Genomic DNA, 54,878 nt, shown 5'->3' with positions numbered 1-54,878 from the left:
GGTGCCGGGCGCGGCGGTGCACGCCCGGCGCGTGCTGCAGTTCATCGTGCCGCACAGAGGGCTGCATACCGGCGCCGCGCTGGAACACGCGGGACAACGCCTGCTGGCCGGTCTGGAGGTTCCGGAAGAAGCCTTCGACGGCATCGAACCGGCCGCCTTCCGCTGGAGCGAGGCGCAGCTGCCCGCGCAGTTGCCGCCGCGCCGGATCGATACCCACAAGGGCGAATCCGGGCACGTGCTGTGCGTGGGCGGCAACCACGGCAGCGGCGGCGCGCTGATGCTGTGCGCAGAGGCGGCGCTGCGCAGCGGCGCGGGGCTGGCCAGCGTGGCCACGCGCGCGGCGCACGTGGCGCCGCTGCTGGCACGTTGCCCCGAGGCGATGGCGCATGCGGTCGAGGACGCCTTCGATCTGGCGCCGCTGCTGGCGCGCGCCGGTGTCGTCGCGCTGGGGCCCGGGCTGGGCCAGGACGACTGGGCGCAACGGGTGTGGACGGCGGCGCTGGACGGCGGCAGGCCGCTGGTGGTCGATGCCGATGCGCTGAACCTGCTGGCGCGGCAGCCGCGGCCGCTTGCCGGCGCCGTGCTTACCCCGCATCCGGGCGAAGCGGCGCGCCTGCTCGATGTCGATACCGCCACGATCCAGCGCGACCGTTTCGCCGCCGCGCAAGCGATGGCGGCGCGTTTTTCCGCGGTGGTGGTGCTCAAGGGCGCGGGCACGGTGGTGGCCGCGCCGGGACAGCCGCCACGGGTGGTCGCGGCGGGCAACCCGGGCATGGCGGTGGGCGGCATGGGCGACCTGCTGACCGGCGTGATCGCCGCGCTGCTGGCGCAGGGGCTGTCGCCGTTCGACGCGGCCGCCACCGGCGCGCTGCTGCACGGCCTGGCCGGCGACGCCGCGGCCGCGGACGGACAGCGCGGCCTGCTGCCGCGCGACCTGCTGCCGCACCTGCGCGCGCTGGCCAATCCATAATGACGGCCATGATCGAACTGTTCCTTCCCGATGCCGCGGCCACCGACCAGTTGGGCGCGGCGCTGGCCGCGACGCGGCCGAAAGCGGCGGTGGTGCACCTGCAGGGCGACCTCGGCGCCGGCAAATCCACCCTGGCGCGGGCGCTGCTGCGCGCGCTGGGCGTGCACGGCGCGATCCGCAGCCCCACCTACACCCTGATCGAGCGCTATCCGCTGCCGGCGGGCGAAGCCTGGCATCTGGACCTGTACCGGATCGGCGACGCCGGGGAGCTGGATTTCCTGGGCCTGGACGAGGCGGAAGCCGACCTGTGGCTGGTCGAATGGCCCGAACGCGGCAGCGGCGCATTGCCGCCGGTGGACCTGGAGGTAGCGCTGGACATGCACGGGCAGGGCCGCCGCGCCCGCCTGCAGGCGGGTTCCCCGGCCGGGCAGGCGTGGCTGGCGCATCTGGCGCAATCGGGGCACTTGCAGGGGCTTTCTGCTGCCTGATGGAAGGAAAGTGGGGCAGGTTGCGGATTATTAAGGGAAAAGGTGTTGCAATTACGCAATTCCGGTGATTGAATCCGCCCCATGCCCAAGGGAAGCCGCCTGATCGCCCTGTCTGCCTGCGTTGCCGGACTCTGTCTGGCCGGCGCTTCGGCGTGGGCGGGCGAAATCCGCAGCGTCGCCGTGCAGGCCGGGGCCACCGGCACCCGCGCCGAGATCCAGCTGGCTGGCGGCGGCAGCTACAAGACCCTGTCGCTGGCCGGCCCCAACCGGCTGGTCGTCGATTTCCCGGATTCGACCGCCGTGCGCGGGCTCCGGCTGCCCGCCGCCGCCGGCGTCGTCACCGCGGTGCGCACCGGCATGCCGACCCCCGGCACGTTCCGCGTGGTGTTCGATCTGGCCGAGTCGGTGGTGGCGTTCAAGCCGCAGCTGCAAGGGCAGGGCGCCGAGTCGCGCCTGCTGATCGAGTGGCCGGGCGAAGCCCCGGTGGCCAAGGCGCAGCCGGCGCCCGTGCCGGCCAACCCGGCACCGGCCACCAGCGCCGAAGCCCGGCAGGAAGCCGCACGCGCCACCGCGGCGTTGACCGCGGCCGTGGTGCAGCAGGCGACCGCCGCACCTTCTTCCGCTGCCACGACCGTCGCGACGACGGCACCGGTTGCCGCGCCCGGCAATGCGCCTTCGCCGGCCGCGATCCTCAACGGGCAGTCGTCCACGCCGGCCGCCGTTACCGGTGCACCGGCAACGACGCCTGCCGCGGTGGTGGCTTCCACGCCTGCGCCGGTGCCGCAGGCGCCCGCCGCCGAACAGCCGGCGCCGCGTCCGGTCATGCCCAGCGACGCCTCGCGCATCCGCATGCAGCCGGGCATGCGCACCCTGGTGGTGGCGATCGACCCCGGCCATGGCGGCCAGGACCCCGGCGCCATCGGCCCGACCGGCAAGCGCGAGAAGGACGTCACCCTGGCGGTGGCGCGCGAACTGGCGCGTCAGGTCAACGCCACGCCCGGCCTGCGCGCCTACCTGACCCGCGACACCGACGTCTTCATCCCGCTGCCGATGCGCGCCCAGCGCGCGCGCGCGGCCAAGGCCGACATCTTCATTTCGATCCATGCCGATGCGGCCGAGAACCGCGCGGCCACCGGCTCGTCGGTGTACGTGCTCTCCACCAAGGGCGCGTCCTCGCAGCGCGCGCGCTGGCTGGCGGACAAGGAAAACGCGGCCGACCTGATCGGCGGCGTCAGCCTGAACCGCACCGAGGGCACCCTGGCCAACGTGCTGCTGGACCTGGCCCAGAGCGGCAACATGAAGGCATCCGAGGACGCGGCCAGCCACGTGCTGGGCGGCCTGAAGCGGATCGGCAACAACCACAAGCCGAACCTGGAGCGGGCCAACTTCGCGGTGCTGCGCACCTCGGACATGCCGGCGATGCTGGTGGAAACGGCCTTCATCTCCAATCCGGACGAAGAGCGCAGGCTGACCGACCCCGCCTACCAGCGCCGCATCGCCGGCGCCGTGCTCGACGGCGTGCACACCTATTTCAGCCGGCAGCCGCCGCCGGGCACGCTGTTCGCCGCCCGCGCGCAGGCCGAGATGGAAGCCGCCGCGGGTACCGTGGCCGGCGGCAGCAAGTAAGGGGACGCTTCCGCTGCCGGCTCTCGGCCGGCTGCCTCCGCCTTGCCCCGCTTTCCCGTCGATGCCGGCCAGTGGCCGGCATCGCCGTATGCGCATGGAGGAAGTCGCCTGGATGAGGGCGGCGCGCCGGTGGCGCCGGCCTGGCGAACGGGAGGCGAGGTGGGCGGTTTGCCGCGCAGACCGCAGGGCGACAACGCGTAGCGCGGGCGCATCCAGCGGCTATCATCTGCCGATGCCAGATTTCCACCTGATTTCCCGGTCTTCCCCGGCCTGTTCCCCGCCTCCTGCCACCGGCGGTGCGGCATGAGCACCATCCGTCCGCTGCCCGAGATCCTGATCAACCAGATCGCCGCCGGCGAGGTGGTCGAACGCCCCGCGTCGGTGGTCAAGGAACTGGTCGAGAACGCGCTCGATGCCGGCGCCACCCGCGTCGACATCGAGCTGGAGGAAGGCGGCGTGCGCCTGATCCGCATCCGCGACAATGGCGGCGGCATCGCCGCCGAACAGCTGCCGCTGGCGGTATCGCGCCATGCCACCAGCAAGATCGCTTCGCTCGACGACCTGGAGTCGGTCGCCACGCTCGGCTTCCGCGGCGAGGCGCTGCCGTCGATCGCCTCGGTGAGCCGTTTCACCCTGGCCTCGCGCCAGCCGCAGGACGAACACGGCGCGGCGCTGCAGATCGAGGGCGGCAGGATCGGCGAGGTGATGCCGCGCGCGCATGCGCCGGGCACCACCGTGGAAGTGCGCGAGCTGTTCTACAACGTACCGGCGCGGCGCAAGTTCCTGCGGGCCGAGCGCACCGAGCTGGGCCACATCGAGGAGTGGCTGCGCTCGCTGGCGCTGGCACGCCCGGACGTGGAGCTGCGCGTCTCGCACAACGGCAAGCCGTCGCGCCGCTACAGGCCGGGCGACCTGTACTCGGATGCGCGCCTGGGCGAGACCCTGGGCGAGGATTTCGCGCGGCAGTCGCTGCGCGTGGACCACAGCGCGGCCGGCCTGCGCCTGCATGGCTGGATCGCGCAGCCGCAGTATTCGCGCGCCAGCGCCGACCAGCAGTACCTGTACGTCAACGGCCGTTCGGTGCGCGACCGCAGCGTCGCCCATGCGGTGAAGATGGCCTATGGCGACGTGCTCTTCCATGGCCGCCAGCCGGCCTACGTGCTGTTCCTGGAACTGGACCCGGCGCGGGTGGACGTCAACGTGCACCCGGCCAAGCACGAAGTGCGCTTCCGCGACGCGCGGCTGATCCACGATTTCGTCTACCGCACGCTCAAGGACGCGCTGGCCGAGACCCGCGCGGGCATGGAGCCCAACGCCGGCGTGCCGGCGCCGGCCGTCGCTGCGATGCCGCCGCCGTTGCCCGGTGGCGGGCAGGGCGGTGGTTACCTGTTGTCGCGGCCATCGGGCAGTGCCGGTGGCGGCTGGCAGCCGCGGCAGTCGCCGCTGGGCCTGCAGGTGGCCGAAGCGCCGTCGGCCTACGCCGCCCTGTACGCGGCGCCTGCCGATGCCGGAATGTCCGCATCGCATGCCGACAGCGGCACCGGCCTGCCGCCCACCGCCGCCGACAGCGGCGTGCCGCCGCTGGGCTATGCCATCGCGCAGCTGCACGGCATCTACATCCTGGCCGAGAACGCCGAAGGCCTGATCGTGGTGGACATGCACGCCGCGCACGAACGCATCGGCTACGAGCGGCTGAAGACCGCGCACGACGGCATCGGCCTGCACGCGCAGCCGCTGCTGGTGCCCATCACCCTGGCGGTGGGCGAGCGCGATGCCGACACCGCCGAGCGCGAGGCGGCGACGCTGGCCGAACTCGGCTTCGAAGTCACCCGCTCCGGCCCCGGCTCGCTGCACGTGCGCAGCATTCCCGCGCTGCTGGCCAGCGCCGAGCCGGAAGGCCTGCTGCGCGACGTGCTCACCGACCTGCGCGAGCACGGCCAGAGCCGGCGCGTGGCCAGCGCCCGCGACGAACTGCTCTCGACCATGGCCTGCCACGGCGCGGTGCGCGCCAACCGGCGCCTGACGATTCCGGAAATGAACGCCCTGCTGCGCGACATGGAAGCCACCGAGCGCTCCGGGCAATGCAACCACGGCCGCCCGACCTGGGCGCGCTTTTCGCTGGCGGAGATCGACCGCTGGTTTCTGCGGGGGCGTTGATGATGAAACGATGGGCAGGCGCGGCGGCGCTGCTGGCAGCGCTGGCGATGGCCGGTTGCGGCGGCGGGGAGCAACCGGCGGCGGACGCGGACGCGCCGCGTTTCGACCCCGCGTTCCTGATGAACAACGACATCTGGCGCGAGCAGCGCCAGGCCGAACTGCTGGCGCCCGATGGCTGGACCAGCCTGGTCGGCCTGCACTGGCTGGAACTCAAGGCGCACTACATCGGCAGCGGCAGCACCAGCGGCATCCGCCTGGCGATGGGTCCGCCGCGGCTGGGCATGGTGGTGCGCGAGGGGGGGCGCTACTGGTTCACGCCCGAGCCGGGCGTGGCGGTGCAGGTGGACGGGCAGGCGGTGAAAGGCCGCATCCCGTTCCACGCCGACGACGAGGCCAACCCCACCGTGATCGCCTTCGACGACGGCAAGGGCGCATTGAGCCTGATCCACCGCGGGCCGCGCCACGCCCTGCGGGTGAAACACGCCGACGCGCCGGCGCGTACCCATTTCGGCCGCCTGGAGTACTGGCCGGCCGATGCGTCCTGGCGCATCACCGCGCGCTTCGTGCCGCATGATGCCGGCAGGACCATGCCGGTGGTGGACATCACCGGGCTGACCACCGAGCAGGCCAACGCCGGCGCCCTCGAGTTCGAGCGCGGCGGCCGCACCTGGCGGCTGGAGGCGCTGGGCGAACCCGGCCGGCCGCTGTTCGTGATCTTCGCCGACCGCACCAGCGGCCGTGGCAGCTATGCCGCCGGCCGCTACATCGACCTGGACGCCCCGGACGCCAAGGGCCAGGTGGTGATCGACTTCAACCGTGCCTACAACCCGCCGTGCGCGTTCACGCCGTTCGCGACCTGCCCGTTGCCGCCGCCGGAGAACCGCCTGGACCTGCCGGTCGAAGCGGGCGAAAAAACCTACGTGAAACCCGAGCAGGGAGATGCAGCATGAAATGGATGGCGCGGGCAGCGGCCCTGCTGCTGGGATCGGCGCTGCTGCTGGGCGCACCGGCGCCGCTGCTGGCGCGGCAGGCCGAGCCGGCCGCCAGGCCGGCCCAGGCGCCGGCGCCGCCGGTACCGCTGTTGTGGAAGGCGACCGGGCCCAGGGGCGCCGAGCTCTACCTGCTCGGCTCGTTCCACCTGCTGCGGGCCGACGACTATCCGCTGTCGGCCGATGTGGACAAGGCCTTCGACGCCGCCGGCCAACTGCTGTTCGAACTGGCGCCGGAGGAAATGAACTCGCCCGCGCTGGCCAAGCAGATGGCGCAGGCCGCGCTGCGCCGCGATGGCCGCCTGCTCAAGGACGAGCTGGACGCCGACACCTGGCGCCGGCTGCAGGCATACGCGGCGGCCAACGGCCTGCCGATCGACCGCCTGGCCGGGCTCAAGCCCTGGTTCGTGGGGCTGACCATCAGCCTGGGGCAGATGGCGCGGCAGGGGCTGGACGCGCAGGCCGGCCTGGACCGGCACCTGATGGCGCGCGCCGCCGCCGCCGGCAAGCCGGCGCAGGGCCTGGAGAGCGCGGCCGCGCAGATCGCCATGCTCGACGGCATGAACGCCGACGAGCAGCGCCAGCTGCTGCGCGAGGCGCTGGACCAGGTGGACAAGGGCGACGAGCAGGGCCGGCGCCTGCACGATGCCTGGCGCCGCGGCGACGACGTGACCCTGTGGCGCGACATGGCCGCGCAGATGAAGCGCGACTACCCGGCGCTGTACCGGCGCATCAACACCGAGCGCAACGATGCCTGGCTGGAGCCGCTGCAGCAGCGCCTGCAGGCCGGGCCGGGCGCGACGCTGGTGGTGGTGGGCGCGCTGCACCTGCTCGGCGGCGACGGCGTGGTCGAGAAGCTGCGCGCGAAGGGCTACAGGGTCGAGCGCATCTGTTCGGCCTGCGCGCCGGCGGCGAAGGGCCGCGGCGGAAAGCCATAGGCCGGCTCATGCAACCGGTTGCGAACTTCCCCGCCGGGAACGAGGACGGTGACCGGATCATCAAGGTCGATCACGCCGGAGAACATGGTGCCGTCAACCTCTACAGCGGCCAGATATTCATGGCGCGCTTCACCGCGCCCGGCCTGGTGGATGAACTGAAGCAATTCCGCGCGCACGAGCAGCGGCACCGGGCGATCTTCGCTGCGGAGCTGGCCCGTCGCGGGCGGGCGCGTTGCCGGAGCTATCGGCTGTGCGGCATCGGTGGCCGCGTTCTCGGGCTCATCACCGGGTTGTTGGGCGCGGGCGCCATCTCGGCCACCACGGTCGCGGTCGAACGTGTCGTTCTACGCCATCTGGAAAAGCAGCTCTCGGCGCTGCACGACAAGGACCCCTTCGCCGTCGCCGCCATCTCCGCCATCGTTGCGGAGGAGCGGCAGCACCACGACTGCTCGGCAAGCCATATCCACGGCGGTACGTTCTGGTCCCGGCTCCTGTCGCCGGTGGTGTCCGGCTCCACGGAGGCGGTCATCTGGCTGGGCATGCGGCTGTAGGCTTCCGGCTTTCCTGCCGGAAGTACACCGGCTCGGAATGAAGAAGGCCGACGCTTGCGTCGGCCTTCGTGTCTTCAGCGGTTGCCGCGGGTCTTGCCGCCCGTCGGCGGCGGTTCCGGTGGCTTGGTGCCCGGCTGCGGGCGGCCGAAGCCGGCGCCCATGCTGCGCTGGAATTCCTGCCACAGCTCCAGGTTGCGCTCGGTGAGCTGGTTCATCATCGCCCACGGCGTCTGCCCGAGCAGGTTGCCCATCTGCTGGCGGAACTGCTGCTGCTGGTCGAGGAACACCTGCATGCTGCGCTCCAGGTAGTTGCCCATGAAGCCCTGCAGCGAGTCGCCGTAGAAACGGATCAACTGGCTCAACAGCTGGGTGGACAGCATCGGCTCGCCGTCCTGTTCCTTGTCGGCGATGATCTGCAGCAGCACCGAGCGGGTCAGGTCCTCGCCGCTCTTGGCGTCGCGGACCTCGAAGTCCTCGCCGTCCAGGATCAGCTGGCGGACATCCTCGATGGTGATGTAGCTGGAGATCTCGGTGTCGTAGAGCCGCCGGTTGGGATACTTCTTGATGATGCGGGTCGCAGCCATTAAGCAGTCACTCTTCCTTCACGGTAGACGCGCAGCATGGCGCAGTGCAGCAGGCCTTGCAACCGCCATAAGTACAGGGTGCGGGCCGCCGCGGGCGGCCCCGGTGGTGGCGTGCAGCATGAATGCATGGTGCGCAGCATGATCCGGCCGCGGCCGGGGCCGGGCGCTTACCAGCCCATGTGGTGGCCGCCGTTGATGTCCAGGTTGGAGCCGGTGATCCACGACGCCTCCTCGGCGACCAGGAAGGCCACCGCGTAGGCGATTTCCTCCGGCTTGCCGAGGCGGCCGGTGGGGATGTCGGCGATGATCTTGGCGCGCACTTCCTCCGGCACCGCCATCACCATGTCGGTGGCCACGTAGCCGGGCGAGATGGTGTTGACGGTGATGCCGAAGCCGGCGTTCTCGCGCGCCAGGGAGATGGTGAAGCCGTGCATGCCGGCCTTGGCCGCGGCGTAGTTGGCCTGGCCGTACTGGCCCTTGAGGCCGTTGATCGAGCTTATCTGGATCACCCGTCCCCAGCCGCGCCGGCGCATGCCCTCGATGACCGGGCGGGTGACGTTGAACACCGAATTGAGGTTGGTGTTGATCACCTCGTGCCACTGCTCCGGGCTCATGCGGTGGAAGGTGGTGTCGCGGGTGATGCCGGCGTTGTTGACCAGGATCTCGACCGGGCCCATCGCCGCTTCCACCGCCTGCACCAGCTCGCGGCCGCCATCGGGCGTGGACACGTCGCCGGGGAACAGGGCGATGTCGTAGCCCCTGGCGCGCATCTGCTGCTGCCAGAGGCCGGCCTTGTCGGCGTTGCGGAAATTGGTGGCGACACGATGGCCCTGGTCGGCCAGACGCTGGCAGATCGCGGTACCGATACCGCCGGTGCCGCCGGTGACCAGTGCAATACGGGATGTCGTCATGGGATGCGCTCCAGGCGCAGGCGCTGGGGAACGTCCGATTCTATGTGAAGCGGGCGCGGTCACGGCAACGGCGGCGCGGCGGCGATCGAACCGCGACGCAGGCGGCCGGGCTGGAAGGCGCTTGCCGCGCGTTCCAGCAGCGCCGGCAGCGCGTCGATGCCCTCCAGTTCCGCTGCATCCTGGCCGAGCGCCGCCCACAGCCAGCGCAGCGTCGGCACGGGGGCGGCCGGGTCCACCGGCCGCGCGGCCAGCGACTTGGACAGCTTGGCGCCGTGCGCGTCGAGCAGCAGCGGCAGGTGCAGGTAACGCGGCTGCGGCAGGCCCAGCGCACGCTGCAGCAGGATCTGGCGCGGCGTGGAATCGAGCAGGTCGGCGCCGCGCACCACGTCGGTGATGCCCTGCGCGGCATCATCCACCACCACTGCCAGCTGGTAGGCCCAGCAGCCGTCGGCGCGCAGCAGCACGACATCGCCGACGTCGCGGTCCACCCACTGTTCGAAACGACCCTGCAGGCCATCGTCGAAGCCGACGTGGCTGTCGTCGGCCACGCGCAGGCGGATCGCCGGATGCGGCCGTTCGCGGCCGGCGACGCAATGGCGGTGGACGCCGTGCTGGTCCGCCAGGTCGGTGCGGCTGCAATGGCAGGGGAAGGCCCTGCCTTCGGCCAGCAGGCGCGCGATGGCCGCCTGGTAGAGCGCGTGGCGCCGGCTCTGGTACTGCACGGGTTCGTCCGGCTGCAGGCCGAAGGCGGCCAGCGTCGCCAGCTGCGACGCGGCGGCGCCGGTCACCTCGCGCGGCGGGTCCACGTCCTCGATGCGCACCAGCCATTGGCCGCCGGCATGGCGCGCCAGCAGCCAGCTGCCGAAGGCGGCCAGCATCGACCCCAGGTGCAGGGGACCGGTGGGCGAGGGGGCGAAGCGGCCGCGGTAAGGGGAGGAGGGCATCGACGTGGAAGGCAGCGAAGCTGAATCGTCGGTCAGAATCGCGCTTGAATTCAACCTGTCCGCACCGCAGATTTAGCGCGTTCACCCAATCCCCAACGGACCCTTCCGCATGTTTACCCGTATCGGCCTGTTCCTGTTGACCAACTTTGCCGTGCTGATCCTGGCCGGCATCGTGATGTCCCTGCTGGGCGTCAACCCGGCGCAGATGAGCGGCCTGCTGGTCATGGCCGCGATCTTCGGCTTCGGCGGTTCCATCATCTCGCTGCTGCTGTCCAAGTTCATGGCCAAGCGCGGCACCGGCGCGGTGGTGATCACCGAGCCGCGCAACCAGACCGAGCGCTGGCTGCTGGACACCGTGGCGCGCCAGGCCAAGGCCGCCGGCATCGGCATGCCGGAAGTGGCGGTGTACGACGGCCCGGAGATCAACGCCTTCGCCACCGGCGCCAACCGCAACAACGCGCTGGTGGCCGTATCCACCGGCCTGCTGCACAACATGAGCGAGGACGAGGCCGAGGCGGTGCTGGGCCATGAGATCTCGCACGTGGCCAACGGCGACATGATCACCATGGCGCTGCTGCAGGGCGTGCTGAACACCTTCGTGATCGTGCTGGCGCGCGTGGTCGGCGGCATCATCGACAGCGCGCTGTCGGGCAACCGCGACAGCGGCCGCGGCTTTGCCTACTACATCATCGTGTTCGTGCTGGAGATGGTGTTCGGCCTGTTCGCGACGATGATCGCGATGTGGTTCTCGCGTCGCCGCGAGTTCCGCGCCGACGCCGGTGGCGCGAACCTGGCCGGCCGGCAGAAGATGATCGCCGCGCTGGAGCGGTTGAAGCTCAACCACGGCCAGAGCACGCTGCCGACCCAGATCGCGGCGTTCGGCATCGCCGGGGCGACGGCCAAGAAGCTGTTCCTGAGCCATCCGCCGCTGGAGGAGCGCATCGCTGCGCTGCGCTCTTCGACGGTGGCGTGATCGGTTCGACAGCCCGCAGTAGCCCAAGGACGCCCGGCAGATGCCGGGCGTTTTTCATTGGAGCAGCGTTTCCACTCTCGCTCTCGCTTGTGCCTTGGCTCCTGCGCTTCTGACTTCGTATCCCCTTCCGCAGCGACGGAGCCGACGGACAACACCCCGAAGGGGCGACGTGCAGGGGTTCGGCGGAAATAGGCGAAGCACTGCTTCGCCCCGCCGGACGGGCAGCCGCCGTGCGGCGGCTGCCCCGGACTCGACCGCAAAGCGGGCGAGCACGTCGTTTTTCGACACGACAGGGATGTCGTGTCGAAAAATCCCGGCGGCGGAGTGGACCCGGAGTGCCGCAGGCACGGAGGGCGCGGAGGCAGAGGCGTGTTTCTTTGGGCCACGTTTCTTTGCACGAGCAAAGAAGAGCTCTTCAACAGCCGAATGGCTGGTCAAGGTGGCTCGCGCCCCGAAGGGGAGCGAAAGCCTTTGATCCTGCTTCCGCCCTTGCTCTGGCTTTCCCTGGACATCTGTACCAACGCGATAGTCAAAGGGCCAAGCCAGAGACCAAGCCAGAGACCAAGGCAGAGACCAAGGCAGAGACCAAGGCAGAGACCAAGGCAGAGACCAAGGCAGAGACCAAGGCAGAGACCAAGGCAGAGACCAAGGCAGAGACCAAGGCAGAGACCAAGGCAGAGGCCAAGACAGAGGCCAAGGCAGAGGCCAAGGCAGAGGCCAAGACAGAGGCCAAGGCAGAGGCCAAGGCAGAGGCCTTGGCAGAGGCCAAGGCAGAGGCCAAGCATGAAAGCAGAGCTTTCGCCCCTGCTTCGCAGGAGCGAGTTACTTCTCTTTGCTCGTGCAAAGAGAAGTAACCAAGAGAAACACGCCCCTGCCTCCGTGCCCAGCCCGCTGCGCGGGCTGGGTCCACTCCGCCAGCGGGATTTTTCGACGAGACATCCCTGTCTCGTCGAAAAACGACGCGCGTCCATGCGCGTCGCCCTTCGGGTTTTTCCCGCTGGCTCCGTCGCTGCGGAAGGGGGCACGGAAAGTCAAAAGCAAAGGCAACAGCTACAGCCGAAGCCAAGCCAAAGCCAAAGCCAAAGCCAAAGCCGAAGCCGAAGCCGAAGCCGAAGCCCCCAGTCGGGGAGATTGCATGGCTGCGGCAGCGGGAACCGCCGGCTCGCGGCGGCTACGGCGGGCGCCATGCCGGAAACGGAAACGGCGCCCTCGCAGGCGCCGTCCAGGATCGCGGGGAAGGCCGGATCAGAACTTCGGATCGAACTCCGCGGCATGGCCGGTGTTGACGATCACCTTCTGCAGCGCCTCGCATACCTTCAGGTTGCCGGCCACCACCTGCTGTGTTTCCGGGCCCTTGTCGTCCATGCGCGCCAGCGTGGCGCCGCGGTAGTTGCAGACCTTGCCGCCGGCCTCGCGCACCAGCAGCACGCCGGCGGCGATGTCCCAGGCCTTCACGCCCGCCTCGAAATAGGCGTCGGCGCGGCCGCAGGCCACGTAGGCCAGGTCCAGCGCCGCCGAGCCGGTGCGGCGGATGTCCTCGGCCTGCACCAGCAAGGTGTCCACCGTCTTGAGCTGGCTGCCGGCGCGGGCGCGTTCGCGCGGGGCGAAGCCGGTGTGGATCATGGTGCCGTCCAGGTCCTTGCGCTCGGCCACGCGGATGCGGCGGTCGTTGAGCACGGCACCGGCGCCCTTGGAGGTGGTGAACAGTTCGTTGCGCAGCGGGTCGAAGATCACCGCGTCGGTGGGTTCGCCGTTCTCGACCAGGGCGATGGACACGCAGTAGTGCGGGAAGCCGCGCAGGTAGTTGCTGGTGCCGTCCAGCGGGTCGATCACCCACATCTGCCGGCCGTTGCCCTGCAGGCCGCCTTCCTCGCCGTAGATGCCGTAGTCCGGGTAGGCGCGCTTGAGTTCCTTGACGATCACCTTCTCGGCATCGCCGTCGACTTCGCTGGCGTAGTCCATCCGGCCCTTCTGCACCACGTTCAGCGCTTCGAGCTTGTTGATGTTGCGCAACAGGACGTTGCCGGCGAGGCGTGCGGCCTTGACCATGACGGTGACGGCGGGTTTCTGCATGGCGAAGGGCTCCCGTGAAGGCGAATGGGTCGGACTGGCGGAGGAAAAGAGCGGTCCCGGCGCACGGGCCGGCCGCGCAGTTTACCATCTGCGGCTGTCCCGCTCCTGACTTTTTTCGCCATGTCCGCTTCCGCCCGCATCCGCTTCGTCCTCGTCGGCACCCAGCACCCCGGCAACATCGGCGCGGCGGCGCGGGCGATGAAGACCATGGGGCTGTCCAAGCTGGTGCTGGTGGCGCCGGAGCAGCCGCTGGACGAGGTCGCCTACCGGCGCTCGGCCGGGGCCGAGGATGTGCTGGGCGACGCCCCGGTGTTCGCCACGCTGGCCGAGGCGGTGGCCGATTGCCGGCTGGTGCTGGGCTGCACGGCGCGCGCGCGCCGCGTGCAGCTGGAGGAGCTGCTGCCGGAAGTCGCCGGCCAGCGCGCCGTGGCTAGGGCCAACGAGCCGGCGGAGGTGGCCTTCGTGTTCGGCCGCGAGCGCACCGGCCTGACCAATGACGAACTGCAGCTGTGCCACGCCGCCGTGCATATTCCTTCCGATCCGGAATTCAGCTCCTTGAACCTGGCTGCGGCGGTGCAGGTGCTGGCCTACGAGGTGCGCATGGCGCAGCTGGAAGGGCAGGCCGGGGCGCCGGCGGAGCCCGGGTATGGCGAGGCGCCGGCCAGCCATGCGCAGCTGGAAGGCCTGTTCGGCCAGCTTGGCGACACCCTGGAGCAGATCGATTTCCACAAGGGCCGCGCCCCGGAATCGGCCATGCGCAAGCTGCGCCGCCTGTTCATGAAGGCCGAGCTGTCCGAGCAGGAAGTCCGCCTGCTGCGCGGCATCCTGTCCGACGCCCAGCGCATGGCGCGGCTGGCCAACGAACGGCAAAACTGAGACATCCGTCATCCGGGGATTTTTCGGATAGTCTGTGCGCTTACTCTGTGGGGAGCGCCGGTTTGCGTGTTTCAAAATGGCTTTGGGGAGCCGTGCTGGTGTTGTCCGTGGCGCTGCCCGCCGTGGGGGCGGCAGCCGAGCGTTCGGTGCTGGTACTGGGGCGGCTGAGCGACGATCCGAAGTCGCACTACGAACAGCTCAAGCCCCTGCTGGACTACGTGGTTCCAAGGATGCGCGACGTGGGGATCGTCGAGGGCCGCATCCTGATGGCCAAGGACATGCAGCAGATGGCCAGCTACCTGCGGCGGGGGCGCGTGGACTGGGTGACGGAGACGTCGGGCACGGCCATGGCATTGCGCCAGCGCAGCGGCGCCGAGCCGCTGCTGCTGACCGAACGCGGCGGGGTGGCGGCCTACCATAGTGTGTTCTTCGTCCGCCGCGACAGCCCGATCAACACGCTGGACGAGCTGAAGGGGCGCACCCTGGCGATGCAGAGCGCCTGGTCCACCAGTTCCTACCTGGTGCCGGTGATGGAACTGCTCGCCCACGGCGTGCGCCCGGAAATCCTGCTTACCCCGCAGGACACGCCCACCGCCGACACGGTCGGCTATGTGTTCGCGCGCTCGGAGCTGAACATCTCCACCTTCGTGCACAAGCGGGTCGTCGACGCCGGGGTGGTCAGCAATGTCGACTGGCTCGACGAGCGGCGCGTGCCGGCGGTGTTCCGCCGCGACATGCGCGTGCTGTACGAAAGCGACGACGTGCCGCGTGCGGTGGAAATGGTGCGGCCGGGCATGGACCCGGCGGTACGGGCACGCCTGCAGGAGGTGCTGCTGGAAGCCAGCAACGACCCGGCGGCCGGCCCGGCCTTGCGCAAGTTCTTCGGCACCTCAGCCTTCCACCGGCTGGATCCGGCCAGCCAGCGCGCGCTCGACCGGCTGCGCGCCGGCCTGGTCCGGGTCCGCATGGAGGTGGAATGAAACGGCCGCGCTTCGGGTTGCAGGCCCGCTTCCTGTGCGTGGCCGGCGCCGCGGTGCTGGTGGTCATCGCGATCGTCGCGGTGCTGCTGGCGCGGCAGGCGGCGGCCCAGCGCGAACTGCTGCAGGCCAGCAGCAGCGTGGTCAGCCAGGTGTTCGACGACAGCGTGCGCGAGCAGGGCACCTCGCTGGCGACCTCGCTGGCCGACGCGCTGGTCAACCCGCTGTATTTCTCCGACCTGGACGCGATCGGCGCGCTGTTGCGCAGTGCCGCCAGCCAGAAATCGGTCAGCTACGTGCTGGTGCACGATGCCGAGGGGCGGCTGGTCCACGACGGCTCGGTCGAGGTCGCCGGCTACGGCCGGCAGATGCAGGACCCGCTGGCGCAGGGGGCGATCAGCGCCGAACAGCTGCGCATGCAGGAGTCGGCGATGGTGCTGGAGGTGGACCTTCCGCTGCGTGTCGGCGGGCAGCGCATCGGCGGCCTGCGGCTGGGCATGGACCTGGCGCCGGTGCGGGCGCAGGAGGCCGAGGCCAGGGCGGCGCTGGAGCAGCGCATGGGGCTGGCCAACCGGCGCCAGCTGGCCTGGGTGATGCTGATGATGGTGGCCCTGGTCGGCCTGGCCTGCCTGGTGGCGCTGTACGTGCAGCGCACCCTGGTGCAGCCGGTGCGCTGGCTCGGCAGCGCCGCGCGCCGCATCGAGGCCGGCGACTACCAGGTGGAACAGCAGGACACGCGCCGCGGCGACGAGATCGGCGAGCTGCTGCGTACCTTCGGCCGGATGGGGCAGAGCATCGCGCGCCACGACCGCGAAGTACGGCAGATGGCCTATACCGATTCGCTGACCGGCCTGACCAACCGCCTGGCCTTCCGCGAGGCGCTGGACCACCGCCTGCTCGGCGCGCGGGCATCGGGGCAGGGGCTGGCGCTGCTGTTCATCGACATCGACGAGTTCAAGCGGGTCAACGACACCCTCGGCCATGAGGCGGGCGATGACGCGCTGCTGCAGTTCGCCCAGCGCATCGCCGCGGCGGTGGAGCAGGACGGCGGCGACGATGCCCTGCTGGCCCGCTTCGGCGGCGACGAATTCGTGATCCTGATCGGCAACGAGACGGGCAGGGTGGAAAACATGGCCACCGCCTTGGCCAAGCGGCTGGTGGCCGACCTCGGGCATCCGCTGCAGGTGCAGGGGCGCGAGATCTTCCTCGGCAGTTCGATCGGCATCACCCTGTTCCCCGAGGACGCCAGCGATGCCACCGGCCTGCTCAAGAACGGCGACATCGCCATGTACCAGGCCAAACTGGCCGGCAAGAGCTGCTTCCGCTATTACAGCCGCGCACTGGACCATGCGGTCGAGCGGCGCCTGCACCTGGAGCAGGAGCTGCGCGGCGCCTGGGAGCGCGGCGAACTGCGCCTGGTCTACCAGCCGATCTTCCGTACCCTGGACCGCATGCTGATCGGCGTGGAAGCGCTGCTGCGCTGGCAGCACCCGGCGCTGGGCGCGATTCCGCCGTCGATGTTCATCGACATCGCCGAGCAGAGCGGGCTGATCCAGACGCTGGGGCCGAAGGTGCTGCGCGCCGCCTGCCAGCAGGCGCGACAGTGGCCGTGCAACGCCGCCGGCGAGGAGCTGTTCGTCTCGGTCAACGTATCGCCGCGGCAGCTGCGTAGCGGCGACCTCGTCGCAGCGGTGGAGCAGTGCCTGCACGCTTCCGGGCTGGCCGCCTCGCGCCTGCACCTGGAACTGACCGAGACGGCGGTGATCGGCGATGAAATGCTGGCCGCCTCGCTGCTGGAAAAGCTGCACCGCACCGGGGTGAAAGTGTGGCTGGACGACTTCGGCACCGGTTTCTCCGGGCTGAGCCACCTGCGCCAGGTGCCGGTGGACGGGGTCAAGATCGACAAGAGCTTCGTCGCCGACCTGCAGCGCGACCCGGACGACCTGGCCCTGACCACCGCGATCATCGCCATGGCCCATGCGCTGGGCATCACCGTCGTGGCCGAGGGCATCGAGCACCAGGCCCAGTTCGACCTGCTCAACGCGCGTGGCTGCGACCTGGTACAGGGCTACTGGCTGGCGCGTCCGCTGGATTCGGACGACCTGGTGCGCCTGCTGGACGCGACGCCGGACCCGGCGGCCTGATACATCGCCGGCGATCCCAACGCAGGCATGTGCGGGGCTTGCCCCCGCAAGGGGGGCGTACCGGCAAAGCCCGGGCGGGGCGTGCCCCGCCGTTACGCGGCGTGCAGCGGCCGCTTGCCGGTGTCGCCGGCGATCTCGCGCACCAGCCTGGGCACCAGGTAGCCGGACAGGTGCGCAGCCAGCGCCGCGTGCAGTTCCAGCGCGCGCGCGTCGTCGACCTCGAAATGGGCCACGCCCTGCACCCGGTCCAGCTGGTGCAGGTAGTAGGGCAGCACGCCGGCGGCGAAGCTGCGCTCGCTCAGCGCGGCCAGGGCGTCGACGTCGTCGTTGACGCCGCGCAGCAGCACCGCCTGGTTGAGCAGCTGCGCGCCGGCGCCGCGCAGGCGGGCGAGGGCGGCATCGACGCCGGCGTCGAATTCGTTGGCGTGGTTGGCATGGATCACGAAGGCCAGCGGCCACGGCAGGCCGGCCAGCCAGCGCACAAGTTCGTCGTCCACGCGCTCGGGCAGTACCACCGGCAGGCGGCTGTGGATGCGCAGGCGCCGGATGTGCGGCACCGCGGCCAGTGCCCCGGTCAGTTCGGCCAGTTTGGGCGTGGCCAGCGACAGCGGGTCGCCGCCGGACAGGATCACCTCGTCGATCGACGGGTCGGCGGCGATGGCCGCCACCGCTTCCTGCCAGCCGCCGCGGGCGGCGTTCTCGCCGGCGTAGTCGAAATGGCGGCGGAAACAGTAGCGGCAGTTGATCGCGCAGCTGCCGGTGGCCACCAGCAGGGCGCGGCCGCGGTACTTCTGGATCACGCCGGTGGCCTTCTTCGCCGGGCCGTCGCCGACCGCGTCGAAACTGAACCCCGGCACCACCCGCATCTCGGCGTCGACCGGCAGGACCTGGCGCAGCAGCGGGTCGGCCGGGTCGCCCGGGCGCATGCGCGCGGCGAACCCGCGCGGCACCCGCAGCGGGAACTGCGCCAGCGCCTGCGCCGACACGCCCAGGTCGGCGGCCGCCAGCCCCAGCCCGGCCAGCAGCTCGGCCGGGTCGCGGATCGCCTGCCGCCAATGCGCCTGCCAGCGGCCGGCGGGCAGGGGGGCGGGGGATGGCTGTGGAGCGGGGGCGAGGGCTGCGGTTATCATGGGCGACCAGAAAAACAGATGCCCGCCTTCGAGGCGGGCGTTCCATTCTAATCCGGCCGCCGCGTGCGCGCCGGTTTTGCCACTTATCAGGAGTTCCAGCATGGCCAGCTACGGCATGAACGACGTGAAGAACGGGATGAAGATCCTGGTCAACAACCAACCGGCGGTCATCATCGACACCGAGTACGTCAAGCCGGGCAAGGGCCAGGCGTTCACCCGCGTGAAGTACCGCCTGATCAAGGACGGCCGCACCCAGGAAATCACCATGAAGTCGACCGACTCGCTGGATGCGGCCGACGTCGTCGATACCGACATGAACTACATGTACAGCGACGGCGAGTACTGGCACTTCATGGACCCGGAAACCTTCGAGCAGGTGCAGGCGACCAAGGCCGGCATGGGCGGCGCCGAGAAGTGGCTCAAGGGCGAGGAATCCTGCGTGGTCACCCTGTGGAACGGCGAGCCGATCGCCGTGCAGCCGCCGAACTTCGTCGAACTGAAGATCACCGAGACCGACCCGGGCGTGCGCGGCGATACCTCCGGCGGCGGCGGCAAGCCGGCCACCCTGGAAACCGGCGCGGTGGTGCGCGTGCCGCTGTTCGTCGGCCAGGACGAAGTGATCCGCGTCGATACCCGCTCCGGCGAATACTCCGCGCGCGTCAAGTAAACCCATGCGCGAACCCGCCGGCGTCGAGCAGGCTGTCGAGGAACCGGTCCGCGAGGACCGGTTTCCGCATGAGCGGGTGGTGAATTTCTGCGACGCGGTGTTCGCCATCGTCATCACCCTGCTGGCGATCGAACTGCGACTGCCGGGCAGCGAGCTGATCGAACGGGTGGGCGCCGACCAGGCCTGGGGCGAGACCTTCGGCCTGCTGCTGTCCTACGTCATCAGCTTCTTCGTGACCGGGCTGTTCTGGGTAGGCCACATGCTCACCTGGAAGCATGTGCGGCGGGTCAACGGCAAGGTGGTATGGCTGGCGTTGCTGCAGCTGTTCTTCGTCGTGCTGATGCCGTTCGCCACGCGCCAGGTGTCGGAGCATTTCGTCTTCTACGCGCTGGTGCTCACCGGCATCTCGCTGTTCTCCTGGCTGGTCCGGCGCAGGGTGGTGGAGCAGGAAGACCTGCGCGCCCGGCTCGGCCCGGCCCAGGCCCGGTTGCTGCTGGCGCGTGGGTTGATCCCGCTGCTGGTCTTTTCCTCCGCCATTCCGCTGGGCCTGTTCGTCCCGGGGAAGTGGGCGGTCCTGGTATTCGCGCTGATTTTCCCGCTGTCCATCCTCGCCAGGCGGCGCATCCTCGCCCGCGGCGACTGAGTGCGCGATGGCGGTCCGGCCCCGGAAGGAAACTTTGCAATGACAGTCCATCAAACCGCAGCGCCCAGCTGCGACCTCCTGATCGAAGCCGGCTACGTGGTGCCGGTCGAGCCGCACGCGGTGGTGCTGGAAGACCACGCGGTGGCGGTCCGCGGCGGCGAGATCGTGGCGGTGCTGCCGCGCGCCGAGGCGCGTGCGCGCTTCCAGGCCAGGGAAGTGGTGTCGCGCCCGCAGGCGGCGCTGATCCCGGGCCTGGTCAACGCCCATACCCACAACCCGATGACCCTGCTGCGCGGCGTCGCCGACGACCTGCCGCTGATGACCTGGCTGCGCGAGCACATCTGGCCGGTGGAAGCGGCGGTGATCGGCCCCGAGTTCGTCGCCGACGGCACCACCCTGGCCATCGCCGAGATGCTGCGCGGCGGCACCACCTGCGCCAACGAGAACTACTTCTTCGCCGACGTGCAGGCCGCCGTGTACAGGAAGCACGGCTTCCGCGCGCTGGTCGGCGCGGTGATCATCGACTTCCCCAGCGCCTGGGCGAAGAGCGACGACGAGTACTTCGCCCGCGCGACCGAACTGCACGACCAGTGGCGCGGCGACCCGCTGATCGGCACCGCGTTCGCGCCGCACGCGCCGTACACGGTCAACGACGCCAATTTCGAGCGGGTGCGCATGCTCTCCGACCAGCTCGACATCCCGGTGCACCTGCACACCCACGAGACCGCGCAGGAAATCAGCGACTCGCTGAAGCTGCACGGCCAGCGCCCGCTGGCGCGGCTGGACCGCCTGGGCCTGGTCAACGACCGCCTGATCGCGGTGCACATGACCCAGCTCACCGAAGGCGAGATCCACCTGTGCGCCGAGCGCGGCGTGCACGTGGTGCATTGCCCCGAGTCGAACCTGAAGCTGGCCTCGGGCTTCTGCCCGGCCTGCGCGCTGCTGCGCGCGGGCGTGAACCTGGCCATCGGCACCGACGGCTGCGCCAGCAACAACGACCTGGACATGTTCAGCGAGAACCGCACCGCGGCGATCCTGGCCAAGGCCGTGGCCAACGACGCCACCGCGCTGGACGCGGCCACCACGCTGCGCGCGGCCACGCTGGGCGGCGCGCGCGCGCTGGGCTTCGGCGAGAAGATCGGCTCGATCGAGGTCGGCAAGCAGGCCGACCTGGCCTGCGTGGACCTGTCGGCGCTGGAAACCCAGCCGCTGCACCACGTACTGTCGCAGCTGGTCTATGCCGCCGGCCGCCACCAGGTCAGCGATGTGTGGATCGCCGGCCAGCCGAAGCTGGTGCAGCGCGAACTGGTGGGCATGGACGTGGCGGCGATCACCGCCAACGCCCGCCAGTGGCGCGACCGCATCCGTTCCGTCCGCGCCTGAGCGCGGCGGTTTCACGAGGACCCTGAAATGACCGCAGCCCCGACGTCCAACAACTTCGATCAGGCCGAGCTGGACAAGTTCGCCGCGCTGGCCAACCGCTGGTGGGACGCCGACGGCCCGCAGAAGCCGCTGCACGCGCTCAACCCGGTGCGGCTGCAGTACGTGGCCGACCGCGCCACGCTGCGTGGCGCGAAGGTGCTGGACATCGGCTGCGGCGGCGGCCTGCTGAGCGAGGCGCTGGCGAAGGAGGGCGCGCAGGTCACCGCCATCGACCTGGCGCCGGAACTGGTCAAGGTCGCGCGCCTGCACGGGCTGGAATCGGGCGTGCAGGTCGATTACCGGGTGCAGGCCGCCGAGGACCTGGCCGCCGAACAGGCCGGCGCGTTCGACGTGGTGACCTGCATGGAGATGCTGGAGCACGTGCCGGACCCGGGCGCGATCATCGCCGCCTGCCAGCGCCTGCTGCGGCCCGGCGGCAAGCTGTTCCTGTCCACCATCAACCGCACCCCGGCCGCGTTCGCGGTGGCGGTGGTCGGCGCCGAATACATCGCCCGGCTGCTGCCCCGGGGCACGCACCACTACCAGGAGTTCATCAGGCCGGCCGAGCTGGGCGCCTGGCTGCGCCAGTCCGGGCTGCAGCTGCAGGACATCAGCGGCATGGCCTACGAGCCCTGGCGCAACCGCGCGCGCCTGAGCCGCCGCACCGACATCAACTACCTGGCCTTCGCGGTCAAGCCGGACCAGGCGTGAGCGCATCGTCATTCCCGCCGGTGGTGCTGTTCGACCTGGACGGCACCCTGCTCGATACCGCGCCGGATTTCGTCGTTACCGCCAATGCCATGCGCCAGGCGCGCGGCATGGACGCGCTGACCGCGCAGCCGCTGCGCCCGGTGGTATCCAAAGGATCGCGGGCGATGCTGGCGGTGGCCTTCCCGCACATGGCCGAGAGCGAGCGCCACGCGCTGGTGCCCGAATTCCTCGACGTCTACCAGTCGCTGATCGGCCGCCATGCGCGGCTGTTCGACGGCATCGCCGACATGCTGCAGGCGCTGGAACAGGCGGGCAGCCGCTGGGGCATCGTCACCAACAAGCCCGAATACCTGGCGCGGCTGATCCTGCCGCAGCTGGGCTGGGAGCAGCGCTGCGCGGTGCTGATCGGCGGCGACACCCTGGCCGAGCGCAAGCCGCATCCGCTGCCGCTGCAGGTGGCCGCGCAGCGGATCGGCGCGACGCCGGACCAGTGCGTCTATGTCGGCGACGACGAGCGCGACATCCAGGCTGCGCGCGCGGCCGCCATGCCGGCGGTCGCGGCGCTGTGGGGCTACCGCCCGGACAGCGACGACCCGGTGCTGTGGCAGGCCGACGTGATGGCGGCCACACCGGCCGCGCTGCTGGAGCCGGCCGCCTGGCCGTGGCCGCGCGGCCGGCGCTGAGACCGCGCGGCCGCAGGCGCGTCGATCAACCGCCGCAGCGGTGGTAGGCGAACGGGATTTCCAGCGTCTTCCCGTCTTCTCCGGGCCCTGAGATGGAAGCCCGCAACCCCGCGCCATCGCGCCGGTATTCGATGCGGTTGGGGAAATCGTGTGCCGGGTTGGCGAAGACCACCCAGCCGTCGCCGCGGTCGGCGATGGCGAACACGGTCGGCGCCACGCCGTTGGGCTGGACATGCAGGCCCGCGTCCCTGCCGGTGGGCACCAGGCGCATGAACTCGAACGACTCGGTGCCGCCGCCGCGTACCGTGCGTGACATGCCCAGCAACGCGCCACCGGCTTCCGGCAGCCATACTTCCTCGATCTTCCGCTCCGCGTCGCCGCCGCACCACTGGCCTGCCAGCCAGTCGAGTTCGCCCGCGGTGGCCGTCCCGGCCGCCAGCGCCATGCCCGTACCCAGCACGATTCCTGCCTTCGTCATGTTCCGTCTCCCCTATGGATGGCGGCAGGCTAGTCGTGCCCTGGTCGCGGCGCTTGTAAAAACGCGCAGCGCGGGGTTCGATGGCGCATGGACTACATCGAGCATCCGCCACCGCCCGACCTGCAGCGCCACGTGCGGTGCCTGTGGGTGCTGCGCGACGACGCCCCCGACGCCCAGGTGCAGGTCATCTATCCGGACGGCTGTTGCGAACTGCTGGCCGAGCTGGGCGTGCCGCTGCGCTTCCATGGCGCGGACGGGCAGGTCCGCTCCGACCAGCCGTTCTGTTTCGCCGCCCAGCAGCGCGGCCCGGTCCGGCTGCAGGCGGCCGGGCCGGTGTTCTGCATCGGCGTGCGGCTGAAGCCGGCGAGCAGCGCGCTGGTGGCCGGCGCGCGGCTGCCCGGGCTGCGCGACCATGCGCCCGACCTGTACACGCTGGACCCGGCCTTCGCCGCCCGCTTCGCCGACGCCGCGCGCGCCTACGCCGCCACCCGGTCGCCGGAGCCGTTGTGGCGGCTGCTGCGGGAGCTGGACGCCGGCTTCGCGCCCGACGCGCTCATCGAGCGTGCCGTCGCCCTGCTCGACGCCGCCGATGGCGACCTGCGCATCGCCGAACTGGCGCGGCGGCTGGGCATCGGCCTGCGTACCCTGCAGCCGCGTTTCCTCGCCGCGGTGGGCATGACCCCGAAGGAATACGCCCGCGTGCGCCGCCTGCAGGCCCTGCTGCGCACGCTGGACGCCGAAGATGCGGACATCGCCGACGCGGCCGCGCGCCACGGTTACAGCGACCAGGCGCATGCCACGCACGAGCTGGTCAGCTGGACCGGCGTCACCCCGGCCCGGTTGATGCGCGCCCTGCGCGGCAACCGCGAAGGCGAGGATGCGCTGCGGCTGGCGGCCGCCTTCGTGCGGGGGAGCAGCGCCGCCCCGGCGGCGCCGGCACGTGGTACGCGTTCGCCGGGAAAGCGCCGGCCGGCCACCGCCTGACGCGCGCCTGCCTGCCTGCCGGCGCGGGCGCAGGGCGGCAGACGGCGCGCGGGCAGGTTCTTACAATGGGCGCATGACTGGATCTGATTCGCTGGACGGCTTCCTGGACAAATGGCGCGAGCGCTGGCCCGAGTGGCCGCTGGTCGACCGTTTCCTCGCCCCGGAGCTGCATCGCCGCACGCTGGCGTGGTTCGCCCTGCTGCAGGAATTCGACGACATGCTCAACACCGCCGGCGACCCGTTGCCGGCCAATGCCAAGCTCGGCTGGTGGGGCGAGGAACTGCGCAGCTGGGCCGGGCAGCGTTCGCGGCATCCGCTGGGGCGCGTGCTGGAGCCGGTGCGGGCGCCCTGGGCGCAGCTGGCCGAAGCGCTGCCGGACCTGGTCGAGGCCCGCGAAGCCGCCGCCGACCCGGCGCAGGCGCGCCGTTCGCTGCAGCGCTTCGCCGACGCGGTGGCGGCGGTGGAAGCGGCGCTGTTCGATGCGCCGCTGCAGCCCAGGGCCGGCGACGCGGTGCTGACCCAGATGCTGGCGCAGCGCGTGCAGGACCTGGGTGCCGCCGCGGTGCCTGCCGCTGCCGGCGGCGAAACCTCATGGCAGCAGGCGCTGCTCGCGCGCTGGCCCGCGCGTGTCGCCGGGCCGCGCCCGCGCCGGCTCTATGCGGCGCTGGCCCGCGCGCGCCTGCGGGCCCGCATCCGCGGTGGCGACTACCAGCCGAGCCCGGCCGGGCTGCTGTGGCGAAGCTGGTGGGCCGCGCGCGGCTGAATCTGCGCAGACTCCGGTGCGGTCGCTGGCCGGCTGTCGACCGTGCAACGGCCGGTCGGGCCAGCGTTGCCGGAGAAGCTGCGCCTCAGGCCGGCGGAGCCGCTGGCGGTTCCTTCGCCTTGGTCGGATAGGTGAGCAGATAGAGCAGCACCAGGATGCCGGCCACCGGCGCCAGACTGATCAGCTGCCACCAGGGATTGAAGCCCGCGTCACGCAGACGCCGCGTGCAGGCCGCCAGCCACGGCAGCAGCACCAGCAGCGAAGCCAGTTGCAGCGGCAGCGGGCCGACGGCCTCGGCAAGCAGCTGAGCGAAGGCCAGCAGCATGGTCACGGCCAGTGCGAACCACCAGAAATCCGCGCGTGGCGTGACGCCGTTGAACTCCAGCCCGCGCAGCACCCCCTCGCGCATGGCCAGCAGGGCCGGCTGGCTGGGTGTCGGCTCGCCCATCAGCAGGCTCTCGGCGGGTACTTCGAAAACGGCGGCCAGTGCCCGCAGCGACTCCGTCGAGATCTTCGTGCCCGATTCCAGGCGCTGGATGGTCCGCAAGTTCAGGCCGCTCAACGCGGCCAGCTGTTCCTGCGACCACTGGCGGGCGGCGCGCAGCTCGCGAAGGCGGGTGCCATTGACGTGCATGGATGCTCCTTTGGGGCACTGGGGTCGGATTCCGCCATCATCCCGCCGAATGCCCGGCCCGGTGACGGCACGAAGCCGACACGGACAGGACACGGATCCGACTGCAGGGGGGGCGAACCCGGCCGCCGCGGCTCCCGGGTGTACTGGAGCAGGCAGGCTGGAAACAGGCGACGATGGCGCGGTGTCGCCGCGCGCCTGTGCGGCGAAGGGTGGCGGTTGCTCTCGGCTCAAGCGCCGTGCCAAGCGTACGTGGGAAGAACTACCGCCGCGGCCCCAGGCAGACGGGGGACTTCCAGGTTTACTTGCCGCGTTCGAGCACCAGCAGCGGATCGATGCGCACATCGAACCAGTTCATTCCCCAGTGCAGGTGCGGGCCGGTGGCGCGGCCGGTGGCGCCGACGGCGGCGATCACCTGGCCCTGCTCGATGCGGTCGCCGACCTTCACGTCGATGCGCGACAGGTGCAGGAAGTTGGAACTGATGCCGAAGCCATGGTCGAGCACCAAGGTGCCGCCGGTCAGGTAGAGGTCCGGGTTGGCGAAGGTGACGATGCCGGCGGCCGGCGCCTTCACCGGCGTGCCGGCCGGCGCGGCGATGTCCATGCCCGAATGCCCGGCGCCGGGCTGGCCGTTGTAGACGCGGGCATTGCCGAAGCGGCCGCTGATGCGGCCCTGCACCGGCCACAGGAAGGTCTGGGTGAAATCGGTGCGGTTGTCGTCGCGCCGGCGCGATTCAGTGACCTGCGCCTGCTCGCGGGCGATGCGCTCGGCGATGGCCGGCGGCGGGTTCACCGTCTTCGGCGGCACGCCGTTGACCCGTTCCACCGGCCAGTCGCGCGGCGTCACCGCGATCGCCGCGGTCTCGCTGCCGCCATCCGGGCGACGCACCTGCACCTGCAGCGGGCCCTTTTCGTCGCGACCGATGCCGAACACCACGCTGCCGTAGGCGCTGACCCGCAGGTCGCGGCCGGCGTAGCGCACCGTGCTGCCGGCCGGCACCTTGCCGATCACCAGCGCGCCCTGCGAGGCGCTGGCCGGAAACACCACGCGGTTGTCGACCAGTTCGGCGATGCCGTCCTGCGCCTGCGCCGGCGGAGCGGGAAGCAGGGGCGCCGCGAGCAGCAGCACCCCGGACACGAAGGCCGACCGCATCAGCGGGCGTAGGTCATGCGCTGGCCGGCGGGCTGGCCCACCAGCCTGCTGCCGTCCCACACCCGTTGGCCATTGACCCAGGTGGAGGCGACGCGCGAGCGGAAGGTGGTGCCTTCGAACGGCGACCAGCCGCACTTGGACAGCACGTCCTCGCGCCTGACCGTGAACGGTACGTCCTCCACCAGCACCAGGTCGGCGAAGTAGCCTTCGCGCAGGAAGCCGCGCTCCTCCACGTCGAACAGCTGCGCCGGCGCATGCGCGAACTTCTGCACCACCTGCTCGCGGGTCAGCTTGCCCTCGTGCACGCGCTCCAGCGCGGCGACCAGCGCGTACTGCACCAGCGGCAGGCCGGACGGCGCCTGCGCATAGGGTTTCTGCTTTTCTTCCCAGGTGTGCGGGGCATGGTCGGTGGCCAGCACGTCCAGCACGTCCTCGGCCAGCGCGGCGGTGATCGCCTCGCGGTCGGACACTTCCTTGATCGCCGGGTTGCACTTGATCAGGTTGCCCTTGGTCGCATAGTCCGGGCGGGCGAAGTGCAGAAAGTGCACGCAGGTCTCGGCGGTGATCTGCTTGCGGCTGCCGTCGGCGCGGATCAGCGGGCCCTTCTCGAACAGCGCCAGTTCGTCGGCGGTGGAAATGTGCAGCACGTGCAGGCGGGTACCGTGCTTTCGCGCCAGCGACATCGCCAGCCGGGTCGACTTGATGCAGGCCTCGCGCGAGCGGATGTCCGGGTGCATGTCCGCGGTCAGCGCCTCGCCGTACTTCTCCTGGAACGCCTTCATGTTGGCGTCGATCATCGGCGTGTCTTCGCAGTGCGTGATGATCGGGGTGGGGCAGTCGCGGAAGATCGCGTCCAGCGTGTCCGGGTCGTCCACCAGCATGTTGCCGGTGGAGGCGCCCATGAACACCTTCACGCCCGGCGCCTTCTTCGGGTCGAGCACGCGGATGGCTTCAAGGTTGTCGTTGCTGGCGCCGTGGTAGAAACCGTAGTTGGCCCAGGCGCGGCCGCGCGCCAGTTCGTACTTGGCCTCGAGGATGGTGGAGTCCAGCGTCGGCGGGTTGGTGTTGGGCATGTCCATGAAACTGGTCAGGCCGCCGGCCACGGCCGCGGCCGATTCGGTGGCGATGTCGCCCTTGTGCGTCAGCCCGGGTTCGCGGAAATGCACCTGGTCGTCGATCATGCCCGGCAGCAGCCAGCGGCCGGCGGCGTCCACCACCTCCTCGCCGGCGCGCGGCGCCAGGCCGCTGCCGATCTGCGCGATGCGGCCGTCCTCGATGCGCAGGTCGCCGTCGAAGGTGCGGCCTTCGTTGACTATGCGGGCATTGGTGATGAGCGTGGAGGGCATGTCAGTGTTTTCCTGTGCAGCGGCAAGAGGGGGCGGCGGCCTTTTCCGGGACCGGATCGAAGCCGCCGGGGTGGAGCGGATGGCAGCGGCCGAGCCGGCGCAGCGTAAGCCAGCCGCCCCGCAATGGGCCGTGTACGCCGATCGCGTCCATCGCGTATTCGGAGCAACTGGGGACAAAGCGGCAGCGCGGCCCCAGCAGGGGGCTGATGAAGCGCTTGTAGAAGCGCAGCAGGGCGATGAGAAGTCGGCCGATCACCCGGGGATGATAAGCCAGCTGGCATTGCCCAAGGATTTGTCGCACGATGCCGGACAGGCGGCAGGCGGACTTCGGACGCCTTCCACCCACCGGGTACGCCGGTCGTGCCTGGTCACGTTCCGAACTGCGCGGGACGATCCGGCGATGCCGCCGGGCCGCTCCGGGCCGCTCGGGCATCCGTTCATGTCGGGGCGGTCGGCGCGGTTGCCGCTGCTGGTCGGGTAGGCTATAAAGGCCCGCTTTCCCGGGCCCCGGGGGAAACAAGGAAGAGCGTTTCGTGGCTGCTAAAAAACCTGCAAAAAAGGCCGTCAAGGTCGCCAAGAAAACCGCCAAACCTGCAGTCAAGAAGGCGGCGCCCAAGCCGGTAGTCAAGAAACCGGCCGCCAAGACCGCCAAGCCGGCTGCGAAGAAGGCGCCTGCGAAGAAGGTGGTGGCCAGGAAGGCCCCGGCCAAGCAGGCAGCGCCCGCCAAGAAGACGGTGGCCAAGAAGGCCGCGGTCAAGAAGGCGCCCGTCAAGAAGGTGGCCGCCAGCAAGGCCCCGGCGAAGAAGGTGACCGCTCCGGCGGCCAAGGTGGTCAAGGCCGCCAAGCCTGCCAAGCCGGTGGCCAAGGCCGCCGTGAAGACGGCAGCCAAGGCTTCCAAGTCCCCGGTCAGCAAACCCGTCGTCAAGTCCGTACCGAAACCGGCCGCCAGGCCGGTGCCGGCCAAGCCTGTCCAGGCCGAAGTCGCCAAGAAGGTTCCCGCCCCGGCCCCGGTGCCGGCGGCGAAGGCACCGGCTCCGGTGGCCAAGGCCCCGCAATCCAAGAATCCCGTGCCTGTTTCGAAATCCCCCGCAAAGACCGCCGTCAAGTCCGCCGCACCCGCCGCCGTCCGTCCGGTCGGCAAGGTCGCCGTTGCCGTAACCGCGCGCTCGGCCGCCCCGGCCCCGCGCAGCAAGCACAAAGTGATCGAGTACAAGACCGACGAGGCGACCGGTCGCCCGATCCTGCCGGCCGGCTACAAGCCGTCTGCGGACGAGGAGTACATGAGCCCGCTGCAGCAGGAGTACTTCCGCCAGCGCCTGCAGGACTGGCGCGCCGACCTGGTCGAGGAATCCAAGCAGACCATCGAGAACCTGCGCGAGGAAGTGCGCGACATCGGCGACGAAGCCGAACGCGCCACCCGCGAGACCGAGAACTCGCTGGAGCTGCGCACCCGCGACCGCTACCGCAAGCTGATCGGCAAGATCGACAGCACGCTCAAGCGGCTGGAATCGGGCGACTACGGCTACTGCGTGGACACCGGCGAGGAAATCGGCCTGGAGCGCCTGGAAGCGCGCCTCACCGCCGAGCGCACCATCGATGCGCAGGAGCGCTGGGAGCATCTGCAGAAGCAGCAGGGCGACTGAGGCTTCCGCGTCGCTGCCGCCTGTTCAAACCCCGCGCCCAGCGCGGGGTTTTTGTTCATATGATCCGCAACGCGTCCAGGCCGGAATGCGGGCAACCGGGAGGCTCCGAAGGCAGCCCCAGGGAGCGGTGGTGAGGTTGCAGCCACGCCCAAGCCGGCCTGCTCCGCACGGCGTTCTGTCCTGGCCACACCGGCGATGCGCACCCAGACCCTGCGATGCTGTCCGCTCCGGCAGATTTCCAGGGGCGGTGGTACGGTGGCGGCATCTCCCCGTGGCCGAGTGACCTTCAACACCGCTTCGAAGTCAGGATCCGTTTTCAAAGAGGTTCCATCGCATGCCCCGACGCATCCTGCACGTAGTCAGCAACGTGGCCCGCTATGGCGACGGCAACGAGCCGACCGGCCTGTGGCTGTCGGAACTGACTCATGCCTGGCAGGTGTTCGCCGCGCAGGGCCATGAGCAACGCCTGGTGAGCCCGGCCGGTGGCGTCTCGCCGCTGGAGCCGCGCTCGCTGAAGTGGCCGCACCTCGACGCCACCGCGAAGGCATGGCTGGCCGATCCGGCGTGCATGGCGCTGCTGTCCACGACCGCCCGGCCAGACGCCATCGACGCGGCGGATTTCGATGCGGTCTACTTCACCGGCGGGCACGCGGTCATGTGGGATTTCCCGGACGCGCAGGAACTGCAGCGCATCGCGCGGGACGTCTTTGAGCGTGGCGGCATCGTTTCGTCGGTGTGCCACGGTTACTGCGGCCTGCTGAACACACGGCTTTCCGATGGCTCCCTGCTGGTCGCCGGGCGTCGGCTCACCGGCTTCTCGTGGCGGGAGGAGGTGCTGGCCGGCGTCGCCGGCAAGGTGCCGTACAACGCCGAGGAGGAAATGAGAAAGCGCGGCGCGCATTACGAAAAGGCATGGCTGCCGTTCGTCCCCAGGGTGGTGGTCGATGGACGCCTGGTGACCGGCCAGAACCCGCAGTCGGCCAGGGCGACCGCCAGGCAGGTCGCGGCGCTGCTTCGCTGACGGAAATCAGCGCCGGGCCGGCCTCCGGGCGGTCGCGGGAGGCCGTGCATCGTCCGTTTCCGCCAGCCGCATGCCCGCCAGCACCCGCTGCGCGTTTGCTTCGCAGCCCATGTCCTGCGGCCTGGCCTGGATCTGCCCGATCAGTTCGACCAGCTGCGCCTTGCCCCGTGCCAGTTGCAGCTGCAGCGCCTCGATGTCGGCCACCTTGCGGTGCAGCGCGTCCAGCAGCGCGCCATGCTCCCACTGCGCCAGGTCGCCAGGTAGCAGTGTGCGCAGTTCGTCCAGGCTGAAGCCCACCCGCTGCGCGGTCGTGATCAGCTGCAGCGCCAGCACTGCTTCGGCCGGATAGCGGCGGTAGCCGTTGGCCTGGCGTTCGACCGCCCTGAGCAGGCCGATGCGCTCATAGAAGCGGATGCGCGACGGGGCGAGGCCGGTGCGCTCGGCAAGTTCCCCGATCTTCATGCGGGCGATCTTCCAAGGCGGGGGATTTGACCTTGAACTCTACTTCAAGGTTAGCCTCGGCGGCAGAACCAATGCGACCCATCGAGGAGGACGCAATGCAGACGATTCTGGGGGCGAATGGACAGATCGCCGTGGAGCTGGCGCGGGAACTGCGGCGTGGCCATTGCGACGGACTGCGCCTGGTCAGCCGCCATCCACGCAAGGTCAATGACGACGACACGACGGTTGCCGCCGATCTCCTCGATGCCGCGCAGACCGCCGCTGCGGTCGAGGGCAGCAGCGTCGTCTATTTCACCGCCGGCCTGCCGCCGGACACGGCGCTGTGGGAAAGGCAGTTCCCGACGATGCTGAGGAACGCCCTGGATGCGAGCCGCGCCGCGGGAGCCCGCTTCGCCTATTTCGACAATACCTACATGTACCCGCAGGACAGTCGCCTGCAGACGGAGGCGACGCCGTTCGCGCCGGTCGGGCGCAAGGGCAGGGTGCGTGCGGCGATGGCGTCGATGGTGCTGGAGGAAATGGCGCGTGGCGACATGCCCGTGCTCATCGGCCGGGCACCGGAGTTCTATGGTCCCGGCAGGACGCAGAGCTTCACCAACGCACTGGTCATCGACCGGCTCAAGGCCGGCAGGACGCCGCGCGTGCCGGTGCGCGACGACAGGCTGCGTACCTTGATCTGGACGCCGGATGCGAGCCGGGCGCTGGCGGCCCTGGGCAACGCGCCGGACGCCTATGGGCAGACCTGGCATCTGCCGTGCTGCGACGAGCGGCCCACCTACGGACAGTTCGCCGATATGGCCTGCGAGGTCTTCGGCCGGGAGCCGTCCCACGGCGTCATCGGCAAGTGGGCGCTGATCGCCGCCGGCCTGGTTTCGCCGCGGGTGCGCGAGATGTGGGAACTGCTGCCCCGCTACGAGCACGACAACCTGTTCGACTCCGGCCGGTTCAAGCGCCGCTTCCCGGATTTCAGGGTGACGTCCTATCGGGAAGGGCTGGCGTCGATCTGCGCTGGATCCTAGGCTCGACAGCGCGCCGCCATGCTGTTGGCCGTCCCGGCAGCGCGTGGCGCATCGCAGCCGGTGCGAGGGGCGCGGCTTAGACTGGGCCGCCGATGCCGCCTGCCATGACCATGCTCCAGCACCTGCCTTACCGACTTGGTTGCCCGTCCTGGAACGCGCCGGCCTGGCGCGGTGCGTTCTACCCGGCCGATCTGCGGGCCGGCGAGAGCCTGGAGTACTACGTGCGCACCTTCAACGCGGTGGAGGGCAATACCACCTTCCACGCGCGGCCCGCCGCCGCCACGGTGCGGCGCTGGGCCGAAGCGATGCCGGCGGATTTCCGCTTCTGCGCCAAGTTGCCGCGCGACATCAGCCACCAGGGCGACCTGCGCGACCACCTGCAGGCCACCACGGAATTCCTGGACCTGCTGGCGCCGCTCGGTCCCCGCGTCGCGCCCCTGTGGCTGCAGTTGCCGGCCCGCTTCGGCCCGGAGCGGCTGGACGAACTGGCGGCGTGGCTGGATCACCTCGCCACGCGCGAGCGGGCCGTGGAAGTGCGCCATCCGGCGTTCTTCGCCCGCGGCGCGGAGGAGCGCGCGCTCAACCGCCTGCTGCACGCGCGCGGCGTGGAGCGCATCTGCCTGGATTCGCGCGCGCTGTTCGCCTGCACCGCCGACGACCTGGCGGTGCGGCACGCGCAGTCGAAGAAACCGCGCCTGCCGGTGCGGGCCGCTGCATTCAGCAACAGCCCGCAGGTGCGTTTCATCGGCGGGCCGGACCTGGAGGCGAACCAGGCCTGGCTGCTGCCGTGGGTCGAACGTGTCGCCGCCTGGATCGAGCAGGGGCGCACGCCGCATGTATTCCTGCATACCCCGGACAACCGCCTTGCCGCCGAACAGGCACTGCGTTTCCATGCGCTGCTGCGCGGGCGCCTGCCGGGCCTGCCGGAACTGCATGCGCCGGTTGCCGCCGCGCCGCAGCCGGCGCTGTTCTGACCTATTGCAGGTCGCGCAGGTTCAACCGCCGCAGCGTCGGGTTCTTCCACGCGGTGATGCCCGCCACGCCCAGTACCGCGCAGCCGCCGACCACTACCGCGGGCACCAGGCCGAGCAGCCGCGCCATGGTGCCGGCGTAGAACGCGCCCAGCTCGTTGGAGGAGCTGATGAAGATGCCGTTGATGGACGACACCCGGCCGCGCATCTCGTCGGGCGTGGCCAACTGCAGGATGGTCGAGCGCACCACCACCGACACGCCATCGAAGGCGCCGTAGAACAGCAGGATCGCCGCCGACAGCCAGAAGCTGTGCGACAGGCCGAAACCGATCACGCACAGGCCGAAGCCGGCCACCGCGTACAGCAGCACGCGGCCGGCGTTGCGGTGCAGCGGGTGGCGGGCCAGCCACAGCCCCACGCATACCGAGCCCAGCGCCGGCGCCGCGCGCAGGATGCCCAGGCCTTCCGGGCCGTAATGCAGGATTTCCTGGATGAAGGCCGGCAGCATCGCCACCACGCCGCCGAGCAGTACCGAGAACATGTCCAGCGCCATCGCGCCGAGCATCACCGGCGTGGACAGCACGAAGCGGGCGCCCTCGGCGATGCTGGCGAAGATCGGCGCGCGGGTCTGCGGCGGCGGCGCTTCCTGCACCCGCAGCATGGCCAGCGCGACAACGGCCAGCGCCGCCATCGACGCGGCCACGCCATAGGCCAGGCCCTTGCCGCCCCAGCCGACCAGCACGCCGCCCAGCGCCGGCCCGAGCACCATGCCGGCCTGGAACACCACGCTGCCGAAGCCGGCGCCGCGCGCGTACTGCCCGCGCGCCAGCACGCGCGCGAACAGCGCGTTGTAGATCGGCGACAGGAAGGCGCGGACCATGCCGGTCAGCGCGATGGCCAGGTAGATCGGCCACACGCCGCGGAACGGCAGCCCGCCCAGCGCGACCGCGCAGAGGATGGCGGCGGTGGCGACCAGCCCGAGGCTGGCGACCATGCCCAGCCGGCGCCGCGGCAGGTGGTCCACCAGGTAGCCGGCGAACGGCGCCACGCAGAAATAGGGCAGCACTTCGGCCAGGCCGACCAGGCCCAGCGAGAACGGATTGCGGGTGATCTCGTAGATGTGCCAGCCGACCGTGACCGCGACGATCTGGTAGGACAGCATCGCGGTGATGCGGTAGGCCAGCAGCTGCACGAAGCCGGCCTGGCGCAGCAGCGCGCCCAGACCCGCATCGCCGGTGCCGGCGCTCACTGCGGCTGCGACCGCGCGGTGTCGCGGATGAAGGACAGCATCGCCGCCAGCCCGTTGCTGCGGGTCGGCGACAGGTGCCGGGCCAGGCCGATGGCGGCCACGTAGTCCGGCTCGGTGGCCAGGATCTCGGCGGCGGAGCGGCCCGAATAGACGCGCAGCGCCAGGTAGATCAGCCCGGAGACGATGGCCGAGTCGCTGATGGCATGGAACACCAGCCGCCCGGCGTTGCCTTCCGGCACGATCCACACCATCGACTGGCAGCCGTGCAGGCGGTGCTCTTCGGTCTTCCACTCATCCGGGAAGGCCGGCAGCTTGCGGCCCAGGTCGATCAGGTACTGGTAGCGCTCGGACCAGTCGCCGAAGAAGGAGAATTCGTCGGCGATCGCGGCCTGCGCTTCGGCGGCGGTGGCTTCGAGGGGGAAGGGGGAGTCGGTCATCTCGGGTCTTGTGTTGTCGTCGCGAGCCCCTCTCCCTCCGGGAGAGGGGTTGGGGTGAGGGTACGGGCCGGAGCCCGCACGTCTCGGCGGGCGTCAGCCGCGCTTCCAGCGCACGCCCTGCGGCGTATCTTCCAGCACGATGTTCTCGGCGGCCAGCTGGTCGCGGATGGCATCGGCGCGGGCGAAATCGCGCGCCTGCTTGGCGGCGATGCGCTCGTCGATCAGCGCCTGGATGCGGGCATCGTCGCCGGCGTCCGCGCCGCGGCCGAACCACGCCGCCGGCGCCTGCTGCAGCAGCCCCAGCGCCAGGCCCGCGCCCAGCAGTTCGCCCTTCAGGCGCGCCTTGTCGCCCGGGCTGTCGGCCTTGCGCGCCTCGCCGGCGATGCGCGCCACCTCGGCCAGCGCCAGCGGCGTGTTGAGGTCGTCCTCCAGCGCCGCTTCCACCGCGGCCGGAATGGCCGCCCCGGCCGCGATGTCGCCCAGGTCGCGCAGGGTGCCGTAGAGCCGGTCCAGGGTACGCACGGACTGCTCGATCAGGGCGTCGGACCAGTCCAGCGGCTGCCGGTAGTGGGCCGACAGCAGCGCGTAGCGCAGCGCCTCCGGCGGGTGCTGGCGCACCAGGTCGTGCACGCGCTCGATGTTGCCCAGCGACTTGCTCATCTTGGCGCCGCCGAAGTTGAGCATGCCGTTGTGCAGCCAGAAGCGGGCGAAGGTCCGCCCGCCATGGGCGCATTCGCTCTGCGCGATCTCGTTCTCGTGGTGCGGGAACTGCAGGTCCACGCCGCCGGCATGGATGTCGATGGTGTCGCCCAGGTGGGCGGCGGCCATCGCCGAGCATTCGATGTGCCAGCCCGGGCGGCCGCGGCCCCAGGGCGATTCCCAGCCGGGCAGGTCGTCGCTGGACGGTTTCCACAGCACGAAATCGCCGGCGTCGCGCTTGTACGGGGCCACCTCGACGCGGGCGCCGGCCAGCATTTCCTCCGGGTCGCGGCGCGAGAGCTTGCCGTAATCCTTGTAGCTGCCAACCGAGAACAGCACGTGGCCTTCGGCCGCATAGGCATGGCCGCTGGCGATCAGGCCCTGGATCATGGCGATGATCTGCGGGATGTGGGCGGTGGCCTCCGGCTCGATGTCCGGCGGCGCCACGCCCAGCGCGGCCATGTCTTCGCGGTAGGCGGCGGCGAAACGATCGGTGATGGCCGCGATCGGCACGCCCTGCTCGCGGGCCGCGGCGTTGATCTTGTCGTCGACGTCGGTGATGTTGCGGGCGTAGCGCAGGGCGCCGTAGCGCCGCCGCAGCAGGCCGGCGAGCACGCCGAACACCACCGGGCCGCGGGCGTTGCCGATGTGCACGTAGTTGTAGACGGTCGGGCCGCACACGTACATGGTCGGGGCGGCGGGGTCCAGCGGGGCGAACGGCTCCAGCTGCCGCGTCAGGGTGTTGTACAGGTGCAGGGCCATGGGCGTGCCGTGGGGAGGGGAGGCAGAACCGGCAATTCTAGCGGCCCGGGGCGGGGCGGGCACGCCCGGGCTGGGCAGCGGGGCGATGGACGGGTAATGTTCAGCCTCCGTCCCTCGTGCTGCCTACACTATATCGGTGGTTACCCGTCATCCGTCCCCGTTGAAGTGTCGATGAAGCGCGCTCCCGTGTCGCTGTCCCTGGCCTGCCTGCTGGCCGTCTCCGCCGCGCCGGCCGGGGCGCAGAACGCCGACCTGCGCAACCGCGTGGCCGTCGTCGAGAACGTGCGCTACGACTATGCGCAGGTGCTCAACGTCGAGCCGGTGTTCCAGACCCTGCGCGCCACCCGCACCGAGGAGCACTGCGAGCCGGTGTCCACGCTCACCCTGGCGCCGGTGGAGGTCAAGGCCGAGGAGGAGAAGGGCGGCTTCCGCCGCTTCTGGGATTCGGTGAAGGGCATTTTCAGCCACCAGGGCGGCGAGGACGAGGCCGACCTGGAGGCCGGCCTGGAGGCGCGCCGCGCCAAGGCCGGCGGCAACGGCGCGCTGCTCACCCCGGAGTGCCGCATCATCGAGGTCGGCCGCGAGTTCCGCCGGCCCATCGCCTACGACGTGGATTACGTCTACAAGGGCGTCAAGTTCCGCTCGCGCCTGCCCGAGGACCCGGGCAACCGCCTGAAGCTGCGGGTGTCGATCACCCCGGAACTGGGCGAAGGCCCGCAGCCCGGTCCCTCCAATCCCTGATGTTGCACCGCGGTACTTGCGTGGTGCCGGGACGCGTGCGACCATGCGCGACGATGAAGGCGAACAGCTTCCAGCACGAAACCAGCACCGCCCGGATGGCCTCCGGCATGACCTCGCGTGCCCGCCGACCGGAATCCCACATATTCGCTGGGTAAGCCGGAGCTTCGTGCTGTCTGTTCGGAAAACCCAGCCCAGGCTGGGTTTTTTCGTTTCTGTTCCGCGAAAGTTTCAACTGCAATGAGCCGCGCATCCGCGCATCCTGCCGCCGGCAACGGCGGCCCCCGCAGCCGCAAAGGATGGATCGATGTCTGTGAAGCACTTCTTGAACACCCAGGACTGGAGCCGCGCCGAGCTCGACGCGCTGCTGACCCAGGCCGCGCTGTTCAAGCGCAACAAGCTGGGCGATGACCTGAAGGGCAGGTCCATCGCCCTGGTGTTCTTCAACCCCTCCATGCGCACCCGCACCAGCTTCGAGCTGGGCGCGTTCCAGCTGGGCGGCCACGCCATCGTGCTGCAGCCGGGCAAGGACGCGTGGCCGATCGAGTTCGACCTGGGCACGGTGATGGACGGCGACACCGAGGAACACATCGCCGAAGTGGCGAAGGTGCTGGGCCGCTACGTGGACCTGATCGGCGTGCGTGCCTTCCCGAAGTTCGTGGACTGGCAGTACGACCGCCAGGACATCGTGCTCAAGGCATTCGCGAAGTATTCGCCGGTGCCGGTGATCAACATGGAGACCATCACCCATCCCTGCCAGGAACTGGCCCACGCGCTGGCGCTGCAGGAGCATTTCGGCACCAGCGACCTGCGCGGCAAGAAGTACGTGCTGACCTGGACCTACCATCCCAGGCCGCTGAACACCGCCGTGGCCAACTCGGCGCTGACCATCGCCACCCGCCTGGGCATGGACGTGACCCTGCTGTGCCCGAACGAGCAGTACGTCCTCGATGAGCGCTACATGGGCTGGGCCGAGCAGAACGTGGCCGAGAGCGGTGGTTCGCTGACCGTCAGCCACGACATCGAGAGCGCCTACCGCGGCGCCGACGTGGTCTACGCCAAGAGCTGGGGCGCGCTGCCGTACTTCGGCAACTGGGCGCCGGAAAAACCCATCCGCGACCAGTACAAGCACTTCATCGTCGACGAAGCCAAGATGGCCTTGACCAACAACGGCGTGTTCTCGCACTGCCTGCCGCTGCGCCGCAACGTCAAGGCCACCGATGGCGTGATGGATTCGCCGCAGTGCATCGCCATCGACGAGGCCGAGAACCGCCTGCACGTGCAGAAGGCGATCATGGCCGCGCTGGTCCGCTGATCCCTCCCGCCGCTTTCCCTTCCCCGATCCCCCAACGGCGGCCGCCGTGCCGTCCAACGAGACTCCGCACATGACCACCCCCAACGACTCCCGCGACATCGTCCTGGCCTTCTCCGGCGGCCTGGACACCAGCTTCTGCGTGCCCTACCTGCAGGAGCGCGGCTGGAACGTGCACACCGTGTTCGCCGACACCGGCGGCGTGGACGCCGAGGAGCGCGAGACCATCGAGAAGCGCGCCGCCGAACTGGGCGTGAGCAGCCATGTCACCGTCGATGGCGGCCCGGCGATCTGGGAAGGCTTCGTCAAGCCGTTCGTGTGGGCCGGCGAGGGCTACCAGGGCCAGTACCCGCTGCTGGTGTCCGACCGCTACCTGATCGTCGACGCCGCCCTCAGGCGCGCCGCCGAACTGGGCACCAACGCCATCGCCCACGGCTGCACCGGCATGGGCAACGACCAGGTGCGCTTCGACTTGGCAGTGAAGGCGCAGGGCGATTACCGCATCCTGGCGCCGATCCGCGAGATCCAGAAGGAGCACACCCAGACCCGCGCCTACGAGCAGGCCTACCTGGAGGAGCGCGGCTTCGGCGTGCGCGCCAAGCAGAAGGCCTACACCATCAACGAGAACCTGCTGGGCGTGACCATGTCCGGCGGCGAGATCGACAAGTGGGAAGCCCCGGGCGAGGGCGCGCGCGGCTGGTGCGCGCCGCGCAGCGCATGGCCGGTCGAGCCGCTGACCGTGACCCTGAAGTTCGTCCACGGCGAGGCGGTGGAGCTGGACGGCAAGGCGCTGCCGGGCGAGCAGATCCTGGCCCGGCTCAACAAGCTGTTCGCCCCGTACGGCGTCGGCCGCGGCGTGTACACCGGCGACACCGTGATCGGCCTGAAGGGCCGCATCGTGTTCGAGGCGCCGGGCCTGACCGCGCTGCTGGCCGCGCACCGCGCGCTGGAGGACGCGGTGCTGACCAAGCAGCAGAACCGCTTCAAGCCGGACGTGGCGCGCAAGTGGGTGGAGCTGGTCTACGAAGGCTTCTACCACGACCCGCTGAAGACCGACCTGGAAGCCTTCCTGCAGTCCTCGCAGGGCAAGGTCAACGGCGAGGTGGTGCTGGAGACCCGCGGCGCCCGCGTCGACGCGGTGGCGGTGAAGTCCCCGCACATCCTCAACGCCAAGGGCGCGACCTACGCGCAGTCGGCCGACTGGGGCGTGGAGGAAGCCGAGGGCTTCATCAAGCTGTTCGGCATGAGCTCCACGCTGTACGCGCAGGTCAACAACGGCTGAGGACGATGGCATGGGCGGGCTGCGCATCAGTACGGACAAGGGGGAGCTCGACGTTCCCCTGATCCATCGTTTCCTTTCGACCGGGGCCTACTGGAGCCCCGGCGTTTCGAAGGAAACGGTGGAGCGTGCGATCGCCGGCTCGCTGTGCTTCGGCGGCTACCTCGACGGTGCAGGGCAGGTGGCGTTCGCGCGGGTCATCACCGACGCGGCCACGTTCGCCTATCTGGCCGACGTGTTCGTCCTGCCGGAGCACCGCGGCCATGGCCATTCCCGGCAGCTGATGGACGCCATCATGGCCCATCCGCAGCTGCAGGGGCTGCGCCGTTTCATGCTGGCGACCCTGGACGCGCATGGCCTGTATGCGCACTACGGTTTCACGCCGGTTGCCCGGCCCGAGCGGCTGATGGAAATCACCCGTCCGATTCCCTGACCGACGCGGACAGCGCCGGCCCGAACCTCATTCACGCATCCCGATGACCGAACTCCTCGATTCCACCCTCGCGCACCTGGAAAAGCTGGTGTCCTTCGACACCCGCAACCCGCCGCGCGCGATCACCACCGGCGGCATCTTCGACTACCTGCGCGCGAACCTGCCCGGGTTCGCGGTCGAGGTGATCGACCATGGCGCCGGCGCGGTCAGCCTGTATGCGGTGCGCGGCACGCCGAAGTACCTGTTCAACGTGCACCTGGACACGGTGCCGGATTCGCCGCACTGGAGCGCCGACCCGCATGCGATGCGGCGCCTGGACGACCGCGTGGTCGGGCTGGGCGTGTGCGACATCAAGGGCGCCGCTGCGGCGCTGGTGGCCGCGGCCAATCTCACCGATGGCGATGCGGCCTTCCTGTTCTCCTCGGACGAGGAGGCCAACGACCCGCGCTGCATTGCCGCCTTCCTGGCCCGCGGCATTCCCTATGAAGCGGTGCTGGTGGCCGAGCCGACCATGAGCGAGGCGGTGCTGGCGCACCGCGGCATCAGCTCGGTGCTGATGAAGTTCAGCGGCCGTGCCGGCCATGCGTCCGGCCGGCAGGACGCGGCAGCCAGCGCGCTGCACCAGGCCATGCGCTGGGGCGGCCGCGCGCTGGACCATGTCCAGTCGCTGGCGCATGCGCGCTTTGGCGGCCTGACCGGCCTGCGCTTCAACATCGGCCGCGTCGAAGGCGGCATCAAGGCCAATATGATCGCGCCCGAGGCCGAGCTGCGTTTCGGCTTCCGTCCGCTGCCGTCGATGGACGTCGACCAGCTGCTGGCGACCTTCGCCGGCTTCGCCGAACCGGCCGCGGCGCACTTCGAGGAAACCTTCCGCGGCCCGAGCCTGCCCTCGGGCGACATCGCGCGCGCGGAGGAACGCCGCCTGGCCGCGCGCGACATCGCCGACGAGCTGGGCCTGCCGATCGGCAATGCCGTCGATTTCTGGACCGAGGCCTCGCTGTTCTCCGCCGCCGGTTACACCACGATGGTCTACGGCCCCGGCGACATCGCCCAGGCCCATACCGCCGACGAGTTCGTGACCCTGGAGCAGCTGCAGCGCTACGCCGGCTCGGTGCTCAAGATCCTGCAGCGCGGCGCCTGAGCGCCGCGTTCCCCCTTTACGACAGACGAACCACACGCCATGCAACCCCACCGCCAGACCCGCCAGACCATCGTGCGCCTGCTCTCGAGCATGGCCAGCGCGAAGGAGATCAGCCAGTACCTCAAGCGCTTCTCGCAGCTGGACGCCAAGCGCTTCGCCGTGGTCAAGGTCGGCGGCGCGGTGCTGCGCGACGACCTGGACGCACTGACCTCCTCGCTGTCGTTCCTGCAGGAAGTCGGCCTGACCCCGATCGTGCTGCACGGCGCCGGCCCGCAGCTGGACGCCGAATTGTCGGCGGCCGGCATCGAGAAGCGCACCGTCAACGGCCTGCGCGTGACCACGCCCGAAGCGCTGGCGATCGTGCGCAAGGTGTTCCAGCAGTCCAACCTGCAGCTGGTGGAGGCGCTGCAGCAGAATGGCGCGCGCGCCACCTCGATCACCGGCGGCGTGTTCGAGGCCGAGTACCTCGACCAGGACGTCTACGGGCTGGTCGGCGAGGTGAAGCGGGTCAACCTGGCGCCGATCGAGGCCAGCCTGCGCGCCGGCTCGATCCCGGTCATCACCTCGCTGGGCGAAACCCCGAGCGGGCAGATCCTCAACGTCAATGCCGATTTCGCCGCCAACGAGCTGGTGCAGGAGCTGCAGCCGTACAAGATCATCTTCCTCACCGGCACCGGCGGCCTGCTCGATGCCGAGGGCAAACTGATCGATTCGATCAACCTGTCCACCGAATACGAGCACCTGATCCAGCAGCCGTGGCTGCACGGCGGCATGAAGGTCAAGATCGAGCAGATCAAGGACCTGCTGGACAGGCTGCCGGAGGAATCCTCGGTATCGATCACGCGCCCGGCCGACCTGGCCAAAGAGCTGTTCACCCACAAGGGTTCGGGCACCCTGGTCCGCCGCGGCGAGAAGGTGCTCAGGGCGACGTCGTGGGAGCAGCTGGACACCGCGCGGCTGAAGGCGCTGATCGAATCCAGCTTCGGCCGCCAGCTGGTGCCGGACTATTTCGAGAAGACCCGGCTGCTGCGCGCCTACGTCAGCGAGAACTACCGCACCGCGGTGATCCTTACCGACGAGGCCGAGGGCGTGTACCTGGACAAGTTCGCCGTGCTCGACGACGCGCAGGGCGAAGGCCTGGGGCGCGCGGTGTGGAACGTGATGCTGGAGGAGACCCCGCAACTGTTCTGGCGCTCGCGCAACGGCAACCCGGTCAACCACTTCTATTACGCCGAGTCCGACGGCTGCTACAAGCTGGATCACTGGAAGGTGTTCTGGTTCGGCGCCAGCGACTTCGAGCGCATCCGCGGTTTCGTCGAGCATTGCGGCCGGCGCCAGGCCAGCCTGCAGGGGTGAGGCCATGAGCGGACCCTCGGCCAATACCCGCTGGAACACCGTGCCGGAGCTGCGTGGCGCGCATGTCGCGCTGGAACCGCTGCGCATCGAACACGTGCCCGCGCTGCGGCAGGCGCTGGGCGAGGGCGAGCTGTCGCGCCTGTGGTACGCCAACGTGCCGGCGCCGGAGGCGGTGGAGCGTTACGTCGCCGCGGCGCTGGACGCGCAGGCGCGCGGCGAGGCGCTGCCGTTCGCGGTCCGGGACGCCGCCGGAGAGGTGGTGGGCTGCACGCGCTATTACGCGCTGGACGCGGGCGTGCCGCGGCTGAACATCGGCTACACCTGGTACCACCGCCGGGTGCAGCGCACCGGCGTGAACACCGAAGCCAAGCTGCTGTTGCTGCGCCATGCCTTCGAGGCGATGGGTTGTATCGCCATCGGCTTCGAGACCAGCTGGTTCAACCACGCCTCGCGCGCGGCCATCGCCCGGCTCGGCGCGAAGCAGGACGGGGTGCTGCGCAACCACAAGCGCCACGCCGACGGCACGCCGCGCGATACCGTGGTGTTCTCCATCCTCGACAGCGAATGGCCGGCGGTACGCAGCCATCTGCAGTCCCTACTGGATTCGCATTCATGACCGACAGGAAATTCTCGCTGGGCATCGTCGGTGCCCGCGGCCACACCGGCGCCGAGCTGATCCGCCTGATCGCCGCGCACCCGCGCATCGAACTGGCCTTCGTCTCCTCGCGCGAGCTGGACGGCCAGCGCGTGGCCGACCACAACGATGGCTACAACGGCGAACTGCGCTACGAAAGCCTCGACCCGCAGGCGGTGGCCGCCAAGGGCGCCGACGCGGTGATCCTGGCCCTGCCCAACGGCAAGGCCGAGCCCTTCGTCGCCGCGCTGGATGCCGCCAGGCCCGGGACGGTGATCGTGGATCTGTCGGCCGACTACCGCTTCGACAACAGCTGGTATTACGGCCTGCCGGAACTGACCCGCGATACCTACGCCGGGCAGAAGCGCATCAGCAATCCTGGCTGCTACGCCACGGCCATGCAGCTGGCGATCACGCCGCTGCTGTCGCAGCTGGCCGGGCCGCCGGCCTGCTTCGGCGTGTCCGGCTATTCCGGCGCCGGCACCACGCCCTCGGACAAGAACAACACCGCGCTGCTGCGCGACAACCTGATGCCGTACGCGCTGACCAACCATGTGCACGAGCGCGAGGTGTCCACGCGGCTCGGCGTGCCGGTGGAATTCATGCCGCACGTGGCGCCGCATTTCCGCGGCATCACCCTGACCGCGAACCTGTGGCTGCAGCAGCCGCTCCAGCGCGGGGAGGTGATGGCGCTGTACCAGCGGCGCTACGCCGGCGAACCGCTGGTGGAGGTGGTGGACGAGGCGCCGTGGGTCAGCCGCATCGCCGGCCGACACGGCGTGCAGATCGGCGGCTTCACCCTGGCCCCGGGCAACAAACGCGTGGTGGTGGTGGCGACCATCGACAATCTGCTCAAGGGCGCGGCGACGCAGGCGCTGCAGAACCTCAACCTCGCGCTCGGGCTGCCCGAGCTGACCGCGATCCCGCATTGACCCGCTCCCCGCAGGAGCGGCTTCAGCCGCGACGGGGCTTTACCAGCAAGTCCCCATCGCGGCTGAAGCCGCTCCTACGGAAAAACCATTCGAGAGGCTTCCGATGACCAACCTGTTGTGGCAGAAACCCGGTGTCGCGGTCGACGCGAAGATCCAGACCTTCCTCGCCGGCGACGACGTGATCCTGGACCGCGAATTCTTCCTGCACGACATCCAGGCCAGCACCGCGCACGCCGAAGGCCTGCAGCACATCGGCATCCTGTCGGCCGACGAGCTGGCCACGCTCAAGCGCGAACTGGCGCAGCTGGCCGCGGATTTCCGCAGCGGCGCCTTCGTGCTGGACGAACAGTACGAGGACTGCCATTCGGCCATCGAGGCGCGCCTGACCGAACGCCTGGGCGATGCCGGCCGCAAGATCCACACCGGCCGCAGCCGCAACGACCAGATCCTGGTCGCCACGCGGCTGTGGCTGAAGGAAAAGCTGGCGCGCGTGGCGCAGATCAGCCGCGAGGTGGCGAAGGTGGCGCTGGACCGCGCCGTCGCCGAACAGCAGCAGCCGCTGCCCGGCTACACCCACATCCAGCGCGCTGTGGTGTCCTCGGCGGGCATGTGGTGGGCGGGCTGGGCCGAAGCCTTCATCGACAATGCGGTGCGCGCGGCCGACACGCGCCGGCTGATCGACTGCAACCCGCTGGGTACGGCCGCCGGTTACGGCGTCAACCTTCCGCTGGACCGCGAGCACACCACGCGCGCGCTGGACTTCGCGCGCATGCAGGTCAGCCCGATCTACGCGCAGCTCTCGCGCGGCAAGTTCGAGCTGGCCGCGCTGGAAGCGCTCGGCGGCGCCACGCTGGACCTGCGCCGCATCGCCTGGGACCTGTCGCTGTTCACCACCGGCGAGTTCGCCTTCGTGGCGCTGCCGGCGCAGTACACCACCGGCAGCTCGATCATGCCGAACAAGCGCAACCCGGACGTGATCGAACTGATGCGCGCCACCCACGCCAGCGTGGCCGCCGCGCGCACCGAGATCGAGCAGCTGCTGTCGCTGCCGTCGGGCTACCACCGCGACCTGCAGGCGTCCAAGGGCGCGATCTTCCATGGCTTCGGCCGCGGCCTGGCGGCGCTGGAACTGCTGCCGGCGCTGCTGTCCAACCTGGACTGGCGCGACGACAACATCCGCGCCGCCATCGACTCGGGCATGTACGCCACCGACGTGGCGGTGGAAGCGGCCGTGGCCGGCGTGCCGTTCCGCGAGGCCTACAAGGCCGCCGCCGCGGCGGCGGACACGGCCGGGCAGGGGCGCAGCCCGGAAGGCAGCCTGGCCGCGCGCGTGTCGCCGGGCGCGGCCGCCGACCTGCGCCTGGACGAACTGCAGGCACGCTGGGCCGCGCTGCAACCGTAGGTTGCCGGGCTCGCCCGGCACGGAGTTCCGCCGGGAAGGCCGATGCGGGGCAGGCCCGCATCGGCGCGCCATGCACGGACCGCGGGTTGGTTGGAAACGAAAGCATCCCCCACATCTGCCGCGCGGCAGTGCAACATGCGCGACGGCACCCGATGCCATGGAGAACGACGTGAAGCTGTACCTGGTGATGGCCATGCGCAAGCCGGCGTTCGACGCCAGCGTGATCGAACCACACAAGGCCTTCCTCGACGCGCTGCGCGCGCAGGGGCGGCTGCACCTGACCGGCGGCTTCAGCGACGGCAGCGGCGGCGCCTATGTGCTGTGCAACGTCGATGACCTGGAGCAGGCGCGGGCCATCGTCGCCACCGATCCGCTGGTCCTGCAGGACTGCTCGGAACTGAGCGTGCACGAATGGAACACCCGCTGAGCCCATGAACGACGCCGCGCCTTCGCCCTTCGCCGAGCAGACCCTGCCGCCGTGGCGGCGCGCGGTGCTCAAGGTCGGCAGCAGCCTGCTGGCGGCCGATGGCGGCGGCCTGACCCCGCGCTTCGCGCTGGGGCTGGCGCAGTTCGTCTCGGCCAACCTGCTGGCCGGCCGGGAAGTGGTGATCGTCTCGTCCGGCGCGGTCGCCGCCGGTCGCGCCATCGTGCCCCGGGCGGCCGAGGCCGGCGCGGCCCTCGCCGCGCGGCAGGCGCTGGCCGCGCTCGGGCAGGCGCAGCTGATCGCGCTGTGGCAGCGCTTCTTCGAGCGGCCGGTGGCGCAGGTGCTGCTCACCCACGACGACCTGCGCAACCGTCGCCGCTATCTCAATGCGCGCGCCACGCTGGGCGAACTGCTGGCGCTGGGCGCGCTGCCGGTGGTCAACGAGAACGACACCGTCTCGGTCGACGAGCTCAAGCTCGGCGACAACGACAACCTGGCGGCCATCGTCGCCGCGCTGGTCGATGCCGATGCGCTGTTCATCGCCACCGACATCGACGGCCTGTACACCGCCGACCCGCGCCGCGACCCGCGGGCGCGGCCGGTTGATGAGGTCGTCGAGCTGACCGCCGATGTGATGGCGATGGCCGGCGGCAGCGGCAGCGCGGCCGGCACCGGCGGCATGCAGACCAAGCTGCAGGCCGCGGCCAAGGCCGGCGCCGCCGGCATCGACACCTTCCTGTTCAACGGCCGCAGCGGCGAGGTGGTGCGCGGCCTGGCGCAGGGCCGGTTGCGCGGCACGCGGCTGCACGCCGGGCGCTCGCGCATCGCCGCGCGCAAGTACTGGCTGCGGCACGCGCCGGTCGAGCCGGGCGCGGCGATCATGATCGACGAAGGCGCCGCGCGCGCGCTGCGCGCGAAGGGCGCCTCGCTGCTGCCCGGCGGCGTGACCGGCGCGGTGGGCGAGTTCCGCCGCGGCGACATGATCGAGGTGCGGGTGGACGGCGAGGACGGCCCGCAATGCGTGGCGCGCGGCATCAGCCAGTACTCGGCGGTGGACGTGCGCCGCATCGGCCGCCGCCACACCCGCGAGATCGAGCGCATCCTCGGTTACACCTATGGCGACAACGTGATCCACCGCGACGACCTGGTCCTGCTGCCATGACCGCATACCCGTAGGAGCGGCTTCAGCCGCGATGGGGCTTTACCGGCAAAGCCCTTCGCGGCCGAAGCCGCTCCTGCGGAAAGCGGGGACAGGCACGACCGATTCCGCATCACAGGAGCTGCACGCATGACCGACATCAAGACCCTCGCCCTGCAGTGCCGCGACGCCTCGCAGGTGCTGGCGCGGCTTTCCAGCGCGGCGCGGCGCGACCTGCTGGCGGCGATGGCGGATGCGCTCGAGGCCGATGCCGGCGTCATCCTGTCCGCCAACGAACGCGACCTGCAGGCCGCGCGCGACAAGGGCACGGGCGCGGCGATGCTGGACCGCCTGGCCTTGAACCCACAGCGCCTGGCCGGCGTCGCCAACGCCCTGCGCGAGGTCGCCGCGCTGCCCGATCCGGTCGGCGAGGTGACCCGCGACTACACGCGTCCCAACGGCATCCGCGTGCAGAAGGTGCGCGTGCCGCTGGGGGTGATCGCGATGATCTACGAGGCGCGCCCCAACGTCACCGCCGATGCGGCGGCGCTGTGCATCAAGGCCGGCAACGGCGTGATCCTGCGCGGCGGTTCGGAGGCGATCCACTCCAACACCGCGATCGCCGCCGCGCTCCGGCGCGCCCTGCGCGAAGCCGGCATCCCCGAGGCGGCCCTGACCCTGGTCGAGGACCTGCGCCGCGAGACCATGCTCGAACTGCTGCAGCTCAACGACATCGTCGACCTGGCGATCCCGCGCGGCGGCGAGGGCCTGATCCGTTTCGTCGCCGAGCATGCGCGGGTGCCGGTGATCAAGCACTACAAGGGCGTGTGCCACCTGTACGTGGACGACAGCGCCGACCTGGAGCTGGCGCTGGGCCTGCTGGTCGACGGCAAGGTCTCGCGCCCGGCGGCCTGCAATTCGCTGGAAACCCTGCTGGTGCACGCCGCCGTCGCGCCGCGTTTCCTGCCGATGGCCGCCGCCGCGCTGCGCGCGCGGGGCGTCGAACTGCGCGGCGACGCGGCCACGCAGGCGCTGGTGGCCGGCGTGGTGCCTGCGGACGAGGCCGACTACGCCGCCGAATACCTGGACCTGATCCTGGCGGTGCGGGTGGTCGATTCGCTGGAAACGGCGCTGGCGCACATCCAGCGCCACACCTCCGACCATACCGAGGTCATCGCCACCGGCGATCCGGCCCACGCCGAGGCCTTCGTGCATGCGCTGCGCTCGGCGGTGGTGATGGTCAACGCCTCGTCGCGTTTCTCCGACGGCGGCGAGCTGGGGCTGGGCGCGGAGATCGGCATCTCCACCACGCGCCTGCATTCCTACGGCCCGATGGGGCTGGAGGCGCTCACCGTGGAGCGCTTCGTGGTGCGCGGCGAGGGCCAGGTCCGGGGGTAAGATTAGGCCCAGTGGTCCTCGAGCTGCTGCGGCCTGCAGGCGAACCAGGCCGCGACCAGCAGGACCAGCGAACACAGCATCAGGAAGGCGAACGACCACGCCCAGCCGCCGCTGACACCATGCAGCCAGCCGAACAGCAGCGGGCCGAGGCTGGCCAGGCTGTAGCCCACGCCCTGCATGAAGCCGGACAGCGCCGCCGAACCGGCCGGGGTGCGCGTGCGCAGGTTGATCAGGGTCAGGCCCAGCGGGAAGGTCGACGGGCCCAGGCCGGCGATCACCGCCCACAGCCATGGCGCCCGCATCGGCGCCCACAGCAGGCCGGCGAAGGCGACGGCGTTGAGGCCGAACACCAGCATCGCGATCGGGAACGGATTGCGCATGCGCACCGCCAGCGCCGGTACCAGCAGCGAGGGCAGCAGGCCGATGGCCGAATACACCGCGACCATGACCCCGCCGAACGCCTCGCTGGCGCCGGCCTCGACCATCACCTTGGGCAGCCAGGTGAACAGCGAATACGTGCCCAGCGAGGTCATGCCGAACATCAGCGCCATGCCCCAGCCCAGCGAGGTCTTCCACACCCGCCCCGGCGCATGGGCGACGGCGCCGGCAGTGGCCGCCTGCGGCCGCGGCGCGCGCCGGGCCAGCAGGAGCCACGGCAGCAGCGCGGCCAGCGACAGCAGCGACCACATGCCCAGCGAGATGCGCCAGTCGTAGCGGTCGGCCACCGGCACCGCGAGCAGCGCCGGGACCATCGTGCCGGCCTGCAGCACGGTGATGTAGAGCGTGCTCAGCGTGCCGACGCGGTCGGCGAAGTAGCGCTTGACCAGCGGCGGCACCACCACGTTGCCGATGCCCATGCCGGCCAGCGCGACCGCCGAGCCCAGCAGCAGCGTGCCGACGCTGCCGGCGCTGGCGCGCAGCAGCAGGCCGGCGGTGGCCAGCAGCATGGTCAGCACCGCGGTGCGTTCCAGCCCGAGCCGGCGGATCAGGCGCGGCGTGCTCAGGCCGAGCAGGGCGAACGCGGCGGTGGGCATCATGCCGAGCACGCCGGTCATGGTGCTGCCGAAATCGAACAGGTGGCCGAGGCGGTCCAGCAGCGGCGTCAGCGAGGTGACCGCGCTGCGCAGGTTGGCCGAGACCAGGATGATGGCGGCGAAGGCCAGCAGGCGGCCCTTGAACAGGGAAGCCCCGGGTGCCGTGGCGGCGGGATTGGACATTGCGTGGCTCCGGCGCGGACACGGCGGGGAGGGACGCGTGGTCCGCGGAAAACTGAAGGAACCGCCGGGAGCGGTTCCTGGGATCGCCCGTCGATGGCCCGGTGGGTTCGACATGGGTGGCGAAAAACAAAAGCCGGCGCAAGGCCGGCTTCTGTCGAACTGGTCGGGGAGACAGGATTCGAACCTGCGACCTCTACGTCCCGAACGTAGCGCTCTACCAGACTGAGCTACACCCCGAAGGAGCCGCCTATGATAGCGGCGAGGGGAGGGCTGCGCAACTGTTTTCATCGCGCCCTGCGCGCATCGCCGGTGCGGAAACGAGAACCCGGCGGACGGACCGGATGGGACGGCAGGGGCCGATGACCGGGCTGCGCTCTAGCCCGATTTCTGCTGCAGGCGTTGCAGGAAGGGCAGCTCGCGACAGCCGCGCTCCAGGGCCCACAGCATCTGGAACGAATCGGCGCCCGCCTGCTCCAGCAACTCGGCCGACGCCTGTTCCATGACCACGAGGGCCTTGCGGATACGCACCAGCTCGCTTCGCCCCTTCATCGTCAGGCCTATCAGGGTTCTACGCCCATCGGTCGGATCGTCGCTGGACTTCACCAGCGACAAGCGGGTCAGTTCCCTGATCCAGACGATCACGAGCGGATGCGACTGCCGCAGCAGCCCCGCAAGCTCGGTCACCCCCAGCGGGCCATGCGCGTCCAGTGCCAGCAGCGTGGATATCGTACGCGGCGGTGCCGTGACCCCAACCGTTGGATACCAGTCGGCCGCGCCTTGCACGAGTTCGTCGGCGAGCCGGCGCAGCAGGTGGGCAAGGAAGGCCGGTCCCTGCTGCTGGATGAAATCGGTCACGTGGGGATTCTTCCTGGAGGGTTGACGCATATCGCCATTCTGGTCAACAGTTACGTAAACGATAACATTATTGGAGTCGCCATGCGCAGGTTCTCCCTTGCTGCGGCCTTCGTCGTTGCCGCATGTCCCGTCGCAGCGATCGCCGGGGGGCCGGAAGCGGCGGTTCATGCCCCTTCCTGCCTCACCGGCAGCTATCGAATGGCGGACGGCAGCACGCTCGACATCGGGCCCGGGGGATCCGGGGCGCCGCGCTGGCGGCGTCCGGCGGGCCAGACCGGTGCGCTGGTGCGGCAGAGCGATGGCGAATGGAACAGCACCCTGGGGTGGACCGATCGCCCGGATGGCCATCGACTCACGGTGCTCGACTGCGACCAGGGCCAGATACGTTTCGACAACGTTCCGGGTGAGCGCGAACCGCTCGTCCAGATCGATACGCGCTTCCAGGGAAGCGGCGTCACGCTGAGCGGGCGATTGACCCTGCCGCCAGGAGAGCAGGCCGTACCCGTCGTTGTCCTCGTTCACGGCGCCGAACACTCTTCGGCGGTGGACACATACTCGCTTCAGCGCGAACTGGCCAGCCAGGGCATCGGGGTTTTCGCATACGACAAGCGGGGTACGGGGCGTTCGGAGGGGCGGTATACGCAGAACTACCTCACCCTTGCCATCGACGCCCTCCATGCCATGCGCGAGGCCAGGCGCCTCGCCGGCCAACGAGCCGGGCGCATTGGATACCAGGGCGGCAGCCAGGGCGGGTGGGTGGCGCCGTTGGCCGCCAGGATCGAGCCGGTGGATTTCGTGATCGTCAGCTTCGGGCTTGCCGTATCGCCGCTCCAGGAGGACCGCGAAGCGATCGCGTTCGACCTGGCGCGTGCAGGCTTCGGTCCGGACGCGATGCGCAAGGCCGACGAAGTTGCCAGCGCGTCAGCCGCCATCATCGAGAGCAACTTCACGGAAGGGTTCGAGCGGCTCGGTGCTCTGAAGGAACGGTATGGGAAAGAACCCTGGTTCCCGTTCGTGCGGGGCAACTTCACTTCCCATCTTCTTTCCACGCCGGAGGCGGTAATACGCCGCGATTTTCCGGCGCTGCTCGAGGGGGTGCCGGCCCATTACGATCCGATGCCCGTCCTGTCCAACCTCGACGTGCCACAGCTGTGGCTCTTGGGCGGGCAGGATCGCGATGCTCCCCCTTTCGAGACGCTGCGCCGCCTGGACAGGCTCAAGCGGGCGGGTCGCCCGATCACCATCTTCGTGTTTCCGCACGCGGACCATGGCATGTACGAGTTCGAGACCGATGCGCATGGCGAGCGGGTGTCCACCCGCCAGCCCGAAGGGTATCTGCGGATGATGGTGGACTTCATCAAACACGGTCCTTCTGCCGGGCTCGAAAGCAACTGAGGGGCCGGGCGGCCTGGGTTCCTGGACGAACTGCGCGGGCAGGCAACCTCGAACTGGCCGGACAGGCGCCAGGCCAGTGCCGGTCCACGTGCTGTCGATGCTGCCGCGTTGATGGGGCCCGCCAGGGCATGCGCGAGCTGGCCTGATCCAAAAAAATCAGGCCGCCGCCCGGCGAGGGCGGCAGCCTGATTGTCGATCACGGCCTGGAACCATCAGTCCTGCTTCCAGCAGCAGGAAACAGCTGGTCGGGGAGACAGGATTCGAACCTGCGACCTCTACGTCCCGAACGTAGCGCTCTACCAGACTGAGCTACACCCCGCGAAGGAGGCGGAAAGATACTCTCCGGCAGGCGTTCTTGCAATACCGCAGGCGCGATTGCTAACGCTCCGCTTCGGCCCTGCGCTGTTCGCGCGATTCGAACCACATGCCGTTGAGGATGGCGACGGTGGAGGCCAAGCCGACACCGAGAATCCAAGCGAAATACCACATGGGAAGACTCCTTCGGAGGGGCGCGCCGTGAGGCGCGCGTCATGGTCAGTAGGCGTTCGGGTTGCTGCCCATTTCGTCCAGCGTGGTCTTGCCCTTGAGCACGCGGTACACCCAAGTGGTGTAGGCGATGACGATGGGCAGCAGCAGCACGGTGGCCAGCAGCATGATCCACAGGGTCAGGCGGCTGGAGGAGGCGTCCCAGGCGGTCAGGCTGGAACCGGGCTGGCTGGAGGAAGGCAGCAGGAACGGGAACAGCGCGAAACCGGCGGTGAGGATGATGCCGGCGATGGAGGCGCCCGATGCGAGGAAGGCCAGGCCGCCGCGGCGCATGCGCAGCAGCACCGCCGCCGCCAGCGCGCCGAGCAGGCCCGCCGCCGGTGCCAGCAGCGTGGCCGGCATGGTCGTGTAGTTGTGCAGCCAGCCACCGGCCGCGGTGACCTGCACCGTCTTCAGCAGCGGGTTGCTGGGGCCGTCGGTCACCACCTGCGAGGTGAGCGCATAGCCGGGCAGGCCGAACGCGACCCAGGCGCCGCCGATGGCGAACAGGGCGAAGCCCAGCAGCGCGGCGAGGCTGCCCAGGCGCGCGGCGCGTGCGGCCACCGGACCGTCGGTCTTGAGCACCAGCATGGCCGCGCCGTGGGTGACCAGCATCGCCACGCTGAGCAGGCCGGCCAGCAGCGCGAACGGCGTCAGCAGGCCGAAGAAGCTTCCGGTGTAGAACACGCGCTGGCTGTCGTCGAAGTGGAACGGCACGCCGAGCAGCACGTTGCCCACGGCCACGCCCATGATCAGCGCCGGCACGAAGCCGCCGACGAACAGCGCGCGATCCCAGTTGTCGCGCCAGCGCTGGCTGTGCAGCTTGCCGCGGTACTTGAAGCCGACCGGGCGCAGGATCAGCGCGAACAGGATCAGGAACATCGCCAGGTAGAAGCCGGAAAAGCTCACCGCGTACAGCGGCGGCCATGCGGCGAAGATCGCGCCGCCGCCGAGGATCAGCCACACCTGGTTGCCTTCCCACACCGGGCCGACGGTGTTGATGACCAGCCGGCGTTCGTCGTCGGTCCGCGCCACGAACGGCAGCAGCGTGCCCACGCCCAGGTCGAAACCGTCCATCACCGCGAAGCCGATCAGCAGCACGCCCAGCAGCAGCCACCAGATCACGCGCAGCGTGGTGTAGTCCAGAAGAATGAAGTCCATGGAAGTCTCCTTGCCTCAGGCCTGGCCGGCGGCCGGCGCGGTGGCGTGCGGGGATGCCGGCGGCTGCAGCGAGGGCAGGATCGCGTCCGGGCCCTTGGCGATGGCCTTCAGCATCAGCTTGATCTCGATGATCATCAGCACCGTGTACAGAGCGACGAAGCCGGTCAGGGTCAACAGGATCTGGTGCAGGGCCAGGCCCGAGGCGGCGTAGAAGGTGGGCAGCACGCCGTCCACCGCCCATGGCTGGCGGCCGTACTCGGCGACGAACCAGCCGCATTCGATCGCGATCCACGGCGCCGGCAGCGTCCACAGCGCGATCTTCAGGAAGGTGCGCTTGCTCTGGAAGTTGTTGCGGCACGAGTAGTAGAACGCCACCGCGAAGAAGGCGATCAAATAGAAGCCCAGCCCGGCCATGACGCGGAAGGTCCAGAACAGCGGCGCCACGGTCGGCACGGTGTCCATCGCCGCGCGTGAGATTTCCTCCGGCGTGGCGTTGAGGATGTCGTCGCGGTAGCGCTTGAGCAGCAGGCCGTGGCCCAGGTCCTGCCAGTGCCGGTCGAACATCTCGCGCGCCTGGCGGTCGTTGCGGTCGGCGCGGATGCGTTCCAGCGCGCCATAGGCCAGCTGGCCGCCGCGGATGCGGTGCTCGGCGCGCTCGACCAGTTCCAGGATGCCGGGGATGGGCTGGTCCAGCGAGCGGGTCGCGATCAGGCCCATCAGGTAGGGGATCTTGATCGCGTAGTCGTTCTGGTGGGTCTGCTGGTTGGGAATGCCGAAGGCGGTGAAGTCGGCCGGCGCCGGCTCGGTCTCCCACATCGCCTCGATCGCGGCCAGCTTCATCTTCTGGTGCTCGCTGGCCGCGTAACCGCTCTCATCGCCCAGCACCACCACCGACAGCGAGGACAGCAGGCCGAACGCGGCGGCCACCGCGAAGGAGCGGCGCGCCACGTCGTGGTGGCGGTTGCGCAGCAGGTAGAAGGCGCTGATCGACATCACGAACACCGCGCCGGTGACGTAGCCGGCCGAGACCGTGTGCACGAACTTGGCCTGCGCCACCGGGTTGAACAGCACGGCCATGAAGTCCACGACTTCCATGCGCATGGTTTCGGGGTTGAACACCGCCCCGACCGGGAGCTGCATCCAGCCGTTGGCGATCAGGATCCACAGCGCCGACAGGTTGGTGCCCAGCGCCATCAGCCAGGTGACGGTGAGGTGCTGTACCTTGCCCAGGCGGTTCCAGCCGAAGAAGAACAGGCCGATGAAGGTGGCTTCCAGGAAGAACGCCATCAGGCCTTCGATCGCCAGCGGCGCGCCGAAGATGTCGCCGACGTAGTGGCTGTAGTAGGACCAGTTCATGCCGAACTGGAATTCCATGACGATGCCGGTGCCCACGCCCATGGCGAAGTTGATGCCGAACAGCGCGCCCCAGAACAGCGTCATGCGCCGCCAGACGTCCTTGCCGG

At 70.0% G+C, this 54,878-nt stretch carries 55 protein-coding genes and 2 tRNA genes (2 of these 57 only partly in view); 36 read left to right on the top strand and 21 right to left on the bottom strand.

From position 1 onward, the window contains the following. The 7 genes from AC06FP_RS06340 to AC06FP_RS06310 form a co-directional block, all read left to right on the top strand. Positions 1 to 970 carry the 3' portion of an NAD(P)H-hydrate dehydratase gene (locus AC06FP_RS06340; protein WP_478074934.1) on the top strand. 503 nt of this gene lie to the left of the window's left edge, so the window shows 970 of its 1,473 coding nt (coding positions 504-1,473); its start codon lies beyond the left edge, outside the window; its stop codon occupies positions 968 to 970. A gap of 8 nt (positions 971 to 978) precedes the next feature. Next, entirely contained in the window at positions 979 to 1,458 is a 480-nt protein-coding gene (tsaE, locus tag AC06FP_RS06335) for a tRNA (adenosine(37)-N6)-threonylcarbamoyltransferase complex ATPase subunit type 1 TsaE (RefSeq protein WP_478074933.1), read from the top strand. An 81-nt stretch (positions 1,459 to 1,539) separates the two neighbouring features. Beyond that, positions 1,540 to 3,084, top strand: coding sequence for an N-acetylmuramoyl-L-alanine amidase (locus AC06FP_RS06330; RefSeq protein WP_478074932.1), 1,545 nt, complete (start codon positions 1,540 to 1,542; stop codon positions 3,082 to 3,084). A gap of 303 nt (positions 3,085 to 3,387) precedes the next feature. After that, the gene (gene mutL, locus AC06FP_RS06325) at positions 3,388 to 5,241 is read left to right on the top strand and encodes a DNA mismatch repair endonuclease MutL (RefSeq protein ID WP_478074931.1); all 1,854 of its coding nucleotides are present in this window, start codon (positions 3,388 to 3,390) and stop codon (positions 5,239 to 5,241) included. Further along, positions 5,241 to 6,191, top strand: coding sequence for a DUF1684 domain-containing protein (locus AC06FP_RS06320; RefSeq protein WP_456119094.1), 951 nt, complete (start codon positions 5,241 to 5,243; stop codon positions 6,189 to 6,191). The genes mutL and AC06FP_RS06320 overlap by 1 nt, the downstream gene beginning before the upstream one ends. Then, positions 6,188 to 7,168, top strand: a complete 981-nt coding sequence (locus tag AC06FP_RS06315; RefSeq protein WP_478074930.1) for a TraB/GumN family protein — start codon at positions 6,188 to 6,190, stop codon at positions 7,166 to 7,168. Before AC06FP_RS06320 ends, AC06FP_RS06315 begins: the two co-directional genes overlap by 4 nt. Before the next feature lie 8 nt (positions 7,169 to 7,176). Further along, complete coding sequence (locus AC06FP_RS06310) at positions 7,177 to 7,719, top strand: demethoxyubiquinone hydroxylase family protein (RefSeq protein WP_478074929.1); 543 nt, start codon at positions 7,177 to 7,179, stop codon at positions 7,717 to 7,719. 74 nt (positions 7,720 to 7,793) lie between these two features. Here AC06FP_RS06310 and phaR read toward each other — a convergent pair whose 3' ends face one another. From phaR to gluQRS, 3 genes are all read right to left on the bottom strand, one after another. Further along, positions 7,794 to 8,303: a polyhydroxyalkanoate synthesis repressor PhaR gene (gene phaR / locus AC06FP_RS06305; RefSeq protein WP_478074928.1), complete on the bottom strand. Its 510-nt coding sequence runs from the start codon at positions 8,301 to 8,303 to the stop codon at positions 7,794 to 7,796. Positions 8,304 to 8,470: 167 nt separating this feature from the next. Continuing rightward, positions 8,471 to 9,214: an acetoacetyl-CoA reductase gene (gene phbB, locus AC06FP_RS06300; protein ID WP_478074927.1), complete on the bottom strand. Its 744-nt coding sequence runs from the start codon at positions 9,212 to 9,214 to the stop codon at positions 8,471 to 8,473. 59 nt (positions 9,215 to 9,273) lie between these two features. Beyond that, positions 9,274 to 10,158: a tRNA glutamyl-Q(34) synthetase GluQRS gene (gene gluQRS, locus AC06FP_RS06295; protein WP_478074926.1), complete on the bottom strand. Its 885-nt coding sequence runs from the start codon at positions 10,156 to 10,158 to the stop codon at positions 9,274 to 9,276. A gap of 109 nt (positions 10,159 to 10,267) precedes the next feature. Between gluQRS and htpX the strand changes: the two genes are divergently transcribed. Together htpX and AC06FP_RS06285 are read left to right on the top strand one after the other, a co-directional pair. Next, positions 10,268 to 11,131 (top strand): protease HtpX, encoded by an 864-nt coding sequence (gene htpX, locus AC06FP_RS06290; protein WP_478074925.1) that lies wholly within the window; start codon positions 10,268 to 10,270, stop codon positions 11,129 to 11,131. Between the two features lie 377 nt (positions 11,132 to 11,508). Beyond that, positions 11,509 to 11,985 (top strand): hypothetical protein, encoded by a 477-nt coding sequence (locus tag AC06FP_RS06285; RefSeq protein WP_478074924.1) that lies wholly within the window; start codon positions 11,509 to 11,511, stop codon positions 11,983 to 11,985. Positions 11,986 to 12,376: 391 nt separating this feature from the next. Here AC06FP_RS06285 and AC06FP_RS06280 read toward each other — a convergent pair whose 3' ends face one another. Continuing rightward, positions 12,377 to 13,204 carry an inositol monophosphatase family protein gene (locus tag AC06FP_RS06280; RefSeq protein WP_478074923.1) on the bottom strand — a complete coding sequence of 276 codons (828 nt, stop codon included), beginning with the start codon at positions 13,202 to 13,204 and terminating at the stop codon, positions 12,377 to 12,379. A gap of 120 nt (positions 13,205 to 13,324) precedes the next feature. Between AC06FP_RS06280 and AC06FP_RS06275 the strand changes: the two genes are divergently transcribed. From AC06FP_RS06275 to AC06FP_RS06265, 3 genes are read left to right on the top strand one after another with little or no spacing between them, the layout of a single operon-like run. Beyond that, positions 13,325 to 14,080: an RNA methyltransferase gene (locus AC06FP_RS06275; protein ID WP_478074922.1), complete on the top strand. Its 756-nt coding sequence runs from the start codon at positions 13,325 to 13,327 to the stop codon at positions 14,078 to 14,080. A gap of 47 nt (positions 14,081 to 14,127) precedes the next feature. Continuing rightward, positions 14,128 to 15,060, top strand: coding sequence for a phosphate/phosphite/phosphonate ABC transporter substrate-binding protein (locus AC06FP_RS06270; protein WP_478074921.1), 933 nt, complete (start codon positions 14,128 to 14,130; stop codon positions 15,058 to 15,060). After that, entirely contained in the window at positions 15,057 to 17,201 is a 2,145-nt protein-coding gene (locus AC06FP_RS06265) for a putative bifunctional diguanylate cyclase/phosphodiesterase (RefSeq protein WP_478074920.1), read from the top strand. The genes AC06FP_RS06270 and AC06FP_RS06265 overlap by 4 nt, the downstream gene beginning before the upstream one ends. A 92-nt stretch (positions 17,202 to 17,293) precedes the next feature. On the opposite strand, the gene epmB is transcribed toward AC06FP_RS06265, so the two are convergent. Then, entirely contained in the window at positions 17,294 to 18,331 is a 1,038-nt protein-coding gene (epmB, locus tag AC06FP_RS06260; RefSeq protein WP_478074919.1) for an EF-P beta-lysylation protein EpmB, read from the bottom strand. 100 nt (positions 18,332 to 18,431) lie between these two features. Between epmB and efp the strand changes: the two genes are divergently transcribed. From efp to AC06FP_RS06235, 5 genes are read left to right on the top strand one after another with little or no spacing between them, the layout of a single operon-like run. Next, positions 18,432 to 18,998, top strand: a complete 567-nt coding sequence (gene efp / locus AC06FP_RS06255; protein ID WP_054665025.1) for an elongation factor P — start codon at positions 18,432 to 18,434, stop codon at positions 18,996 to 18,998. 4 nt (positions 18,999 to 19,002) lie between these two features. Next, positions 19,003 to 19,641 (top strand): TMEM175 family protein, encoded by a 639-nt coding sequence (locus tag AC06FP_RS06250; protein ID WP_456119105.1) that lies wholly within the window; start codon positions 19,003 to 19,005, stop codon positions 19,639 to 19,641. Between the two features lie 39 nt (positions 19,642 to 19,680). Further along, entirely contained in the window at positions 19,681 to 21,024 is a 1,344-nt protein-coding gene (locus AC06FP_RS06245) for a TRZ/ATZ family hydrolase (protein WP_478074918.1), read from the top strand. A 27-nt stretch (positions 21,025 to 21,051) separates the two neighbouring features. Continuing rightward, on the top strand, positions 21,052 to 21,774 hold the full coding sequence (gene ubiG, locus AC06FP_RS06240; protein ID WP_478074917.1) for a bifunctional 2-polyprenyl-6-hydroxyphenol methylase/3-demethylubiquinol 3-O-methyltransferase UbiG: 723 nt from the start codon (positions 21,052 to 21,054) through the stop codon (positions 21,772 to 21,774). Beyond that, complete coding sequence (locus AC06FP_RS06235) at positions 21,771 to 22,457, top strand: phosphoglycolate phosphatase (RefSeq protein WP_456119108.1); 687 nt, start codon at positions 21,771 to 21,773, stop codon at positions 22,455 to 22,457. Before ubiG ends, AC06FP_RS06235 begins: the two co-directional genes overlap by 4 nt. 25 nt (positions 22,458 to 22,482) lie before the next feature. On the opposite strand, the gene AC06FP_RS06230 is transcribed toward AC06FP_RS06235, so the two are convergent. Beyond that, the gene (locus AC06FP_RS06230) at positions 22,483 to 22,935 is read right to left on the bottom strand and encodes a DUF6265 family protein (RefSeq protein ID WP_456119109.1); all 453 of its coding nucleotides are present in this window, start codon (positions 22,933 to 22,935) and stop codon (positions 22,483 to 22,485) included. Positions 22,936 to 23,022: 87 nt separating this feature from the next. Here AC06FP_RS06230 and AC06FP_RS06225 point away from each other — a divergent pair, with 87 nt between their 5' ends. Further along, positions 23,023 to 23,919, top strand: coding sequence for a helix-turn-helix domain-containing protein (locus AC06FP_RS06225; protein ID WP_478074916.1), 897 nt, complete (start codon positions 23,023 to 23,025; stop codon positions 23,917 to 23,919). Between the two features lie 73 nt (positions 23,920 to 23,992). After that, positions 23,993 to 24,682 (top strand): squalene/phytoene synthase family protein, encoded by a 690-nt coding sequence (locus tag AC06FP_RS06220; RefSeq protein ID WP_456119111.1) that lies wholly within the window; start codon positions 23,993 to 23,995, stop codon positions 24,680 to 24,682. An 85-nt stretch (positions 24,683 to 24,767) separates the two neighbouring features. On the opposite strand, the gene AC06FP_RS06215 is transcribed toward AC06FP_RS06220, so the two are convergent. The 4 genes from AC06FP_RS06215 to yidD all read right to left on the bottom strand — a co-directional run bounded on the left by AC06FP_RS06215 (position 24,768) and on the right by yidD (position 28,086). Next, positions 24,768 to 25,316 carry a DUF805 domain-containing protein gene (locus tag AC06FP_RS06215; RefSeq protein ID WP_478074915.1) on the bottom strand — a complete coding sequence of 183 codons (549 nt, stop codon included), beginning with the start codon at positions 25,314 to 25,316 and terminating at the stop codon, positions 24,768 to 24,770. A gap of 298 nt (positions 25,317 to 25,614) precedes the next feature. Continuing rightward, a complete protein-coding gene (locus AC06FP_RS06210; protein WP_478074914.1) occupies positions 25,615 to 26,466 on the bottom strand; it encodes a M23 family metallopeptidase in 852 nt (283 codons plus the stop codon). Then, the gene (locus tag AC06FP_RS06205; protein ID WP_478074913.1) at positions 26,466 to 27,812 is read right to left on the bottom strand and encodes a dihydroorotase; all 1,347 of its coding nucleotides are present in this window, start codon (positions 27,810 to 27,812) and stop codon (positions 26,466 to 26,468) included. The genes AC06FP_RS06210 and AC06FP_RS06205 overlap by 1 nt, the downstream gene beginning before the upstream one ends. A gap of 1 nt (position 27,813) precedes the next feature. Beyond that, positions 27,814 to 28,086, bottom strand: coding sequence for a membrane protein insertion efficiency factor YidD (gene yidD / locus AC06FP_RS06200; protein WP_478075295.1), 273 nt, complete (start codon positions 28,084 to 28,086; stop codon positions 27,814 to 27,816). Between the two features lie 259 nt (positions 28,087 to 28,345). Here yidD and dksA point away from each other — a divergent pair, with 259 nt between their 5' ends. Together dksA and AC06FP_RS06190 are read left to right on the top strand one after the other, a co-directional pair. Then, on the top strand, positions 28,346 to 29,455 hold the full coding sequence (dksA, locus tag AC06FP_RS06195; protein WP_478074912.1) for an RNA polymerase-binding protein DksA: 1,110 nt from the start codon (positions 28,346 to 28,348) through the stop codon (positions 29,453 to 29,455). A gap of 334 nt (positions 29,456 to 29,789) precedes the next feature. Next, a complete protein-coding gene (locus tag AC06FP_RS06190) occupies positions 29,790 to 30,476 on the top strand; it encodes a type 1 glutamine amidotransferase domain-containing protein (protein ID WP_456119116.1) in 687 nt (228 codons plus the stop codon). A 6-nt stretch (positions 30,477 to 30,482) separates the two neighbouring features. On the opposite strand, the gene AC06FP_RS06185 is transcribed toward AC06FP_RS06190, so the two are convergent. Then, on the bottom strand, positions 30,483 to 30,938 hold the full coding sequence (locus AC06FP_RS06185) for a MerR family transcriptional regulator (protein ID WP_478074911.1): 456 nt from the start codon (positions 30,936 to 30,938) through the stop codon (positions 30,483 to 30,485). 95 nt (positions 30,939 to 31,033) lie between these two features. On the opposite strand from AC06FP_RS06185, the gene AC06FP_RS06180 reads away from it, so the two are divergent. Further along, positions 31,034 to 31,957: an NAD-dependent epimerase/dehydratase family protein gene (locus AC06FP_RS06180; protein ID WP_478074910.1), complete on the top strand. Its 924-nt coding sequence runs from the start codon at positions 31,034 to 31,036 to the stop codon at positions 31,955 to 31,957. Positions 31,958 to 32,061: 104 nt separating this feature from the next. Beyond that, complete coding sequence (locus AC06FP_RS06175; RefSeq protein ID WP_478074909.1) at positions 32,062 to 32,931, top strand: DUF72 domain-containing protein; 870 nt, start codon at positions 32,062 to 32,064, stop codon at positions 32,929 to 32,931. Between the two features lies 1 nt (position 32,932). On the opposite strand, the gene AC06FP_RS06170 is transcribed toward AC06FP_RS06175, so the two are convergent. From AC06FP_RS06170 to cysS, 3 genes are all read right to left on the bottom strand, one after another. Further along, positions 32,933 to 34,177 (bottom strand): MFS transporter, encoded by a 1,245-nt coding sequence (locus tag AC06FP_RS06170; RefSeq protein ID WP_478074908.1) that lies wholly within the window; start codon positions 34,175 to 34,177, stop codon positions 32,933 to 32,935. Beyond that, complete coding sequence (locus AC06FP_RS06165; protein WP_433851310.1) at positions 34,174 to 34,614, bottom strand: SufE family protein; 441 nt, start codon at positions 34,612 to 34,614, stop codon at positions 34,174 to 34,176. Before AC06FP_RS06165 ends, AC06FP_RS06170 begins: the two co-directional genes overlap by 4 nt. Positions 34,615 to 34,707: 93 nt before the next feature. Beyond that, positions 34,708 to 36,075 carry a cysteine--tRNA ligase gene (gene cysS, locus AC06FP_RS06160; protein ID WP_456119122.1) on the bottom strand — a complete coding sequence of 456 codons (1,368 nt, stop codon included), beginning with the start codon at positions 36,073 to 36,075 and terminating at the stop codon, positions 34,708 to 34,710. A 171-nt stretch (positions 36,076 to 36,246) separates the two neighbouring features. Between cysS and AC06FP_RS06155 the strand changes: the two genes are divergently transcribed. From AC06FP_RS06155 to AC06FP_RS06100, 12 genes are all read left to right on the top strand, one after another. Further along, positions 36,247 to 36,816, top strand: a complete 570-nt coding sequence (locus tag AC06FP_RS06155) for a hypothetical protein (protein ID WP_456119123.1) — start codon at positions 36,247 to 36,249, stop codon at positions 36,814 to 36,816. A gap of 304 nt (positions 36,817 to 37,120) precedes the next feature. Further along, entirely contained in the window at positions 37,121 to 38,128 is a 1,008-nt protein-coding gene (locus tag AC06FP_RS06150; RefSeq protein ID WP_478074907.1) for an N-acetylornithine carbamoyltransferase, read from the top strand. Positions 38,129 to 38,198: 70 nt separating this feature from the next. Beyond that, positions 38,199 to 39,407 carry an argininosuccinate synthase gene (locus AC06FP_RS06145; protein ID WP_478074906.1) on the top strand — a complete coding sequence of 403 codons (1,209 nt, stop codon included), beginning with the start codon at positions 38,199 to 38,201 and terminating at the stop codon, positions 39,405 to 39,407. A 10-nt stretch (positions 39,408 to 39,417) separates the two neighbouring features. Beyond that, a complete protein-coding gene (locus AC06FP_RS06140; protein ID WP_456119126.1) occupies positions 39,418 to 39,837 on the top strand; it encodes a GNAT family N-acetyltransferase in 420 nt (139 codons plus the stop codon). A 43-nt stretch (positions 39,838 to 39,880) separates the two neighbouring features. Continuing rightward, positions 39,881 to 40,978 carry an acetylornithine deacetylase gene (locus AC06FP_RS06135; protein WP_456119127.1) on the top strand — a complete coding sequence of 366 codons (1,098 nt, stop codon included), beginning with the start codon at positions 39,881 to 39,883 and terminating at the stop codon, positions 40,976 to 40,978. Positions 40,979 to 41,017: 39 nt separating this feature from the next. Beyond that, on the top strand, positions 41,018 to 42,334 hold the full coding sequence (locus tag AC06FP_RS06130; protein WP_456119128.1) for an acetylglutamate kinase: 1,317 nt from the start codon (positions 41,018 to 41,020) through the stop codon (positions 42,332 to 42,334). A 4-nt stretch (positions 42,335 to 42,338) separates the two neighbouring features. Then, positions 42,339 to 42,950, top strand: a complete 612-nt coding sequence (locus AC06FP_RS06125; protein WP_456119129.1) for a GNAT family N-acetyltransferase — start codon at positions 42,339 to 42,341, stop codon at positions 42,948 to 42,950. Further along, positions 42,947 to 43,900, top strand: a complete 954-nt coding sequence (gene argC, locus AC06FP_RS06120) for an N-acetyl-gamma-glutamyl-phosphate reductase (RefSeq protein ID WP_478074905.1) — start codon at positions 42,947 to 42,949, stop codon at positions 43,898 to 43,900. Before AC06FP_RS06125 ends, argC begins: the two co-directional genes overlap by 4 nt. Positions 43,901 to 44,003: 103 nt before the next feature. Further along, entirely contained in the window at positions 44,004 to 45,302 is a 1,299-nt protein-coding gene (gene argH, locus AC06FP_RS06115; RefSeq protein ID WP_478074904.1) for an argininosuccinate lyase, read from the top strand. Positions 45,303 to 45,459: 157 nt separating this feature from the next. Further along, positions 45,460 to 45,729, top strand: a complete 270-nt coding sequence (locus AC06FP_RS06110) for a YciI family protein (protein ID WP_478074903.1) — start codon at positions 45,460 to 45,462, stop codon at positions 45,727 to 45,729. A gap of 4 nt (positions 45,730 to 45,733) precedes the next feature. Further along, complete coding sequence (gene proB, locus AC06FP_RS06105; protein ID WP_478074902.1) at positions 45,734 to 46,888, top strand: glutamate 5-kinase; 1,155 nt, start codon at positions 45,734 to 45,736, stop codon at positions 46,886 to 46,888. Positions 46,889 to 47,014: 126 nt separating this feature from the next. Beyond that, a complete protein-coding gene (locus AC06FP_RS06100) occupies positions 47,015 to 48,262 on the top strand; it encodes a glutamate-5-semialdehyde dehydrogenase (protein ID WP_478074901.1) in 1,248 nt (415 codons plus the stop codon). 2 nt (positions 48,263 to 48,264) lie between these two features. Here the strand turns inward: AC06FP_RS06100 and AC06FP_RS06095 are convergent, their stop codons facing one another. From AC06FP_RS06095 to AC06FP_RS06085, 3 genes are all read right to left on the bottom strand, one after another. Continuing rightward, positions 48,265 to 49,479 carry a CynX/NimT family MFS transporter gene (locus tag AC06FP_RS06095; RefSeq protein ID WP_478074900.1) on the bottom strand — a complete coding sequence of 405 codons (1,215 nt, stop codon included), beginning with the start codon at positions 49,477 to 49,479 and terminating at the stop codon, positions 48,265 to 48,267. Positions 49,480 to 49,639: 160 nt separating this feature from the next. Continuing rightward, positions 49,640 to 49,716: transfer RNA gene (locus AC06FP_RS06090), tRNA-Pro, on the bottom strand. Positions 49,717 to 49,854: 138 nt separating this feature from the next. Next, on the bottom strand, positions 49,855 to 50,334 hold the full coding sequence (locus AC06FP_RS06085) for a MarR family winged helix-turn-helix transcriptional regulator (protein WP_456119136.1): 480 nt from the start codon (positions 50,332 to 50,334) through the stop codon (positions 49,855 to 49,857). Between the two features lie 21 nt (positions 50,335 to 50,355). On the opposite strand from AC06FP_RS06085, the gene AC06FP_RS06080 reads away from it, so the two are divergent. After that, the gene (locus AC06FP_RS06080; protein WP_478074899.1) at positions 50,356 to 51,729 is read left to right on the top strand and encodes an alpha/beta hydrolase family protein; all 1,374 of its coding nucleotides are present in this window, start codon (positions 50,356 to 50,358) and stop codon (positions 51,727 to 51,729) included. A gap of 242 nt (positions 51,730 to 51,971) precedes the next feature. Here AC06FP_RS06080 and AC06FP_RS06075 read toward each other — a convergent pair. From AC06FP_RS06075 to AC06FP_RS06060, 4 genes are all read right to left on the bottom strand, one after another. Further along, a tRNA-Pro gene (locus AC06FP_RS06075) sits at positions 51,972 to 52,048 on the bottom strand. Positions 52,049 to 52,107: 59 nt separating this feature from the next. Continuing rightward, on the bottom strand, positions 52,108 to 52,218 hold the full coding sequence (cydX, locus tag AC06FP_RS06070) for a cytochrome bd-I oxidase subunit CydX (protein ID WP_456119138.1): 111 nt from the start codon (positions 52,216 to 52,218) through the stop codon (positions 52,108 to 52,110). Positions 52,219 to 52,263: 45 nt separating this feature from the next. Continuing rightward, a complete protein-coding gene (gene cydB, locus AC06FP_RS06065) occupies positions 52,264 to 53,415 on the bottom strand; it encodes a cytochrome d ubiquinol oxidase subunit II (RefSeq protein ID WP_478074898.1) in 1,152 nt (383 codons plus the stop codon). Positions 53,416 to 53,430: 15 nt separating this feature from the next. Beyond that, positions 53,431 to 54,878, bottom strand: the 3' portion of a protein-coding gene (locus tag AC06FP_RS06060) for a cytochrome ubiquinol oxidase subunit I (RefSeq protein WP_478074897.1). It continues 133 nt past the right edge of the window; only the last 1,448 of its 1,581 coding nucleotides appear in the window; the start codon falls outside the window, past its right edge — the gene reads right to left on this strand; its stop codon occupies positions 53,431 to 53,433.

It is taken from the genome of Stenotrophomonas sp. Steno-Z2, from assembly GCF_056393235.1.
Note: the sequence above shows the minus strand (reverse complement) of the source record. Positions and strands in the feature narration are given on the sequence as shown.

Excerpts from the sequence above, each read along its gene's own strand:
- AC06FP_RS06320 (WP_456119094.1), top strand. The coding sequence starts at position 5,241 with ATGATGAAACGATGGGCAGGCGCGGCGGCGCTGCTGGCAGCGCTGGCG.
- argC (WP_478074905.1), top strand. The coding sequence starts at position 42,947 with ATGACCGACAGGAAATTCTCGCTGGGCATCGTCGGTGCCCGCGGCCAC.
- AC06FP_RS06230 (WP_456119109.1), bottom strand. The coding sequence starts at position 22,935 with ATGACGAAGGCAGGAATCGTGCTGGGTACGGGCATGGCGCTGGCGGCC.
- AC06FP_RS06140 (WP_456119126.1), top strand. The coding sequence starts at position 39,418 with ATGGGCGGGCTGCGCATCAGTACGGACAAGGGGGAGCTCGACGTTCCC.
- AC06FP_RS06150 (WP_478074907.1), top strand. The coding sequence starts at position 37,121 with ATGTCTGTGAAGCACTTCTTGAACACCCAGGACTGGAGCCGCGCCGAG.
- mutL (WP_478074931.1), top strand. The coding sequence starts at position 3,388 with ATGAGCACCATCCGTCCGCTGCCCGAGATCCTGATCAACCAGATCGCC.
- AC06FP_RS06205 (WP_478074913.1), bottom strand. The coding sequence starts at position 27,812 with ATGCCCTCCACGCTCATCACCAATGCCCGCATAGTCAACGAAGGCCGC.
- cysS (WP_456119122.1), bottom strand. The coding sequence starts at position 36,075 with ATGGCCCTGCACCTGTACAACACCCTGACGCGGCAGCTGGAGCCGTTC.
- ubiG (WP_478074917.1), top strand. The coding sequence starts at position 21,052 with ATGACCGCAGCCCCGACGTCCAACAACTTCGATCAGGCCGAGCTGGAC.
- AC06FP_RS06185 (WP_478074911.1), bottom strand. The coding sequence starts at position 30,938 with ATGAAGATCGGGGAACTTGCCGAGCGCACCGGCCTCGCCCCGTCGCGC.
- AC06FP_RS06215 (WP_478074915.1), bottom strand. The coding sequence starts at position 25,316 with ATGCACGTCAATGGCACCCGCCTTCGCGAGCTGCGCGCCGCCCGCCAG.
- AC06FP_RS06135 (WP_456119127.1), top strand. The coding sequence starts at position 39,881 with ATGACCGAACTCCTCGATTCCACCCTCGCGCACCTGGAAAAGCTGGTG.
- cydX (WP_456119138.1), bottom strand. The coding sequence starts at position 52,218 with ATGTGGTATTTCGCTTGGATTCTCGGTGTCGGCTTGGCCTCCACCGTC.
- epmB (WP_478074919.1), bottom strand. The coding sequence starts at position 18,331 with ATGATAACCGCAGCCCTCGCCCCCGCTCCACAGCCATCCCCCGCCCCC.
- AC06FP_RS06190 (WP_456119116.1), top strand. The coding sequence starts at position 29,790 with ATGCCCCGACGCATCCTGCACGTAGTCAGCAACGTGGCCCGCTATGGC.
- gluQRS (WP_478074926.1), bottom strand. The coding sequence starts at position 10,158 with ATGCCCTCCTCCCCTTACCGCGGCCGCTTCGCCCCCTCGCCCACCGGT.
- AC06FP_RS06175 (WP_478074909.1), top strand. The coding sequence starts at position 32,062 with ATGACCATGCTCCAGCACCTGCCTTACCGACTTGGTTGCCCGTCCTGG.
- AC06FP_RS06125 (WP_456119129.1), top strand. The coding sequence starts at position 42,339 with ATGAGCGGACCCTCGGCCAATACCCGCTGGAACACCGTGCCGGAGCTG.
- AC06FP_RS06130 (WP_456119128.1), top strand. The coding sequence starts at position 41,018 with ATGCAACCCCACCGCCAGACCCGCCAGACCATCGTGCGCCTGCTCTCG.
- phbB (WP_478074927.1), bottom strand. The coding sequence starts at position 9,214 with ATGACGACATCCCGTATTGCACTGGTCACCGGCGGCACCGGCGGTATC.
- AC06FP_RS06165 (WP_433851310.1), bottom strand. The coding sequence starts at position 34,614 with ATGACCGACTCCCCCTTCCCCCTCGAAGCCACCGCCGCCGAAGCGCAG.
- AC06FP_RS06245 (WP_478074918.1), top strand. The coding sequence starts at position 19,681 with ATGACAGTCCATCAAACCGCAGCGCCCAGCTGCGACCTCCTGATCGAA.
- AC06FP_RS06275 (WP_478074922.1), top strand. The coding sequence starts at position 13,325 with ATGTCCGCTTCCGCCCGCATCCGCTTCGTCCTCGTCGGCACCCAGCAC.
- proB (WP_478074902.1), top strand. The coding sequence starts at position 45,734 with ATGAACGACGCCGCGCCTTCGCCCTTCGCCGAGCAGACCCTGCCGCCG.
- tsaE (WP_478074933.1), top strand. The coding sequence starts at position 979 with ATGATCGAACTGTTCCTTCCCGATGCCGCGGCCACCGACCAGTTGGGC.
- AC06FP_RS06225 (WP_478074916.1), top strand. The coding sequence starts at position 23,023 with ATGGACTACATCGAGCATCCGCCACCGCCCGACCTGCAGCGCCACGTG.
- phaR (WP_478074928.1), bottom strand. The coding sequence starts at position 8,303 with ATGGCTGCGACCCGCATCATCAAGAAGTATCCCAACCGGCGGCTCTAC.
- AC06FP_RS06155 (WP_456119123.1), top strand. The coding sequence starts at position 36,247 with ATGAAGCGCGCTCCCGTGTCGCTGTCCCTGGCCTGCCTGCTGGCCGTC.
- AC06FP_RS06280 (WP_478074923.1), bottom strand. The coding sequence starts at position 13,204 with ATGCAGAAACCCGCCGTCACCGTCATGGTCAAGGCCGCACGCCTCGCC.
- AC06FP_RS06315 (WP_478074930.1), top strand. The coding sequence starts at position 6,188 with ATGAAATGGATGGCGCGGGCAGCGGCCCTGCTGCTGGGATCGGCGCTG.
- AC06FP_RS06265 (WP_478074920.1), top strand. The coding sequence starts at position 15,057 with ATGAAACGGCCGCGCTTCGGGTTGCAGGCCCGCTTCCTGTGCGTGGCC.
- htpX (WP_478074925.1), top strand. The coding sequence starts at position 10,268 with ATGTTTACCCGTATCGGCCTGTTCCTGTTGACCAACTTTGCCGTGCTG.
- efp (WP_054665025.1), top strand. The coding sequence starts at position 18,432 with ATGGCCAGCTACGGCATGAACGACGTGAAGAACGGGATGAAGATCCTG.
- AC06FP_RS06330 (WP_478074932.1), top strand. The coding sequence starts at position 1,540 with ATGCCCAAGGGAAGCCGCCTGATCGCCCTGTCTGCCTGCGTTGCCGGA.
- AC06FP_RS06095 (WP_478074900.1), bottom strand. The coding sequence starts at position 49,479 with ATGTCCAATCCCGCCGCCACGGCACCCGGGGCTTCCCTGTTCAAGGGC.
- AC06FP_RS06110 (WP_478074903.1), top strand. The coding sequence starts at position 45,460 with ATGGAGAACGACGTGAAGCTGTACCTGGTGATGGCCATGCGCAAGCCG.
- AC06FP_RS06250 (WP_456119105.1), top strand. The coding sequence starts at position 19,003 with ATGCGCGAACCCGCCGGCGTCGAGCAGGCTGTCGAGGAACCGGTCCGC.
- AC06FP_RS06100 (WP_478074901.1), top strand. The coding sequence starts at position 47,015 with ATGACCGACATCAAGACCCTCGCCCTGCAGTGCCGCGACGCCTCGCAG.
- cydB (WP_478074898.1), bottom strand. The coding sequence starts at position 53,415 with ATGGACTTCATTCTTCTGGACTACACCACGCTGCGCGTGATCTGGTGG.
- AC06FP_RS06145 (WP_478074906.1), top strand. The coding sequence starts at position 38,199 with ATGACCACCCCCAACGACTCCCGCGACATCGTCCTGGCCTTCTCCGGC.
- AC06FP_RS06180 (WP_478074910.1), top strand. The coding sequence starts at position 31,034 with ATGCAGACGATTCTGGGGGCGAATGGACAGATCGCCGTGGAGCTGGCG.
- argH (WP_478074904.1), top strand. The coding sequence starts at position 44,004 with ATGACCAACCTGTTGTGGCAGAAACCCGGTGTCGCGGTCGACGCGAAG.
- AC06FP_RS06210 (WP_478074914.1), bottom strand. The coding sequence starts at position 26,466 with ATGCGGTCGGCCTTCGTGTCCGGGGTGCTGCTGCTCGCGGCGCCCCTG.
- AC06FP_RS06310 (WP_478074929.1), top strand. The coding sequence starts at position 7,177 with ATGCAACCGGTTGCGAACTTCCCCGCCGGGAACGAGGACGGTGACCGG.
- AC06FP_RS06220 (WP_456119111.1), top strand. The coding sequence starts at position 23,993 with ATGACTGGATCTGATTCGCTGGACGGCTTCCTGGACAAATGGCGCGAG.